This window comes from Pseudomonas sp. WS 5532 (genome assembly GCF_012985445.1).
In the GTDB taxonomy this organism is placed as follows: Bacteria; Pseudomonadota; Gammaproteobacteria; order Pseudomonadales; family Pseudomonadaceae; genus Aquipseudomonas; species Aquipseudomonas edaphica.
The window spans coordinates 1-56,915 of the sequence record NZ_JAAQWK010000027.1; the positions used below are offsets into that span (position 1 = coordinate 1).

Consider the following 56,915-nt stretch of genomic DNA (forward strand, 5'->3'; position numbering starts at 1 on the left):
GCCCGCAGTCCCACTCACGTCCGCTCCCCCGCAAGCCAGCTCCCACACAAGCCAGCTCCCACACAAGCCAGCTCCCACACAAGCCAGCTCCCACACAAGCCAGCTCCCACACAAGCCAGCTCCCACACAAGCCAGCTCCAACACAAGCCAAACCCCACACAAGCCAGCGTTCTGTGTCTCAGGGTTATGCGCCGGGCAACGCCAACTGTGGGTTGACGAAGTCAAACGCCGCCAGCGCAAACCCTTGCTCATCCACCTGCAACGCCCAACCCTGCTTGTCCCAATCCCCCAGCACAATACGCTTGGCCGCCTGGTCACCAATCTGCAGTTTATGAATGGCGGGGCGGTGCGTATGGCCGTGGACCAGGGTGCGCACGCCGAACTGCTGCATCACCCGTGGCACTTCCTCGGGCGTCACATCGACAATATCGTTGGCCTTCATGCGCGTTTGCGCACGGCTCTCGCTGCGCAGCTTGCGCGCCAGCTTGTGGCGGGTGCGCAACGGCAAGTGCCGCAGAATGAACAAAACAATCGGGTTGCGCAGAATGCGCCGCAGCTTCATATAGCCGACGTCGCGGGTGCAGAGGCTGTCGCCGTGCATCAACAGCACGGGCTCGCCATGTAACTGCACGACACTCGGGTCCTTGAGCAAGGTAGCGCCTGCGGCTTTGCAGAACGCCTTGCCGATCAGGAAATCGCGGTTGCCATGCATGATAAAAATCGGGGTGCCGCTGTTGCTCAGCTCGCGTAAAGCCTCGCAGATGGAACGCTGGAAGGCGGTCATCCCATCGTCGCCAATCCAGGCTTCAAAGAAGTCCCCCAGAATGTACAACGCCTGGGCGCCACGGGCGCGGCCGTGGAGCAGATCCAGAAACGCCCGGGTGATATCCGGGCGCTCCTCTTCCAGATGCAAGTCTGAAATCAGCAATATCACCCAACGATCTCGGCTTTCTGGACGATCACGTCTTCTGCTGGAACGTCCTGGTGACCGGCCTTGGAGGTGGTGGACACGCCTTTGATCTTGTCGACCACGTCCTGGCCTTCGGTGACTTTACCGAATACCGCGTAGCCCCAGCCCTGCACGTTCTTGCCGCTGTGGTTGAGGAAGGCGTTGTCGGCGACGTTGATGAAGAACTGCGCGGAGGCCGAATGCGGCTCCATGGTACGGGCCATGGCGACGGTGTACTTGTCGTTGGAAAGGCCGTTGTCCGCTTCGTTCTGGATGCTTGGACGCTTGTCTTTCTTTTCTTTCATGCCTGGCTCGAAACCGCCGCCCTGGATCATGAAGTTGCCGATGACACGGTGGAAAACGGTGTTTTCGTAGTGGCCGGCGTTCACGTACTCGATGAAGTTGGCGACGGTGATCGGCGCTTTCTCGGCGTTCAGCTCGATGACGATGTCACCGTGGTTGGTGGTCAGTTTGACTTGAGTCATGTTCACTACTCTTTTCAGGGAATTCGTGGGTTTGGACGCCAAGGCGCCGCTACCGGTTTGGCTAAATGTGTGCCAAGGCGCGCAGTTTAGCGTGCCCGGCAGGAATTTCGAGGTGGTTTTTTACCGCCGGTGCATTAAATGCAGCAGTTTTCGGTGCTGCTCTGTCAGGTACTTGACAGCATCGGCTATGATATCGCCTTTGTTTTATCTGGCCCCAACCGGCCACGAACCTGTCTGTTCAAGGATCCTATGAGCAAGCCCACTGTCGACCCTACCTCGAATTCCAAGGCCGGACCTGCCGTCCCGGTCAATTTCCTGCGCCCGATCATCCAGGCGGACCTGGATTCGGGCAAGCACACGCAGATCGTCACCCGCTTCCCGCCAGAGCCCAACGGCTACCTGCACATCGGTCACGCCAAGTCGATCTGTGTGAACTTTGGCCTGGCCCAGGAGTTCGGTGGCGTCACGCACCTGCGTTTCGACGACACCAACCCGGCCAAGGAAGACCAGGAATACATCGACGCCATCGAAAGCGACATCAAGTGGCTGGGCTTCGAATGGTCCGGTGAAGTGCGCTATGCGTCCAAGTATTTCGACCAGTTGTTCGACTGGGCCGTCGAGCTGATCAAGGCCGGCAAGGCCTACGTCGACGACCTGACCCCGGAGCAGGCCAAGGAATACCGTGGCACGCTGACCGAGCCGGGCAAGAACAGCCCGTTCCGTGACCGTTCGGTAGAAGAGAACCTCGACTGGTTCAACCGCATGCGCGCCGGTGAGTTCCCGGACGGCGCCCGCGTGCTGCGCGCCAAGATCGACATGGCCTCGCCGAACATGAACCTGCGCGACCCGATCATGTACCGCATCCGCCACGCCCATCACCACCAGACCGGTGACAAGTGGTGCATCTACCCGAACTATGACTTCACCCACGGTCAGTCGGACGCCATCGAAGGCATCACCCACTCCATCTGCACCCTGGAGTTCGAAAGCCATCGCCCGCTGTATGAGTGGTTCCTCGACAGCCTGCCGGTTCCGGCGCACCCGCGTCAGTACGAGTTCAGCCGCCTGAACCTGAACTACACCATCACCAGCAAGCGCAAGCTCAAGCAGTTGGTGGACGAAAAGCACGTGCATGGCTGGGATGACCCGCGCATGTCCACCCTGTCGGGTTTCCGCCGTCGCGGCTACACCCCGGCGTCGATCCGCAGCTTCTGCGACATGGTCGGCACCAACCGCTCCGACGGCGTGGTCGATTACGGCATGCTCGAGTTCAGCATCCGTCAGGACCTGGACGCCAACGCGCCGCGTGCCATGTGCGTATTGCGCCCGTTGAAAGTCGTGATCACCAACTATCCGGAAGACAAGGTCGACCACCTCGAACTGCCGCGTCACCCGCAGAAAGAAGAACTTGGCGTGCGCAAGCTGCCGTTCGCGCGTGAAATCTACATCGACCGTGATGACTTCATGGAAGAGCCGCCGAAAGGCTACAAGCGCCTGGAGCCTAACGGCGAAGTGCGCCTGCGCGGCAGCTACGTGATCCGTGCCGATGAAGCGATCAAGGACGCCGATGGCAACATCGTCGAACTGCGATGCTCCTACGACCCGGAAACCCTGGGCAAGAACCCTGAAGGCCGCAAGGTCAAAGGCGTCGTTCACTGGGTGCCGGCTGCTGCCAGCATCGAGTGCGAAGTGCGCCTGTACGATCGTCTGTTCCGTTCGCCGAACCCTGAGAAGGCTGAAGACAGCGCCAGCTTCCTGGACAACATCAACCCTGACTCCCTGCAAGTTCTCACGGGTTGTCGTGCCGAGCCATCGCTTGGCGACGCACAGCCGGAAGACCGTTTCCAGTTCGAGCGCGAAGGTTACTTCTGCGCGGATATCAAGGACTCCAAACCTGGTCATCCGGTCTTCAACCGTACCGTGACCTTGCGTGATTCGTGGGGCCAGTGATTCTCTAAGGAAGCCGTTGTGCTAACGATCTACAACACACTCAGCAAGACCAAAGAAGTCTTCAAGCCGCTGGACGGCAACAAGGTGCGCATGTACGTGTGCGGCATGACCGTGTACGACTACTGCCACATCGGCCACGGCCGCAGCATGGTTGCCTTCGACCTGGTGACCCGTTGGTTGCGTTTCAGCGGCTATGACTTGACCTATGTGCGCAACATCACCGACATCGAAGACAAGATCATCAACCGGGCGCGCGAGAACGGCGAACCGTTCGATGTGCTGACCGAGCGCATGATCACCGCGATGCATGAGGATGAAGCGCGTCTGAACATCCTCAAACCGGACATGGAGCCGCGCGCCACGGATCACATTCCGGGCATGTTGAGCATGATCCAGACCCTGATCGACAAGGGTTACGCCTACGCCCCAGGCAATGGCGACGTGTACTACCGCGTCGCCAAGTTCATGGGTTATGGCAAGTTGTCGCGCAAGAAAATCGAAGACCTGCGCATCGGCGCACGTATCGAAGTCGACGAAGCCAAGCAGGATCCACTGGATTTTGTGCTGTGGAAAGGCACCAAGCCCGGCGAGCCGAGCTGGGAATCGCCGTGGGGCGCCGGGCGTCCGGGCTGGCACATCGAATGCTCGGTGATGTCCACCTGCTGCCTGGGCGAGACCTTCGACATTCATGGCGGCGGCAGCGACCTTGAGTTCCCGCACCACGAAAACGAAATCGCCCAAAGCGAAGCCGCCACCGGCAAGACCTACGCCAACGCCTGGATGCACTGCGGCATGATCCGCATCAATGGCGAGAAGATGTCCAAGTCCTTGAACAACTTCTTCACCATCCGCGACGTGCTGGAAAAGTACCACCCGGAAGTGGTGCGTTATTTGCTGGTGTCGAGCCACTACCGCAGCGCCATCAACTACTCGGAAGACAACCTCAAGGACGCCAAAGGCGCCCTGGAGCGTTTCTACCATGCGTTGAAAGGCCTGCCTGCCGTGGCGCCGGCCGGCGGCGAAGCCTTCGTGGCACGCTTTACCGAGGTCATGAACGACGACTTCGGCACGCCGGAAGCCTGCGCGGTGCTGTTCGAGATGGTGCGCGAGATCAACCGTCTGCGTGAGAGTGATCTTGATGCAGCCGCAGGGCTTGCTGCGCGCTTGAAAGAGCTGGCCAGCGTGTTGGGTGTACTGCAGATGGAAGCCGATGACTTCCTGCAAGCCGGCGCCGAAGGGCGTGTAAATGCCGCTGAAGTAGACGCGTTGATTCAAGCGCGCCTGGCTGCCCGTGCAGGCAAAGACTGGGCGGAGTCCGACCGTATCCGTGACCAACTGACCGCGATGGGTGTGGTGTTGGAAGACGGGAAGGGCGGCACAACGTGGCGGTTGGCTGATCAGGCTTGATCGGTAAACCCTGAATAAAAAAACGCCCCGACTGGTTCGGGGCGTTTTTTATTGTGCAAGCGTGGCTCGTTCCCACGCTCTGCGTGGGAACGCCGCCCTGGACGCTCTGCGTCCTGCTTTTGGCAAACACCTCAAGCCCTGTGCAAGGTGACGCGGAGCGTCAAGGGATGCATTCCCACGCAGAGCGTGGGGACGATCAATGCAGGCCGTAACGCTAATGTTAATTTAATCCTCCGGTGTAATAAGCGAGTATTGCCAAATGTTACCCTGGGTTTGCCGGCGGCTGTCTGCGCCGCTTTTTTTAGTGCGAGGCTGTATGCGAAGTTGGTTAAGCCGCTACCGTTACGTCATCCTTTTCTGGCTGTGCTTCGGCGTGTTCCGCACCTCCCTGGCCGACTGGAACCCCATCCCGTCCGGGTCGATGCGCCCGACGTTGCTGGAGGGTGATGTGGTGCTGGTCAACCGTGTGGCGTATGACCTCAAGCTGCCGCTCACGGATATATCCCTGGCCAAGCTGGATGACCCTAAACGCGGTGATGTGGTGACCTTCTCGTCACCCAAGGACGGCATGCGCTTGATCAAACGCATCGTCGGCATTCCCGGCGATACCCTGGAAATGAAAGATGAAGTGCTGTGGGTCAACGGCACGCCGGCTACCTACAGTGATGGGCAGGACATCAGCGAACCGATCGTGCCAGGCCAGACAGTGCCGGGTATCAAGCTGATCGAGCATGCGAGCAACAGTCAGCGCAGCATTCAGTTCATGCCCACGGTTCGGGCATTGCGAAATTTCGGCCCGGTCACGGTGCCTGCCGACAGTTATTTCATGCTGGGTGACAACCGCGACAACAGCGATGACTCGCGCTACATCGGCTTTGTGCCACGCCGCTTGTTGATCGGGCACGCGCATCATGTGCTGGCATCTGCGCAAATCCTCGATCATTGGATGCCGCGCTTGAACCGCTTCGGCGCGCCGATCCTGTAATTACGCCTTGGCGCCCAGTGCGCGAACTGCAAACCCTGCGATGTTAGCCAACTGCTCGACGCTAGCGCCGCCCTTACCGGCAATCTTCATGCCGCTAAGGGTGGCCATCAGAAAGTCGCAGGCGGCCGGCAAATCGGTGCCGGGAACGAGTTCACCCTGTTCCTGCGCACATCTCAGGGTCTGCTCAAATGCACGGCGCAAACGCTCGGCGCTGTGTGCGGTGAGCTGATTGATTTCCTCATCTTCCTGGCCAAACTCACAGATCGCATTGACGCCCATGCACCCGGCCGTGCCTTCGCGAAGGGCGCGGGTGGCGAAGGAGTTCAGGGTGTCGTGCAGGCCTTGCAGCGGTGTCGGGCCTTGGCCCAGACGCTCGATCAGGTCGTCGACGCCCGTGCGCTGATACTCGGCCATGGCCTGCAGGTACAACTGGCGTTTGTCGCCAAAGGTGTTGTACATGCTCTGGCGGCTCAGCCCCATGGCCTGCATCAGTTCTTCGGTTGAGGCGGCGGCAAAACCCTTGTCGCAAAATACGCGGATGGCGTGTTGCAGCACCTGGTCGCGGTCGAAGGCTCGGGGTCTTGCCATGGGGTACCTCTGGAAAGTGAAGGGTCAGGCCAGGTAGCCACCGTCGATGCTCAGGCTGGCGCCGGTCACAAAGGCAGCTTCTTCAGACGCGAGGTAGGCGACCATGCCGGCGATTTCGTCAGCCGTGCCTGTACGGCCCAAGGGCACCAGGCTTTTGATCAGGTCGGCATGCGGCGCGTCTGCCGGGTTCATGTCAGTGCTGGTCGGGCCGGGCTGGACGTTATTGACGGTGATGCCGCGCGGGGCAAAATCAATCGCCAGGCCGCGGATCATACCGGCGATCGCCGCCTTCGTCATGCTATAGACGCTGGAGCCCGGAAAGGCTGAGCGCTGCGCTACGACGCTGCCCACGCTGATGATCCTGTCACCACTGCGCATCACTGCTGACGCGGCTTTCGCGGCGGCGAATGTCGCGCGTACATTCACGGCGAACATGCGGTCGAAGTCTTCCAGGCTGAATTCGTCCACGCTGCCGAGCTGCAAGATCCCGGCATTGTTAACCAGGATATTCAGCGTGCCGAAATGCGCAACGGTAGTGGTCACGGCTCGGGCAATCGCCACCACATCGGCGCTGTCCGCCTGAATGGCCAGGGCTGTGCCGCCTTGGCTTTGAATCTGGCCGACCAGTGCCTGCGCCTTGTCAGCCGACGCGGAATAGGTGAAGGCCACTGCCGCGCCTTCAGCCGCCAGGCGCCGTACGATGGCTTCGCCGATGCCACGGGAGCCGCCGGTTACCAGGGCGACTTTGTCAGTAAAACGTGCGAGATGAGCGGTCATGGGTGTGCCTGTTTTTAGTGGATTAATAAATCCACTAAACCGTATCAGGCCAATTCCAATGCGCCAAGCTATTTATGGATTATTTAATCTTTAACTAGGGCGCGACATTTTTGCCTTACCTTTGGAGGCTCGGCTCGCACACTGAAACTGACGGTGAATTGAATGGATTGTATTTTCTGCAGCATTGTCCGCAAGACGTCCCCGGCCCATATCCTCTGGGAAGACGACCAGCATATGGCGTTCCTGTCGATCTTCCCCAATACGCCTGGTTTCAGCGTGGTGATCCCCAAACAGCATTACGGCAGCTACGCGTTCGCGCAGTCGGATGCGGTGTTGTCCGCGCTGATTGTGGCGACCAAGAAAACCGCACTGCTGATTGATCGGGCGTTTCCCGATGTGGCGCGCACGGGGATGATGCTCGAAGGCTACGGCGTGGACCATCTGCATGCGAAGCTGTTTCCCATGCACGGCACGGGGCAGGACAGCGCGTTCAAGCCCATCAGCTCCAAAGTCGACAAGTTTTTTGCGGCGTATGAGGGTTACATCTCATCCCACGATTTTGTGCGGGCCGATGATGGGGAACTGGCAGCGTTGGCGACGCACATCCGCTCGTTCGCCTGACGCAAAAACCAATGTGGGAGCTGGCTTGCCTGCGATGGGGGCCTATCAGTCACAGCAACATTGACTGATACACCGCTATCGCAGGCAAGCCAGCTCCCACAGATCAATCAGCGGCGGCTGCTGACCTCGGCAGGCACATCATCACCGGCCATGCGCTTGCGAAACAGCGCCGTGCGCGCCAACAGCAGTGTGGTAACAGGCACCGTGATCGCCAACAAAATCGGAATCAACCAGCCATGCAGCACCGGCCCGGACTTGAGCACCGAAAAGTAGATAATCGACGCCAGCGCCACGCACCACGCGCCCAGTGTGGAGGCCAGTGCCGGTGGGTGCATGCGCTGGAAGAAGTCCTTCATGCGCAACAACCCGATCGCGCCAATCAGCGCAAACAGGCTGCTGAGCACCAGCAACACGGCCACGATCACTTCAACCCATAACGGCATCATTCAATCACCTCGCCACGCAGCAGGAATTTCGCCAGGGCGAACGACCCGACAAAGCCAAACAGCGCAATCAGCAGCGCCGCTTCAAAGTAGGTGTCACTGGCATAACGAATGCCGAGCACCAGCATCATCAGCATCGCCAGGATGTACAGGTAGTCCAGCGCCAGAACCCGGTCTTGCGCGGACGGGCCTTTGAACAGGCGCACCAGCGTCAGCACCATCGCCAGCGAGAACAGGAACAGGCTGACCAGGATTGCATTGGAGAGCAGGGGGCTCATTCGAAGATCTCCATCAGGGGCCGTTCGTAGGCGCGTTTGAAGTGCTCGATAAACGGTGCTTCATCGTCCAGGTCGAACACGTGCAGCAGCAGGATGCTGCGGTCCAGGGCCAGTTCCGACCACACTGTGCCAGGCGTCACGCTGGTGATCATCGACAGGACGGCCAGGCCGTTGGGGTCACGCAGGTCGAGCGGGATTTTGATAAAACGTGAACGCGGCGGGCGGGATCCGCACGTCAGTACGCCCCAGGCCACGTGCAGGTTGGACACGATCACGTCGCGACCCACCACGAAGAACAAGCGAATGATGATGCCGGGGCGACGAATACGCACCGGCAGCGGGCGCAGCGGCGCCATCAGCAGCGGCGCGAGAAAGCCCAGCACCGCGCCCAGCAACAGGTTGCCGGGGCTGACCGACAGGTTCAACACCAGCCACAGCACCCACAATGCCAGCGATAGCCATGGGGCAGGGAACAGGCGCTTCATGGCTGCACCTCCAGGGCGGCGGCTCTGGACTCAGGGCTCAGCACCGGGCGCGTGGCCATCACCGCCATCACGTAATGCTCCGGGTTATTCAGGCTGTCGGCAGTGGCCTGGGTGTAGCGCATCAACGGTTCGGCCTTGAAGGTCAGGAGAATGCTCAGGCCGAGCAGGAAGAAGATCGGCACACATTCGTAGCGGCGCAGCAGCGGCGATGGGCGCTCCTCCGGCGTCCAGAAGCGCTGGATACCCAGGCGGGCGAAGGCGATCAGCGAAGCCAGGCCCGACAAGATCAACAGCGCCACCAAGCCCCAGGCCGCCGGGCGGATCGGCTCATCCACTGCGTTACCCAGGCCCATTGGGTTGACCAGCGCGCTCAACAGGCTGAGCTTGCCGATAAACCCGGACAACGGCGGCATGCCGATAATCAGCAGTGCGCAGGCGATAAAGCTCAAGCCCAGGAAGGCCATGGTCCAGGGGATCACCTGGCCGACCACGGCTTTCTGCTCGTCATCCAGGTTGACGCCGGGGCGTGGGTGCAACGACTCCATGGCCTTGGGCAGCGCGTCGATTTCTTCATCCAGCGGCAGATCATTGGCCGAGCGCGAACGCTCGATCAGCTCGGCCAGCAGGAACAGCGCGCTCAGCGCCAGGGTCGAGCTGACCAGATAGAACAGCGCCCCGGCGGTCAGGCTTGGCTGGGCAAAGCCCACCGACGACAGCAGGATCCCGGCCGACACCAGGATGCTCAGGCTGGCCATCCGCTCCAGGCGCTGCGCAGCCACCATGGCCAGCGCCGCGCAGACTATGGTCGCCATGCCGCCGTACACCAGCCAGTCGCCGCCAAACAGCGCCGATGCACCGGCTTGCCCGGAGAACAGCAAGGTCCACAGACGCAGCACGGTGTACACGCCGACCTTGGTCATGATCGCAAACATCGCCGCCACCGGTGCGCTGGCCGAGGAGTAGGCGGGTGCCAGCCAGAAGTTCAGTGGCCACATGCCGGCCTTGGCCAGGAATGCAGTGGCGAGGATCGCCGCGCCAGCATGCAACAGGCCGCGATCGGCTTGCGGTACCAGCGGGATTTTCAGCGCCAGGTCAGCAAAGTTCAGCGTGCCGGTGACCCCGTAGATCATCGCCGCGCCAATCAGGAAAAGCGACGACGCCAACAGGTTGATCGCAATGTAATGCAGCCCCGACGACACCCGCGCGCGGCCAGAGCCGTGCAGCATCAAGCCATAGGACGCCGCCAGCAGCACCTCGAAGAACACGAACAGGTTGAACAGGTCCGCCGTCAGGAATGCACCGTACAAACCCATCAGCTGGATCTGGAACAGCGCGTGGAAACTGGTGCCGGCGCGATCCCAACGGGCCATGGCGAACAGCAGCGCGCTCACACCGATAATGCCGGTGAGCACCAGCATCATCGCCGACAGTTGGTCCACCACCAGCACAATGCCGAAGGGCACCTGCCAGTTGCCCGGCAGGTACACGCCAATCGAGCCGGGGCCGCCTTGTTGCGTCCAGTACAGCAGCAGGATGGCGACACCCAGGCCGATGATGCTGGAGAACAGGTTGATCCTGGCTTTCAACGGGCGGCGTTTTTCGCCGAGCATCAGCATCAGCGCGGCGGTCAGCAACGGCAGCAGGATCGGCGCGACGATCATTTGATTCATCCACGTCATTCCTTTGGCTCCCGACCGTCCACATGGTCAGTGCCGGTCAGCCCACGGGAGGCCAGCAGCACCACCAGAAACAAGGCCGTCATGGCGAAGCTGATCACGATGGCCGTGAGTACCAGGGCCTGGGGCAGCGGATCGGTGTAGTTGAGCAGGTCTTGCGGCACGCCGTCCTTGATGATCGGCTCTTTACCGATAAACAGGCTGCCCATGCTGAAAATGAACAGGTTGACTCCATACGACAGCAGGCACAGGCCCATGACGACCTGGAACGTTCGTGGGCGCAGGATCAACCAGACGCCGGAGGCCGCCAGCACTCCAATGGCAATTGCGATGACTTCTTCCATCAGGCGGCTCCTTCGGTTGCGGCAACGGCCTTGGGCTGGTTGCTCGGTTTATGCGCTCGCACCGACTGGTGACCGAGGGCGGTGAGCATCAACAGCGTGGAGCCGACGACCATGGCGTACACGCCAACGTCGAAGAACAACGCGCTGGCAATGTGGATATCGCCCAGCAGCGGCAGGCTGAAGTGCCAGGTGTGGGTGGTGAGGAACGGGTAACCGACGAACAGCGCGCCGAGCCCGGTCAAGGTGGCCGAAAGCAGGCCGAAGCCCATCCAGCGCATCGGCCTCAGGCTCATCTGCGCTTCGACCCATTGGGTGCCGGCGACCATGTATTGCAGGATAAACGCCACCGACATCACCAACCCTGCGACGAAACCGCCGCCCGGCTGGTTGTGGCCGCGCATGAACAGGTAGAACGACACCACCAGCGCAATCGGCAGCAGCAGGCGCACCAGTACCGCCGGCACCATCATAAAGCCCAGGGCGGTATCGCTGGCCTGGCGCGGGTTGACCAGGTCGGTGGCCACGTCCGGCGCCAATTGGCGCTGTTGTGGCGGCAACTCCATGCTTTCCTTGGACGGGCGGAAGCGGCGCAGCAGGGCGTAGACGGTCAGCGCCACGGCGCCGAGCACGGTGATTTCGCCCAAGGTATCAAAGCCGCGGAAGTCCACCAGCATCACGTTCACCACATTGCTGCCGCCGCCTTCGGGCAGCGCGCGGCTCAGGTAAAACGAGGAGATATCGTTGGGCGTCTGGCGGGTCAGCATTGCGTAGGAGAGCAGCGCCATGCCGCCACCGACCACGGTGGACAACAGGAAGTCGCGCAGGCGACGGATGCGCGCCTTGCGCAACGAGCTCGGCAGTGGCGAGACTTCTTCGATCCGTCGTGGCAACCAACGCAGGCCCAGCAAAATCAGCACGGTGGTGACCACTTCGACCACCAGTTGCGTCAGGGCCAGGTCCGGCGCCGAGAACCACACGAAGGTCACGCAGGTGACCATGCCGCACACACTGACCATGGTCAGGGCTGCCAGCCGGTGGTACTTGGCTTGCCAGGCGGCGCCCAGCGCACAGGCGATGGCCAGCAACCACAGGGTCACGAACACGATGGAGCCGGGGATCTTCGGCCGGTCGCCCCAACTGAGGCCGCTGTTGAGCATCGGGATCAACCCGGCAACCACCGCCGCCAGCACCAGCAGGAACAATTGGGTTTGCAGGCGTTTGGTGCTGATGCGTTTTTCGATACGGCGCACGCCGCGCATCATCACCACCAGGCTGCGCTCGAACATGCGCTTGCCGTTGAAGTAACTGATGATCGGCGGGTATTTGAAACGGCCACGTTTGAGCTGTTTGCGCAGCAGCAGGTACAGCACGATGCCGCCGGACATGGCCACCAGGCTCATGATCATCGGCGCGTTCCAGCCGTGCCAGATGGCCAGGCTGTATTCGGGCAGTACCCCGCCGACCACCGGCAGTGCGGCGGCGGCGAGGATCGAACCGACCACCTGGGCCGGGAAGATGCCCACCAGCAGGCAGGTAAACACCAGCAGCTCGACCGGCGCGCGCATCCAGCGCGGTGGCTCGTGGGGCGTGTGGGGCAGGTCGGTCGCGGGCGGGCCGAAGAACACGTCGACGGTAAAGCGCAGGGCATAGGCAACGCTGAACGTACCGGCGATGGTCGCGATCACCGGCAGGGCGATTTCTACCCACTTTGTCGCCGAGATAAATACCGTTTCGGCGAAGAACATCTCTTTGGACAGGAAACCATTGAGCAACGGCACGCCGGCCATGGACGCACTGGCCACCATCGCCAGGGTCGCAGTAAACGGGATCAGCCGCACCAGGCCACTGAGCTTGCGGATATCCCGCGTGCCGCTTTCGTGGTCGATGATGCCGGCGGCCATGAACAGCGAGGCCTTGAAAGTGGCGTGGTTGAGGATATGGAACACCGCAGCGACGGCGGCCAGCGGGCTGTTGAGGCCCAGCAGCAAGGTGATCAGCCCGAGGTGGCTGATGGTGGAATAGGCCAGCAGGCCCTTGAGATCATTCTGAAACATGGCGCAGTAAGCGCCGAGGAGGAGGGTGAGTGCGCCGGCACCGCCGACGATCCAGAACCATTCTTCGCTGCCGGACAGCGACGGCCACAGGCGGGCCAGCAGGAACACGCCGGCCTTCACCATCGTCGCCGAGTGCAGGTAGGCCGAAACCGGCGTGGGTGCCGCCATGGCGTGGGGCAGCCAGAAGTGGAAAGGGAACTGCGCGCTCTTGCTCAAGGCGCCGATCAGCACCAACGCGAGCATCACCGGGTACAGCGAATGCGCGCGAATCTGATCGCCCGCCGCCAGCACCAGGTCCAGGTCATAGCTGCCGACGATATGCCCCAGCAGCATCACACCCGCCAGCAGGCACAAGCCGCCGGCGCCGGTGACCATCAGCGCCATATAGGCGCCGCGCCTGGCATCGGCGCGGTGGTGCCAATAGCCGATCAGCAGGAACGAGAAGAGGCTGGTCAGTTCCCAGAAGAACACGATCTGGATCAGGTTGCCGGAGATCACCAGCCCGAGCATGGCGCCCATAAACGCCAGGAAAAACGCAAAGAAGCGCGGCACCGGGTCATCCGGCGACATGTAATAGCGCGCATACAGCGCCACCAGTGTGCCGATGCCCAGCACCAGCATCGAGAACAACCAGGCAAACCCGTCCATGCGCAGCACGAAGTTGAGCCCGAGGCTGGGCAACCACATGAATTCTTCGCAGATCACGCCACCGTGGGCGATCTGAGGGTAGAGCAAAGCGACTTGAATGGTGCCGACCAGGGCCACAAGGCCGGCCAACAGGGATTCGGTGTTACGTGCATTATGCGGCAGCAAGGCCGCCAGACAGCTGCCGATAAAAGGCAGAAGCAGTAGAACTATCAGGGACATAGGCTTCTAATCTGCGGGAGTTTGGGATGCATCATACGTGCCGCTTTCTCGATCACCAAACGGCAAGATGTGGCAGGATCCTACAAGGTAGGCCGAAATCTCCCGTTTGGCATTGTTTCGGGCCTGATCGTTCCCACGCTCTGCGTGGGAATGCCACCCCGGACGCTCCGCGTCCCAACTGCTTATGCAGCCGTGAGCCTTGCGCAAGGGTGACGCGGAGCGTCACAGGATGCATGCCCACGCAGAGCGTGGGAACGATCGGACCTGACGGGTCAGGGGGCTTCCTGTTCCAGTTCGATTGATTTTTCAGCTTCTCGCTGATTGCGTGTCTTCATCTCACTCACAATCACCGCCGCCACAATCAACGCCGCGCCGACCATCGCAATCGGCGGAAAACGCTCCCCGGCAATCCGCCCGATCACGCCGGCCCATACCGGTTCGCCGGCATAGATCAACGTGGCACGGGTTGGCGAAACACTCTGCTGCGCCCAGTTCATCGCCACCTGAATCACCGCACTGGTCAAACCCAGGCCCACTGCACTGAACAACAGCAACCAGGAGAAGCCCGGCAGCGCCTCGCCCATCGGCACCACCATCAGGAACGACAGCAACGAGGCCGTGGCCAGTTGCACCACGGTCACTCGCCGCACATCCACCTGCCCGGCATAGGCGCCAATGAGGATAATTTCGGCGGCCACCGCGATTGCGCAGATCAGTGTGGCAATTTCACCGGGGCTGAAGTTCAGAGAGGCACCCGTCGGGCCTGTAAGCAGCATCAACCCGGTAAACGCCAACATGATGCCAATGCTCGGCATCAGGCCTGGGCGACGCCCCAGCACCAGCCACTGCAACAGCGGTACGCAAGGTACATAAAGCGCTGTAATGAACGCCGACTGGCTGCTTGGAATGGTCTGCAGGCCAATGGTCTGCATGCCGTAGCCGAACATGATCGAGGTGCCGATGAATGCGCCGGCTTTCAACTCGAACAAGGTCAGGCCACGCAACGTGCGCAACGAAAAGAACCCCACCACAATCGCCGCCGCCGCAAACCGCAGGCCCACGAAAAACATCGGCCCGCTGACGGTCATGGCGTGTTGCACGAGCAAAAACGTGCCGCCCCAGATCATGGTGATCACCACCAGGATGCATTCGGCTTTGCTGAAACGGTTGAAACGTGGGGAGGCGTTCGGGGCAGTCATGGCGGCTCGGTCTTGCAAGGGAAAGGCACGGACCGCACAATGCGCCGCACGCTGGGCAGTATACTGCGCACACCCACCCATTGAGCAATATAGTGCACAAAGAAAATCCACAACGGGCCTCGGTCCTGCAACACGTCAGCCAGAACGTCCGCCGGCTGCGCCATGCTGCGGATCTGAGCCAGACCGCACTCTCGGAAAAGTCCGGGGTCAGCCGGCGCATGCTGGTGGCCATCGAGGCGGGCGAGAAGAATGTCAGCCTGTCCACGCTGGACCGCGTCGCCGAAGCCTTGGACGTGGCCTTCAGCGACCTTATCCAGGCCCCGGATGCCGGTGATCACAGCCGCATCAACGAGCTGGCCTGGGCCGGCGATATCCCCGGCAGTAAAGCGGTGCTACTGGCCAAGGCCACGGCGCGGCGTGAAGTCGAGTTGTGGGAGATGCACCTGGAACCGGGTGATCGCTACAGCCCCGACCCCGACCCGGACGGCTGGAGCGTGCAGCTGTTCGTGTTCGAAGGCTGCCTGACCTTGCTGGTGGGCGAGGAACAAAAACACGTGGCGGCCGGTGAGTTCTACATGTTCGCCAGCCGCAACGTGCACGGCTATCGCAATGACGGCGACGTGGCCGTGCGGTTTGTGCGTAACGTGGTGATCTAACTGTTGGCCTGGCAACAGTGGATGCACACTTTGTTGGTTTGAAACGCGTTCAACAACCTCTTAAAGCCAGCAACCGCCTGATTTTGCTGACGATTAAATTCAGGCATGACTCCTGCAATTGCTCCGGTAACCCATCGGAGCCTGGAGTCGGCCCATGTCAGCCCACCCTCAACAACCTGCCCATATCATCCGCTCGGATGCCGAAGCCATTGAAGTCGCGACGCGCTTGGCCGCGCGGTTTGCCGTTGACGCCAGCGTGCGCGACCGCGAGCGGCGCCTGCCGGTGGCCGAGCTTGATGAGTTTTCTGCCAGCGGCCTCTGGGGCATCACTATTCCCAAGGCCTACGGCGGCGCCGAGGTGTCTTATGTAACGGTGGCCGAGGTGATCAAGTTGATCTCCGCCGCCGACCCGTCGCTGGGGCAAATCCCGCAAAACCACCTGGGCGTGGTGGACATCCTGCTGCAAACCGCCAGCGAGGAACAAAAGCGTCACTATTTCGGCAAGGTTCTGGCCGGCTATCGTTTCGGTAATGCCTTTTCTGAAGCCAAGAGCAAAAACGCCGGCACCTTCGACACTCAGATTCGTTTTGACGGCGACACGGCCTCTATCAACGGCGAGAAGTTCTACTGCACCGGCGCGCTGTTTGCCCACCTCGTGCCCACGGTCGGCAACAACGAGAACGGCCAGGCGTTTATTGCCTTTGTCGAACGCGATGCGCCGGGCCTAACCGTGATTGATAGCTGGGACGGCTTCGGCCAGCGCACCACCGCCAGTGGCGGCGTGACCCTCGACGGCGTCAGTGTGCCCCTTAGCGCGATCATTCCTGCGCACCAAGCCTTCGACCAGCCCACCGCCAACGGCCCGATCTCGCAGATTATCCAGGCCGCCGTCGACACCGGCATCGCCCTGGAGGCCCTCGAACAGGCAAAAATCTACGCACGCCAGGCGCGCCCATGGATCGACAGCCAACAGGACCACGGCTGGCAAGACCCGTTCACCATCGCCGCCATCGGCGACCTGCAATGGCGCGTGCATGGCACCGAAGCGATCCTCGCCAAGGCCGGCAAGGCCGTCGACCTGGCCCTGGCCGAGCCCAACGAAGACACCGTCGCCAACGCCTCGCTGGTGGTTGCCCAGGCCAAAGTGCTGTCGGCCGAAACCGCCTTGCTTGCCAGCAGCAAACTGTTCGAACTGGCCGGCACCCGCTCGGTCACCGGCAAGCACAACCTCGACCGCTTCTGGCGCAACGCGCGCACCCACACCCTGCACGACCCGGCCCGCTGGAAATACCACCTGATCGGCAACTTCGTGCTCAACGGCGTGAAGCCTGCGCGCCACGCCTGGAACTGAGGATATTTATTCATGACCGCCCTGAATCAAGCGCGCCAACTGCTGGAAAGTACCCGACGGTTTGTACACGCCAGCGATGACCCGTACGTGATCAGCCGCTTTGGCGACTTGCAGATCCGCGTCGACGTAGCCGCCGCCTTGTTTGAACGCGCTGAAACCCACCCAAGCCCGGTGGCGTTGACCGAAGCACAAATCGCCGCTGCCGAAGCCTTGATTGCCGCCAGTAATGCCGAATTTGAACTCACCGGCCAACGTACCGCGCTGGCGTCGACCCTCGACGACCCACTGCGGCGCAAATATCAGATCGTCGGCAACTACCACCTCAACGGAGTGCTTTGATGTCCCGTGAAATCCGCTTGAATGCCTTCGACATGAACTGCGTAGGCCATCAATCTCCCGGCTTGTGGGCGCACCCGCGTGACCGCTCGTGGCAGTACAAGGATCTGGAGTACTGGACGGACCTCGCCAAAATTCTTGAGCGTGGCAAGTTTGACGGCCTGTTTATCGCCGACGTGCTGGGCATCTACGACGTGTACAACGGCAATGGCGACGCGGCGATTCGCCAGGCCGCACAAGTGCCGGTCAACGACCCGCTGTCGCTGATTGCGCCGATGGCGTTGGTCACCGAACACCTGGGGTTTGGCCTGACCGCTTCTTTGTCATTTGAACATCCGTATCCGTTCGCCCGTAGGCTCTCGACCCTCGACCACCTGACCAAAGGGCGTGTCGGCTGGAACATCGTCACGTCCTACCTGGAAAGCGGCGCCAAGAACCTCGGTCAGAAAGCCCAGACCGAACACGATGCGCGCTACGACTATGCCGAGGAATACCTGGAGGTTTGCTACAAACTCTGGGAAGGCAGTTGGGAAGAGGGCGCCGTGCTGCGTGATCGCGAGCGTCGCATTTTCAGCGACCCGAGCAAAATCCACGAGATCCGCCACGTCGGCAAACACTTCCAGGTGCCCGGCATTCACCTCTGCGAACCGTCGCCGCAACGCACGCCGGTGTTGTACCAGGCCGGGGCCTCCAGCCGTGGCAAGCAGTTCGCCGCCGAACAGGCCGAGTGCGTGTTCGTGGCTGCACCGTCCAAGGTGCTGCTGAAAAAAACCGTCGCCGACATCCGCCGCCGAGCCGCTGAGGCCGGGCGAGATCCGAAGAAAATCCTGATCTTCAACTTGCAAACGGTGATCGTTGGCGAGACCGATGCCAAGGCCAAAGCCAAGTTTGACGAATACAAATCCTACGTCAGCTACGAGGGCGCAATGGCGCTGATCTCCGGCTGGACCGGCATCGACTTCAGCCAGTTCAAGCCCGATGAGCCGCTCAAGCATGTACACACCAACGCGATTCAATCGGCGGTAGAAGCCTTCTCCACGGCGGACCCGAACAAGGTCTGGACGCCCAATGAACTGGCCGATTGGGTTGGCATCGGCGGCTTTGGCCCGTTGTTCGTGGGCGGCCCGGAAACCGTGGCCGACCTGTTGCAGGAGTGGGTCGAAGAGACCGACGTGGATGGTTTTAACCTGGCCTACGCGCTGCCCCATGAAACCTTCATCGACGCCGTGGACCTGCTCGTGCCGGAGTTGCAAAAGCGCGGCGTATACAAGACCGAGTACGCCCAGGGCACCCTGCGCGAAAAGTTATTCGGCGACGGTGCGCGGCTGGCCCCAAACCATCCGGGTGCAAGCTACCGCGACCTCAAAGCCAGCGCAATCTAACTGAAGCACCTCGGTCCATGTGGGAGCTGGCTTGCCTGCGAAAGCGCTGGGTCAGCCAGAAATGAGCCAGCTGACACGCCGCCATCGCAGGCAAGCCAGCTCCCACAGTTGATTGGTGTTGATCCACCTGACTAGGCCAGCGGGCTACCGCGACCTCAAAGCCAGCGCAATCTAACTGAAGCACCTCGGTCAATGTGGGAGCTGGCTTGCCTGCGAAAGCGGTGGGTCAGCCAGAAATGAGCCAGCTGACACGCCGCCATCGCAGGCAAGCCAGCTCCCACAGTTGATTGGTGTTGATCCACCTGACTAGGCCAGCGGTCTACCGCGACCTCAAAGCCACTGCAATCTAACTGAAGCACCTCGGTCCATGTGGGAGCTGGCTTGCCTGCGAAAGCGTTAGATCAGTTAGAGATGAGCGAGCTGACACGCCGCCATCGCAGGCAAGCCAGCTCCCACAGTTGATTGCTGTTGATCCACCTGACTAGGCCAGCGGACCACCGCGACCTCAAAGCCACTGCAATCTAACTGAAGCACCTCGGTCCATGTGGGAGCTGGCTTGCCTGCGAAAGCGTTAGATCAGTTAGAGATGAGCCAGCTGATACGCCGCCATCGCAGGCAAGCCAGCTCCCACAGTTGATTGGTGTTGATCCACCTGACTAGGCCAGCGGACCACCGCGACCTCAAAGCCAGCGCAATCTAACTGAAGCACCTCGGTCCATGTGGGAGCTGGCTTGCCACAGTTGATCGCTGTTGAACCACCTGACCTGGCCAGCGGACCACCGCACGCACACTACTTGAATAGGAGCGTTACCCCTATGAGCGTGCACGAACTCAAACGTCCGCAGGCGCTGGAATGGCCTGCCGAACTGCTCGGCAACCTGCCCAAAGCCTTGGAGCATTTGCAGCACTGGGCGCAGCTCACCCCGCTGCACATCGCCCTGCGTCACAAGCGCCAGGGGCAGTGGTATGCCTGGCGCTGGATCGACGTGCTGCGCGACGTCGAGCGCCTGGCCGATGGTTTGCGCCAGCAAGGTTTCAGCGCGCAATCACGCTTGGCCTTAAGCGGCACGTTCGAGCCTGACCTGCTGCTGTTGGCGCTGGCCGCGCAGTCTGCCGGCGGGCAGGTGTTGACCCTGGCCGATGACCTGGAGCCAGAAGCCCTGTACCAACAGCTATGGCGCATTCACCCCAGCCATTCGTATGCCCAGGGGCGGCAGCAGGTGCGGCACTGGCAGTCCGCCAATCCGTTGGATTTCACCCAATTGCTCGGCCCGGCAGACCCGGCGCAACACCTGCAGCGCTGGTGGCAACCGAGCGGTGAAACCGTGTTGTGGAGCGAGGAGGGCACCCACTGGCAAGGCGGCCTGGCGGTAGTCCTGGAGCAATGGTTGAACAGCGGCCACGGCCTGGCTTTTCCGGAAAGCCCGGCCTCGGCCCGACGTGATCGCGGTGAGGTCGCGCCGACCGGCCTGCTGCTGTCCCCCGAGCGTTTACAGCACCTGGCCGACGATATCGAAAGCCGCATGGCGCCCCACGGTACCTGGCGCCGACGCGTGTGTGAGTGGGCCATCGCTCACCCGCAAAGTGGCCTGCGGCGCCTGTTGAAAAATCGTGTACGCAGGTTGCTGGGCTTCCAACGGTTGACCTATATCTGGCAGCCAGCCAGCGCGCAAAAAACCAGCCGCGATCCAGCATGGCTGGCTGAATTCAAACGGGACATCGCATGAGCCAGACCATTCTCCAGGTGCGCGAGATCTCGCTGTCGTTCAAAGGCGTCAAGGCCATCAATGCCTTGTCCTTTGAGGTGCAGCGCGGCGAAATCTGTGCGCTGATCGGCCCCAACGGCGCCGGTAAAAGTTCGCTGCTCAATGTGCTTAACGGCGTGTACCGCTTCGATGCCGGTGAGATTGTGTTTGAGCAACAACACTTGCACCGCATCGACCCTTTGGGTGCGGCGCGTCGAGGTATCGGGCGTACTTTTCAGAACAACGCACTGTTCAAGAAAATGAGCGTGCTCGACAACATCCTTACCGGCCTGTCGCGGCATATGCGCACCAGCTTTATCGAGCAAGCCCTGGGCTTGCCCCGCGCCCGCCGTGAGGCCGAAGCCTTTCGCCTGCGCGGCCAAGGCATCCTCGAATTCCTCGAACTGCAAGCGCACCGCGATGTGCTGGTGGGCAACCTCTCTTACGGTTTGCAAAAGCGCGTAGAGCTGGGCCGTGCCTTGATCGCCGGCCCCAGCCTGTTGCTGCTGGACGAGCCCATGGCCGGCATGAACGCCGAGGAAAAACAGGAAATGGCGCGCTTTGTCGCCGACGTCAACCGCGACCTCGGCACCACCGTGGTGTTGATCGAACACGACATCGGCGTGGTGATGGGCCTGTCCGACCATGTGGTGGTGCTCGACTACGGACGCAAAGTCGGCGACGGCACACCTGCGCAGGTGCAGGCCGACCCCGAGGTGATCGCGGCGTACCTGGGAGTTGCACACTGATGACGTTCTTCTTTGAAACCCTGCTCGGCGGCCTGCTCGCCGGCACCATGTACTCGCTGGTCGCCATCGGTTTCGTGCTGATCTACAAGGCCAGCGGCGTGTTCAATTTCGCCCAGGGCTCGATGCTGCTGTTTGCCGCGCTGACCTTTGTCAGCCTGCATGACCAGGGCGTGCCCTTTGCCCTGGCGTTGCTGCTGACGGTAATCGTGATGATCATCGTCGCCTTGCTCATCGAGCGGCTGGTACTGCGCCCGCTGGTGAACCGCTCGCAGATCACCCTGTTCATGGCCACCTTGGGCCTTTCGTTCATCATCGAAGGCCTGGCCCAAGGGCTGATGGGCTCGCAGGTGCGTGCGCTGGACTTGGGCATCGACGACGTGCCGCTGTTTGTCGGGCCGCTGATGCTCAGCCAGTTTGATTTGATCGCCGCGGCGGCTGCCGTGGTGCTGGTAACCGTGCTGGCGTTGCTGTTCAACAAGACTCGCATCGGTGTGTCGTTGCGCGCCGTGGCGGATGACACCACGGCGGCGCTGTCCATCGGCATCAACCTCAACCGTATCTGGCAGATCGTCTGGGCCGTGGCCGGCATTGTCGGGCTGGTGGCGGGGTTGCTGTGGGGCGCACGCCAGGGCGTACAGTTTTCCCTTTCGCTGGTGGTGCTCAAGGCCTTGCCGGTGTTGATCATCGGCGGCTTTACCTCGATTGGCGGGGCGATTGTCGGCGGGCTGATTGTCGGCGCGGCGGAGAACCTCGCCGAGGTGTATGTCGGCCCCCTGATCGGTGGCGGTATCACGCCGTGGTTCGCTTATGTATTGGCCCTGGCCTTCCTGTATATCCGTCCCGCCGGCCTGTTCGGCGAGCGCGCCATCGAGCGAGTCTGAAACCATGTCGATACCCGTTGTTCAAGAAACCGCGCCGTTATTACTGATTCAGCGGCGTTTGCCCTGGGGTCTGATCGGCTTATTGGCCGTGGCCTTTATCGGGGTGCCGCTGTGGGGCAATGACTATTGGCTCAATGCGATCCTGATCCCGTTTCTGGTGCTGTCGCTGGCCGGTCTGGGCCTGAATCTGCTCACCGGCTATACCGGGCAAACCTCAGTGGGCGCGGCGGGTTTCATGGCCGTTGGCGCGTTTGCCACCTACGGTTTTCTGCTGCGTCTGCCCGAGCTGGGCCTGCCGGTGGCGCTGCTCGGCGGTGGGGTGATCAGCGCGCTGGTTGGGCTGCTGTTTGGTTTGCCCAGCTCGCGGATCAAAGGCTTCTACTTGATGGTCACCACGCTGGCGGCGCAGTTCTTTTTGGAGTGGCTGTTCGTCAAATTCCCCTGGTTCTACAACTACGGTTCCTCCGGGACCATTTCCGCGCCGAAGCTTTCGCTGTTCGGCCATGACCTCAATACGCCGCTGGGCCGCTACTGGCTGACGTTGGTCACGGTGCTGCTGTTGACCTGGACTGCCATCAACCTGGTGCGCAGCCAGGTAGGGCGTAACTGGATGGCAATCCGCGACATGGACACCGCCGCCGCCGTGGTCGGTATCCCGGTAGTGCGCTACAAGCGCCTGGCCTTCGCGGTCAGTTCGTTCTACTTAGGGGTTGCCGGCGCGTTGTGGGCCTTCGCCTACCTGGGCACGGCCAGCGCCAGCAGTTTTGATATCAACCGCTCGTTCCAGATCCTGTTCATCATCATTATCGGTGGCATGGGCAGCATTGCCGGCAACTTTGTCGGCGCGGCATTCATCAGCTTATTGCCGATTTTCCTCAGCCATGCCGGGCAGGCGCTGTTCGGTGGCTCGGTGGATGCGGGGCAGTTGCAGAACCTGCAGAAAATCATTTTTGGCGTGTTGATCATCGTGTTCCTGATCAAGGAACCCGAAGGCTTGATTCGCCTCTTGCACAACCTGCGTGACCGTCTGCGGCAATGGCCGCTGCGTTTCTGACCTTGATGAGAACTCCTATGCGTACATCCTTGAAACGTTCCCTTGTCGGCGCTGCTTTTGCGTTGGCAGCTTTGGCCGGTGCTGTGCCCCAGGCAATCGCCTCGCCCGACCAGCAATTTATCCCGCTGGCCACCTACCGCGTCGGCGCCTATGCCTCCAGCGGCGTGCAGGTGTGGGCCGGGATGATCGACTACCTGCGTTATATCAATGAGGTCGAAGGCGGTATCAACGGCGTCAAACTGGTGTGGCAGGAATGCGAGACCGAATGGACGGCAGAGAAGGGCATCGAGTGCTACGAGCGCTTCAAGAATGGCCTGGATGGCGCGCCGGTCGCGGTCTACCAGCCTAACGGCGCACCGGCGGCGTATGCGCTGAGCGAGCGTGCGGAAGTCGACAAGATCCCGTTGATTACCCTCGGTTATGGCCGCACCGAAGCCACCGACGGCACGGTGTTTCCGTATAACTTCCCGGTGATGCTGACCTTCTACAGCGAAGCGTCCACACTGGTGAATTACATTGCCCAGCGCGAAGGCGGCTTCGACAAACTCAAGGGCAAGAAGATCGCCACGGTCTATCACGATTCGGCTTACGGCCGTGAAACCCTCGGCCCGTTGAAGTTACTGGCCGAGAAATACGGCTTTGAAAATATCCAGATTCCCGTGGCCGACCCGGGCAACGAGCAGTCGGCGCAATGGCGCCAGGTGCGCCAGGCCAATCCGGACTGGGTGTTTTTGCGCACCTGGGGCGTGTCCACGCCGGTGGCGGTGAAGACCGCTGCGCGCTTTGGCTTCCCGGTTGACCACATCATTGGCGATATCTGGGCCAGTTCCAGCGAAGACGTGCTGCCCGCAGGTGCCGCCGCCAAAGGTTACCTGGCGCTCACGCCTTACCCGGCAGGTGCTGACTTCGAGATCCATAAACGCCTCAAACAGTCCATCCTCGACAAAGGCCACAGCGACCTCAAGGACCTGAAAAACTTCGGCAGCGTCTACTACAACTCCGGCCTGGTGAACGCCGCCGTGGCGGTGGAAGCGATCCGTACCGCCCAGGCCAAGTTCGGCAAGCGCCCGCTTAATGGCGAAGAAGGCCGTTGGGGCCTGGAGCATCTGAATATCGATGACACGCGCCTTAAAGACATGGGCTATCTGGGCCTGATGCAGAACCTCAAGCTGTCGTGCCGCGACCACGAAGGCGGCGGCTCGGCGCGTGTGCAACAGTGGGACGGCGCCAACTGGACGCTGATCAGCGACTGGATCGCCGCCGACCGTGCGCTGCTGCGCCCGCTGATCGATGAAAAGTCCGCCGCGTTTGCCAAGGAAAAAGGCCTGACGCCGCGTACCTGCACCGGGGATGAATAAGCCATGAGCCAGCCCGCCGCTGAACCTGCGAGCCCGTCACTGTTAAACGTCAATGACATCGAAGTGATCTACGACGGCGCCATACTGGCGGTGGCCGGGGTCTCGCTGCACGTGCCCAAGGGCGCCATCGTGGCGTTGCTGGGTGCCAACGGCGCCGGCAAAAGCACCACGCTCAAGGCCATTTCGGGGCTGGTACGCGCCGAGCGCGCCGAAGTCAGCCGTGGCGTGATCGAGTATGCCGGCCGCGACCTGGCCGGCATCGACCCCAGCCAACGGGTGCGCCAGGGCATGGTCCACGTATTGGAAGGCCGCCATGTGTTCGGCCAACTGAGCGTGGAAGACAACCTGCGCAGCGGCGGCTTTGTGCGGCGCCTGAGCCGCCAAGACATGGAGCACGACCTGGAGCGTATCTACGCCTGGTTCCCACGGCTCAAGACCAAGCGCCACACCCGCGCCGGGCTGACCTCCGGCGGCGAGCAGCAAATGGTCGCCATTGGCCGCGCGTTGATGACTCGGCCGACTTTAGTCTTGCTCGACGAGCCTTCCATGGGCTTGGCGCCGATGATCGTGCAGGAGATTTTCGCAATCATCGCCCAGCTTAACCGCGAGCAACAGGTGAGCTTCCTGATCGCCGAGCAGAACATCAATGTCGCGCTCAACTATGCCTCCCACGGCTATGTGCTGGATACTGGGCGCGTGGTTTTGAGCGGCAGTGCGGCTGAACTGCTGGCGCGGGGTGATTTGCATGATATTTATCTGGGCAAACAGTAAGGGCGAATGTGCATGACTGAATCCATCCGCAACGCTGATGTGCTGATCATCGGCGGCGGCTTGAGCGGCACCATGCTGGCGGTGCAACTGCTGCGCCAGCCTGGCAAGCGGCAGATCCTGGTGATTGAGCCACGCGAGGAGCTTGGCCGTGGCGAGGCCTACAGTGCCGTCGAACTGGGGCACACCCTGAACGGCAATGCGGCGCGCATGAGTGTCGACCCGGACAACCCCGATGACTTGACCCAATGGCTCACCGACTACATCGGTGCTGGGGGCTGGCCGGAGTCGAATCAGCAGCCTGTACCCATCAGTGAGTTGTTCCCGCCACGCGGGATTTTTGGCGTGTATGCGCAACAGCGTCTGGCTGAGGCCAAGGCGCTCTCGGCTTCCACGGTCGAGCATATTCGTGCCGAGGTGGTCGACCTGCAAGTGGATGCCGACTCAACTCGGCTGACGCTGGATAACGGCCAACAATTGCGCGGTGCTCAGGCCGTATTGGCCACTGGCATGTTCCCGGCGGCACGCACGCCGCAGACCGAATCCAGCGGCTTGAATGCAGCGGCAGTGGACCCGTGGGACGTCAAGGCCATGCGCCAGATCGAGCCGCAGTCGACGGTGCTGATCATCGGTTCCGGGCTTACCATGGTGGATGCCGTGGTGTCCCTGGAACAGGCCGGTCATCGCGGGCCGATCGAGATATTTTCGCGCCATGGCCTGCTACCCCATGTGCGCCGGCAACCGCCGAGCTGGGTGGACTTCCTCGCCGACGACCACAACCTGCGCAGCCCTCGACAGTTGCTGCGCGAGGTGCGGCGCCAATGCCAACTGGCGGTGGAACAGGGCATTGATTGGCAAGCGCCGCTGGACACGGTGCGAGCGCATATCGGCCGCTTGTGGAGCCAGGCCAGTGAGCGCGAGAAACGCCAGTTCGTGCGCCATGTAAGGCCGTGGTGGGAGAGCCATCACCATCGCTCGCCGCCATTGAGCGCGCAGTTGGTGGCGCGGTTGCATGAAGCAGGACGGTTGCGGATTCAGGCGGCGTCGTTCAAGGGGCTGGTGGCGTCGGACAACGGCGTGACGATCAAGCTGCGACGGCGCGGCGAACAAGCTGTCACCCAGGTGTCGGGTGCTGCGTTGATTAACTCCAGCGGTATTGAGTACGACTGGCGGCGAGTGGCCAAACCGCTGCCGCAGCAGTTGCTCAAACGTGGGTTGATCAAGCCTGGGCCGTTGGCGTTGGGAATTGCGGCGGATACATCAGGTGCAGTGCTGGATGCTCAAGGCCAGGTCAGCCAACGCCTGTTTGCCATGGGCCCGCCCTTGCGGGGGATGTGGTGGGAGAGCACGGCAGTCACCGACGTGGCGATTCAAGCCAAGGCCCTGGCCGCCAAACTCACCTCAGCATGAATGTGGGAGCTGGCTTGCCTGCGATAGCGGTGGGTCAGGCACAGCTGTTCTAACTGACAGTCCGCCATCGCAGGCAAGCCAGCTCCCACCTTTGGATCTCCAGCTATTTTGATGTTTTTACAAACCCCGGCTTGAGCCCAAACACCTCGACACCTTCGGCGGTTGACTGTCCTGTGGTGACTTTCACCCGCTCAACCGGCTTATCCATCGCGGCCCGATATTCCACGCTCATGTCCGGCTGGATCGCCTGGCTCGGCACCACAATCGCCTGCGCATTGTTGTAGGTGACGATGGTCAACCGCGCACTCATCCCCAGCCGCACCCGCTGCAATTGCTGCGCAGTGAGCGTGGGGATCGACAAGGTGACCGGAAACTGCGCGCTGCCCTGGCTATCGCTGGCAATCGCCAGGCCGCTGACCACGCTGACGGAGCCGGTCAGGCGCTCGCCGTCAAAGCCATCACCCATCACTTCCACGGCCTGGCCCTGATGCAACTGGTTGATGTCCAGTTCCGACACCTTGGCGACAATTTTCAGCCGTTCGATATTGGCCAGCCCGAACAGCACCTGCCCCTGGCTGACCTTGCTGCCGGCCTGCACCGGTGCGTTGTTATTGGCTCCCCCTGGCGAGGAGTTATTGCTGCCCGGCGCCGGCACGACGATGCCGGAGAAGGGCGCCTTGAGCTCTTGGCCGTCGAGCAGCTTGTGCAGGGCGTCGTATTTCACCGTGGCGTTGGTCAGCTCCATCTCGGCGATTTGTCGGTATTCGCCTTTGCCCTGATCTTGCGCCTGCTGCAGCTCGCTGCGGGCCGAGGCCAGGTCCAGTTGTTGCTGTTGGGTCTGCTGCTTGAGATCGTCCAGCTCGTTGCGCGGGATGATGCCGCGCTTGAACAGGTTTTCACTCTCGGTGAGTTTGCGCTGGGTGTTGCCGGCGGTCATTTCTGCGGTGCGCAGGCTGCGGCGTGCGCGGCTGACGGCGGGGCTGCTGTCCCAGTCTTGCATCTCTTGCACGGTGCGTCGGGCCTTGAGCTGGGCGGAAAGCGCGTCGCGCAGTTGCACTTCGAGGGTGGAGGGGTCCATGCGCAACAGTACCTGGCCGGCCTCGACGCGTTGGCCTTGTTCAACCAGGTTGACCAGCACATTGCCGTCGAACGGCGCGGTGAGGGTGATGGTGGTGTCGGGTTCGATCTTGCCCACCAGGCCTATCTGGTGCACCAACGGGTCGGGCTTGACTGCCAGCCATTGCTCGGTTGCGGCCGGCTGATCGGTAGCCGGGCTGCGCAGGGCAATGCCTGCGCCCGCCAACAGCACGACGATCACGGCACCCAGCAGGTATTTTTTATTAGTAGTCATTGAGGGCGATTTCCCAACTTTCCAGCGTCATGCCCAGGGTCAAATCGAGCTGGGTCTGGGCGTTCAGATAAGCGATCAGTGCATTGAGCCGCGCGTTTTCGGCGTTGCGCAGGTCAGTTTCGTAACTCAACACCTGGAAGTTGGTGGAGCGCCCGGCACTGAGTTTTTCCCGCTCGATTTCGATCTTGCGCCGCGACAGCTCGACGGCGCGCTGGGAAATTTCATATTGGCGCCAACGCGTGCCCAGGTCGCGCACCACGTCGTTGACACTGCGTTCCAGTTCCTGGCGCGCATCGGTGATACGGATCTCCTGGTCTTCCACATTGACCCGCGCGCGCACCTCGGCCTGGCGGGTGCTGATGTCGCCGATGGGAATCTGCACCTGCACCCCGGCGTAGCTGTTCCAGGTGCGGTTATTGTTGTTGCCGCTGTCATTGTTGCTGTAGGCATCGCGCAGCTGGTTGGCGCCTGCCACCAGGTCCACCTGCCAGCGCCCGGAGTCTTTGGCGATCACCAGGTTGAGGTCGGCCTGTTGGCTGCCGAGCAGGGCGGCGAGGTACTCCGGCTGCTGGGTCTGCGCCAGGCTGAAGGCCTGGCGTTTGTCGATGGTCATCGGCTTGGCTTCCAGGGCTTCGCTGGCGCGGATCGGCGTCGACAGGTCCAGCGCCAGCAGGCGCAGCAAGGCCAGGCGGCTGGTGTCGAGTTGGTTCTGGGCCTCTTCCACGCCCAATTGCTGGGTGGCGATATCGGCTTCGGTCTGCACGATTTCGAACTCAGCCATGCGCCCCGCGCTGATCAGCGCCTTGTTCACGTCCAGCAAGGTGTTGGAGCGCTTGAGTGCGTCCTGGACGATGCTCAACTGCTCTTGGGCGCGCAGCAGTTCGCGGTAGGTGGCGATGATCTGGCTGATGGTCTGCGCCACGGTGGCCTTGAGGTTCAGGCGGTTGGCCTGCTCCGACAGGCGCGACAGGCGCAGCGGCGCGGTGGTGGCGTCCCAGCCGCCGCCGCGCATCAGCGGTTGGATCAGCGTGAGGTCGAGGCCGTCGCTGCGGTAGCGGCCGGCGCGGTCGGCGTTGTTCAGTTGTTGGGTCCAGGCCATGCTCAACTGGGTGCCGTACTCACTGAGCAAGGTCGCTCTCGGCGCCAGGTTGGCATTGCGCGCGTTGTCGGCCGAGCCGCGACTTTGGCGGTAGTAACTGTTCAGGGAGAGCTTGGGGTTGAAGGTGTCTTCGGCCACCCGCAGGTCGAACTTTTGCGCCACGCGTTGCAGGTACGCGCTGCGGATCGCCGGGTTTTTGCGCAGGCCCAGGTACACCGCATCACCCAGGGTCAGCGTCGTGACCTGGTTATTGAGCGACACACTGCGGTCATAGCCACTGCGGGTGGTGCTCGGCGCCGATGGGTTGATCACCACATCGGCGGCCATGGCTGGCAGGCTTGCCAGGGCGAGTAACCACAGCCATTTATTCATCGCGCAGGGCCTCCACCGGCTGCAGCCGCGAGGCCGAGACCGCCGGGTAGATGCCAAAGAACAAACCCACCAGCAAGGTGCTGCCCACCCCCAGCGGCAGGGCGGCGGCGGCCAGGGCAAATTCCCAGCCCGACAGCCAGGCGTAGAGCCACGCGGCGGTCATGCCCAGCACCGCACCGCACAGCGCACCCACCGCCGTCAGCGTGACCGCTTCGAGCAAAAACAGATTGCGGATGTCACGCTGGCGCGCGCCCAGGGCCATGCGGATCCCGATTTCGCGGCGGCGCTCCGAGACATTCATCAGCATCACGTTCATCACGCCGACACCGCCACCGACCAGGGAAATCGCGCCCAGCGCCAGCAGCAAGTAGGCGAACGTGCGGCTTTGCCGGGTCATGCCATCGATCATTTGCTGGGGCACCTGAATGTCGACATCGTGGTCGGTGAGCTGGCTTTTCAGGGCAATCGCGGCCTCACGGGCGATGCGCTCCATGTCCTGGCCGGGTGCGGCGCGGATGATCACATTGCCGATCTGCGGCGTCGGGTAGATGCGCCGCATGCCTTCGGCGGGGATAAACAGCGATTCGTTGGCCTGCACCGGCATCAGCATCGCGCGGGGTTGGTTGTGCAGGATGCCCACCACCAGGAACAGGTAATCGTTGATACGCACACGGTCGCCCAGCTTCAGCGGGTTGCCCGGCGTGCCCAAGGCCTGGGCGACTTGATCGCCGATCACGCCGTAGGTTTCGTTGGCGTCGAAGGCGGACAGAAATCGCCCCTCGCGCAGGGCCAGGCGCATGGCGTCCTTGATATCCGCGGTGCTGCCGACGAAGTTGGCGTTGGCCGTGCGGCCTTGGAACACCAGCGGCCCGCTGAACAGGCTGAGCGCGCCGATATGGGCAATGCCCGGCACCGCCTGGCGCACCGCGTCCAGGTCAAGGCTGGCGCGCATCGGTGCATTGCTGTTGCCTTTGGACGGGAACTGGGCGATCAGGGTGTCGGTGCCCATGTCCTTGAAAATCATCGCCGCGTCCACCGCCGCGTTATGGCCGATATTGATCAGGGCCACCACCGATGAGCTGCCGATCACGATGCCCAGCAACGCCAGGATCGAACGTTTGCCCAGGGTGCGCAGGCTCACAAAGGCTTCATGCAGCAGTTGGCTCAGGCTCTGTTCGACCCGCTGGCTCATAGGCGCCCAGCCTCATGCACCACGCCATTGCGTACCAGGATCTTGCGCTCCAGGCGCTCGGCGATGTGTGCATCGTGGGTGACGATAATCAGCGTCACCTGCTGCTCGCGGTTCAGGGCCAGGAGCAGGTCCATGATCTCCTGGGCAGTGGTGCTGTCGAGGTTGCCGGTGGGTTCGTCGGCGAGGATCACCGACGGCTTGCCGACCAGCGCGCGGGCGATCGCTACGCGTTGGCGCTGGCCACCGGAAAGATCGGCCGGGCGGTGGTGGGCGCGCTCGGCCAGGCCGACTTGCGCGAGCATGCGCAGCGCCTGTTCCACCGACTCATGGCGCGACACGCCACGGTAACTGAGGGGCAGGGCGACGTTGTCCAGGGCACTGAGGCGGGGCAGCAGGTTGAAACTCTGGAACACAAAGCCGATCTGCTGGTTGCGGATCGCCGCCAGCTCATCCGGCGTGGCGCTGAAGATATCGTGGCCGGCAAAGTGGTACTGGCCGCCGTCGGGCAAGTCCAGCAGGCCAAGAATATTGAGCAGGGTACTTTTGCCGGAGCCTGAGGCGCCGAGAATGCCGCAGCTGTCGCCGGGGGCGATGGACAGGCACACGTCATTGAGAATCGACAGGTGTTGCCCGGCGAGCTGATAGCTCTTGCCGATGCCTTGCAGGGAGATCAAGCCTGGGTGCGCGGGGGTATCTGTCATCATGACTACGCCTGCAGTCTCGACGCTATCGCCACGCCCCCGGCAAAGCCTTGTAACAAGTTCGGGAACTGCCTGATACGCGCCACGGACTGGTTTTATTTCTTGTTTTTAAAATATTGTTTGAATAGTAACCGCGATCAACGCGCTTCGCCAGCCATGGATGTAGAGCGGTTTCACCTCTTGTGACGATTTGCCGGTCGTTCGGCTGCGGCGCCTGAAAATCCCTTCGGCTACCCTCGACAGGCCTGTTTATACAGGCCTTTCGTAGCATGGCGCAGTGTCACTACTTGCTTTCGAAGGGCTGCCCCGGTATAAAAAATCAAATTATTTTTTAAAACAATATTTCCCACGTGGAACCTTTCATGGTCGCGAAGAAACTCAGCGCTCCAAACGTTACCAAGACTCGACTGCTGGATGCGACAGAGGCTCTTTTCATCAAATACGGCTATGACGCCGTGTTGCTCCGGCAGATTACCGAGCGCGCCCAGGTGAACCTGGCCGCCGTGAACTACCACTTCGGGGACAAGGACTCCCTGATGAAAACCCTGCTGATGCAACGCCTGGAGCCGCTCAACGAGCAGCGCCTGGAGCTGCTCGCGCGCTGCGAAGCCGAGGCCGATGGCCCGCTCGACTGCGACACCTTGCTCGGCGTGCTGTTCGCCCCGGCCATGGGCCTGGAGCGCAGTGATCCGGCCAGCGGGGAAGGGCGATCATTTATCCGTTTCCTGGGCCGGGTGTACAGCGACACCTCGCCGTTTATCCAGGAATACCTCAAGGTGCATTACCAGCCGGTGTTCCAGCGCTTCTTCGAAGCCTTCGCCCTGGCCCTGCCGGATCTGCCACGCAATGAGCTGGGCGTGCGCCTGCAATTTGCCCTCAAGGCGATTTCCGGGGTAATGGCCGGCACTGAACTGCGCCTGCTGATGAACTCCATGAGCCTGGGCCGCCCGGCCACGGATGCCGAGGTCATGGCCAAGCTGATCACCCTGGTCTCGGCCGCAATTCGCGTACCGCAGCAAAGCCCCGAAGCGGAAACCGCACTGGCCAAGGTGCTCGACACCCAGCGCGCCATTCGTGAACAAGCCGCACCGCCTGCCACCAAAGCCGCGCGTTAAAAGCCCAAATCCAAGACAAAAAAAACCCGCTGGGGCGGCGGGTTTTGATGTGCAGCGTTTGTAACGGATGAGGCTTCACCCTACGGCTGCGGATGTGAATAAATCGTGAAAAAAATGTAAGAAAATGGCTGGGGTAGACAGATTTACGCTGGTCGCGTGGTCTGTCGGATTTTACCTACGCACCAGCCACTCGTCGCTACTGTCAGTTCTGACAGTAGATTTGCCGATTGCTCCAAGCGCCTTATTTACCTTGCTCGTCGCGCCATTCCTGCGCGGCCCTGACCCAGCAAGGTGATAGTTATGTCTACCCCTCCAGATAACTTTGACGAACTCGATCCTGGTCCATATCCGGCGTACCCCCCCGTAGACCTGAGCAAAGAGAAATATGAGGACGCCCCAATAGGTCTGGGCCGTAGTGCTTTGATGCCCAAGTCCTATTGGGCTTTCGAGCCTTGGACTCAGTGGGGGCCGGGTGACTACACCGGCCTGCGTATTAAAGACCTCACCCGACCTATAGCCTCAGGTAACCACTTTACTCTGGCAGATCGATACTTTGTGTCTTTCGACGCAGACCAACTCGAAGACGGAACCCATGAGTACTACGGTCGGGTCTTACGAATTGCTTCAAATAATGAGAGCCGTTCAGTTATTAAAAAGATTCTGTGCAAACAGAGTATTCCGGGTGGGCGCGACCCCAATGACCAAGAGCCTTGGCATAGCGCTTTGTTAATGTGGTTTGACAACCTGCCGGAAGGATCAGCTATCACCCCTGATCTTGTGGACGATGAAGCTCCGGACAAGCCAAGATATATTCGAGTCTGGATTCAACCGTATCCGAACATTCGCAAGAATGACAGAAACTTCATCTACGTTGACGGACATGTTCATGAACACATTGTGACGCCGGAGCAGGCCTCAGGAAATAAACGATACAGTGTGGATATCCCCGGTAAAGTTTTTAGAAGCGTCACTAAAGATGGGACTTTCTACGTTCGCATGGGGGTCAGAGACGTGGTGGGGAATGAGCCGGAGGGCAAATACACGCTTTCCAAACCCTATCCACTGCGTAATGAGCTCAAAAGCACTTTGCTCAATATGCCCATCTTGACGTTGACGGGCGATGAACTGTCCGAGGAGGTTTCCACCGTCGACCTCGATACGCAAGGCGCCGCTCAATACCTGGTGTTAATCGCTCCACCCCGCAGAACAACGACATCCACTACACGAAACAAGATCATTTTGGTTTTGGATGTTGAACGGGCGGACAAAACTACCTATACCTTACGTTTGCCGGCGATAACTGACAGGAACGTACAGTCAGAGTCGATCCCTCTTAGTAGTGCCTTTTTCAATGATATCGGACGTGGCCGGTTCCGTCTGTCGTGGGAGTTACATAGTTATAACGGTACAAAGATAGAATTTTCGCGTAGCTATTCGATTGATGTGATCGGGACACCGACACGGATGCCGCGACTCAAGCTGGACCCGTATCAGGCCGGACTGATTCCGCGCGACAGAGATGTTGAGTCTGAAATGCCTATTTACTCACCCTATGCGTCTTCCAGCCGTGAGACCATCTATTTACGTACAAAAGGCGACCATAACGGTGCGCAAGTTGTGACTTACAGTCAATTGGCCGGGCCGGAGGGTGGTAAACGCCTTTTGCCTAAAAAAGATCTAAAAGTATTTGAAAATAAAGGCGTCTTTGAAGTTTTCTACGAAGTTAACGCTGGGTCAGGAAAACCACCTCGCCGTTCAGAAATAGTGGAAGCTGAGATTGGCGAGGGGGGTGGAGATCTACCGGCTGCCTATATTCAAGAGGTTAAAGAAAATTATACGAACTTTAACTTGGACCTGAATGATTTAAGTGGTTATGACGTGGATGTGTTTTTCCCTTGTGCGGATACGGTTGAGCATGATGAGTTGCACTATAATATAATAGGCGGGTCTCCAAGGAGTTCGTCGCAAGGCATTATTACTATTAACAAAGCGATTGAAGGTGCCGCCTTGCTGGAACTGGCGACGCCTATTCCATACGACCTATTTGCAGCGAATCTCAACGGTGCCGTGGATATCTCCTATAGCGTGGTAACCCCAGGTTCGCCACCTATCATCCGACGTTCGGCGGTGCTCAGAATCAGTATTGGCGAACCGGTGGAGCTCCAGACGTTTAAACTGGTGGAGGCCAGTGCGACCGACGACACGATATTTCCAAGGGCTCTCATCAAGGGAGGGAATTTGGAGATGACGTATTTTAAACCGATCAAAGGCGACACCGTCACTTTTACCCTGGAGGGAGAGTTTGGCATCATGCAGCACAAGGAAGTGGTGGCAGTTAATCCTAAGAACACCGTTTTCAAATCGCACGTTCCCATTGAGGTGATTACGAGGGGCTTGCGCAACGATGGCAATAATATAGTCATGAACTGTACGGTTGCACGTGGGCCATTCAGATACATGTTTGAGACCTTGCGTCTACGGTTGTTGCCCGTACAAAATCTGCCCAAGCCAATCATTCGTGGTTATGCGGACACGACGGTCTTGCCGCTTTATCAACTCATTGGTGGCGCGAGCGTCGATATTGCGCCACCTTGGCCGTTCATGTTTGCAGGTCAGCCTGTGTGGCTGGATCTCTCGGGTGTCGATAGTAATGGGGATAAATATCACAGGCAGTTTTATGTCGCCAATTTGATAACCGAGAGTGACCTTGGCAAAGGAATTTTCGCGCCCCTGCCGATTGATGAAATACTTCAGCTTGAGGATGGCTCCGTATTGGATATCAAATTCTGGTCGAGCTTTCCAGGTATTCCTCTTCTGCAAACAGCGACATTTTTCGGCGAGACGTCCTATATCATCCAACAGCTCCCTGCCGAGCTGGCCTTTCCCACGCTTGTTGGTGCTGCCACTATTGCACAAGAGACAACGGTTGATCCGTTGGCTATTGAAAAAACTACCAACGTTAAAGTTGCGTATAAAGGTATGCTCGTCACCGATGAGATCGTGTGCAAATGGATACTGGAGAATGGGTTGGTATTCGAAGAGAAAATTAAAGGTCAGGCAAGTGGCTCAGTAATAGCTGACTTTACGAAGCAGCAAGCAGTGCACAATAGTGTCAACAGTAGGGTGCAATTGATGTACTCGGTCAAGCGTGGTGATAAGATCACTCTGTCGACGGTTCAAACGGTAGCCGTCGGTACGATTCCAGCAGCCAGTCTTCCGAAGGCAATGGTTAATAATCAGGCTGGTGGGACGGTAATTGATTTGAATACATTCGTCGGTAATGCGCGATTCGACATAGCCAAGATGCCTTTGTGCAAGGCGGGGCAACTGATATGGGTAACCTTTATTGGCGGTGGCAAGTCGGTGGAGGTGGTGTCGGCTCATGAAATTACTGAGGCTGAAGTTGCCGGCGGCTTGTTAAATCAGCCGGTAGTGCGTGGTGTGTTGACTGCGTGGGCTAATAATACGGCCTTTGATGTGGAGGTTAGGATTGCCTACGACGGCGGCATAGAGAAGTTCCGAGCATTTGTGTTTTCGTTAGTGCGGTACACTAAGTCTGATTCGTTTGCGGCGTTGACGACTAGTTTTATGTACGGGCTCGGTCCTTGGTCGCCAGGCGTTAACGCAGATCGACATACGTTCACAGGGTCTGGCCTGAATATATGGACTCATGCCGACAGGTCGAATTATGCAGGTGTCGTAGTAGCCGCATATTCTAATTTTAATGTTGGCCACAGATACCGGGCTTCATTCTATGTATTCAATTTTTCTCCGTCGGGAGGAATAAATGTGGATCCGGTTCTCGCGATAATGGTCGGCGGTGTACAGTATTCCAGTTCGGTAGCGCCGCCAAAAAATACGTGGTACACGCTTTCCGTTGACTTCGCAGTTTCGACGAATGGAGCAAAGGCTGTTGCTCTTCAAAATCACCAAAATAGTGGCTGGGGTAACGATTTCATCGTTCACTCGGCCTACATTTCTCGCCTGACATGATCCTGCCTCGCTGAACAATCGGGACAGCTCTACCTAACCGTAGGCTGTCCCTTTTTGCACCACTCAAATCTTCCAATGACTTGCCGTCTTCGCCAGCAATTGCCGCATCGCCTCCACATTGCCGACCAGTTGCAACGTCAACAACCGATACCCATCCAATGCACTTTGCACCGGTGCATCCAACCCAGCTTCATCCGCTGCGTGCACCGCAGGCCGCTCCAGGCGCTCGGTAAACCCGGATTTCAGTGCGCGCGCCATCCCCACCAATTGCACGCGAATCTGCCGGTGCTCGGCCTTTAACATCACTTGCATCCGCGCCATTGCCTGCTCATCACGCGGGTCCGGCCGGGTGTTGCCAAGAATCTCCAGGGTACTGATGCACATGCGCAGGTGCCGTTGAATCATGTCCAGCTCGGTCATCGAGATACGCACTTCCTTGGACACCGAAGGCATCAGCGAGCGCAGTTGCAGTATGGCGGCATTCAGGCGGTTGAGCAGCTTGAAGTGTTCATCGTCAGTGACTGACTGGCCGTTGATGATGCGGCTGTAAATCGCTGCACAGTCGCGCAGTGCGCTGGCCATGTTGTAGCGCCACGAATACACCGCGTACAGCGGCAGGGCAAAGGAAAACGCCAGTGCCAACACGATGCCGATAAGGATATCGACGGTGCGCCACAAGCCATCCGAGATCGGGTTGTCGCCGTGGCCGGCGACGATAAACACCGTAATCGCCGACAGCAGCGCGATGTAACCGCCCTTGCCGATGGCGTGATAGGAAAAGAACCCGCACACCACCGACATCAGCAGATAGGTCAGCAGCGGTATGCCGAAATAGGCCTGTTGCACCACCAGCAGCAGGCCGACGCTGGCACCGATCAGGGTGCCGTAGGCGCGCTCCACGGCTTTTTTGCCGATATTGCCGTGGTGCTGCAAGCCGCCGATCACGATCAGCATGGTCACCGAGGCCCACTCGCCGTGGGGCAGGTTGATGCCGGTGGTGAGCAGGATGGTCGCCAGCAGGCCGATGGACACGCGCACGGCGTGGATCAGCTTGGCGTGGCGATAGCGGCGGTAGGGGTCGAGCAAAGGGCGCAGCAGGCGCCGGGCGAAGAAGGGCAGGTTCATCGGTATTAAAGTGGCCTCATTATGCAGGGTGGACCGGATCGCGTGTGGGAGCCGGGCTTGCCCGCGATGCAGGCACTTCGGTCTTTCAGTCAGACCGCAGTGATGCTATCGCAGGCAAGCCAGCTCCCACTCTGACCTGTTTATACAGGGAGCGGCGCTGTCTTCAGAAAATGTAATCCGTGGTCAAGAAACTCGAATCTCGATTACGCAAAATATCGCTGACCAACGCCTTGTTGCTCTCCTGGAACTTGGTCGCCACCAACGTGCGGATCGAGAACACGCGCAGCGCGTCATGCACCGACAGCGTGCCCTCGGCCGAGTTCTTGCGCCCGTTGAACGGGAAGGTGTCCGGCCCGCGCTGGCACTGGGCGTTGATGTTGATACGCCCGACCTGGTTGGCAAAGGTGTCCACCAGCCGCCCGACTTCCACGGCGTTGGTGCCGAAGATGCTCAACTGTTGGCCGAAGTCCGAGTCCAGTACGTATTCGATCACGGTCTCCAGGTCACGGTACGGCACGATCGGTACAACCGGGCCGAACTGTTCCTCGTTGTAAACGCGCATTTGCGGGTTCACCGGGTACAAAACGGCGGGGTAGAAGAACGAACCGCGACTTTCGCCGCCATTGGGGTTCACCACCTTGGCGCCGTGCTGCGCGGCGTCGGCCACCAACGCGTTGAGGTAATCGACCTTGCCGACTTCCGGCAACGGCGTCAGCGATACGCCGTCTTCCCAGGGCATACCGGGTTTGAGCGTCGCCAGTTTGCTGTTGAATTTCTGGATGAAGCTGTCGACTACCGCTTCGTGTACAAACAGGATCTTCAGCGCAGTGCAGCGTTGGCCGTTGAACGACAGGGAGCCAGTGACCGCTTCGCTCACGGCATTGTCCAGGTCGACCTCGGGCAGCACGATGCCGGGGTTTTTTGCGTCCAGGCCCAAGGCTGCGCGCAGGCGGTGTGGCTTTGGATGCAGTTTTTTCAGGTCGCTGGCGGCCTTGTTGGTGCCGATAAACGCAAAGATATCGATTTTGCCGCTGGCCATCAGCGCGCTGACGGTTTCGCGGCCGCTGCCGTAGATCACGTTGATCACGCCGGCCGGGAAGCTGTCGCGGAACGCCTCCAGCAGCGGGCGAATCAACAGCACGCCGAGCTTGGCCGGCTTGAACACCACAGTGTTGCCCATGATCAACGCGGGGATCAGCGTGGTGAAGGTCTCGTTGAGCGGGTAGTTGTAAGGCCCCATGCACAGCGCCACGCCCAGTGGCACGCGGCGGATCTGGCCGAGGGTGTCCTGTTCCAGCTCAAAGCGGCTGCTGCGGCGATCGAGTTCCTTGAGGGCGTTGATGGTGTCGGTGATGTAGTCGCAGGTACGGTCGAATTCTTTCTGCGAGTCCTTGAGGTTCTTGCCGATCTCCCACATCAGCAGCTTGACCACCGCGTCGCGCTGTTCGCGCATGCGTCGTAAAAAGGCTTCGACATGCTGGATACGTTCGGCCACGCGCATCGTCGGCCATTCACCCTGGCCGCGGTCATAGGCGCGCACGGCGGCGTCCAGGGCGGTGAGGGCGGTGTCGGCATCCAGCAGCGGCGTGCTGCCGATGTGTACGCGCTCATCGCCCAGTTGCACCGGGCTTTGCACCTTGGCCAGCGGGCCGTTCCACACCTGCAACTGGCCGTCGACCAGGTAATCACGCTGTTCGATGGGCGCGGCCAGGCGGAATTGCTCGGGAATTTCGCTGGCGGCGGTGGGAAACAGCTGGGCGAGCAGGTTACTGGTGGTCATATCGCTACCCCTGGAATAGTTGCAAAACATGACTAGAGAGTCACCCATCCAAGGGCTGTGTGGCAAGCGCCAGACGCGTTACGAAGGCGCGCACGCACTCGCCGGCCGTCAGGCTGCCGATGCTCACCAACACCGTCAGTGGCAGGAACGCCACGCCGGTGCGCAGCGGCGAGACGCCCAGAAATACAGGCTGAGTACAAACAGCAGGCCATACAGCAGGCCGTGGCGCACGCCTGATTGATCAGCGCCAGGGATTCGCGTGCGGTGCGGGTCACGCCCAAAGGCTGGGGCGCAGTTCAAGGCGCAATTGGGCCTGGAACCGCGTGATCTGGAAAACCTTGAGCAAAAGCCCGCGCTGGCCGGTTAAACTGCGCGGCTTTTCAGAAGGAGTTCACATGAGTCACTACCAGCCGGGCATTCTTGCCGCACCGGTGCCGTTGCAGGCACGCCATCTGTTTTTTGCCGTTGATGCACTGGCAGCCGTACCCGCCGCGTTAGACGCGCTGGTGCAGTTGGCGGACGCGGGCGCAGTGGTCGGTGTTGGCGAGCCGCTGGTAACTTCGCTCGGCGCGCATATTGAAGGGCTGCGCGCATTCCCCGCCGTTACTGGCCCAGGCGCCCATAACCCGTCCACCCAGCAGGCGTTGTGGGTGTGGCTGCACGGTGTGGATCGCGGTGAACTGCTGCTGCGCAGTCGCGCATTTGAAAAGGCCCTGGCTCCGGCATTCCGGCTGGTGCAGATGACCGAAGGCTTCCGCTACAAGACCGGCTTCGATCTGACCGATTACGAAGACGGCACCGAAAACCCCCACGCCGCCGCCGCCGTCGAAGCCGCCCTGACCGACAGCGGCGCCAGCTTTGCCGCGATCCAGCAATGGCAACACGACCTCGATGGTTTTGCCGCGTTGCCCGCCCAGGAGCGTGACCACATCATCGGCCGCCGCCATGGCGATAACGAAGAGCTGGACGACGCCCCCGAATCCGCTCACACCAAGCGTACCGCCCAGGAAAGTTTTACCCCGCAAGCCTTTGTGGTGCGCCGCTCGATGCCGTGGGCCGAGAACGGCCAGGCGGGGTTGATGTTCCTGGCGTTTGGGCATTCCTTCGATGCGTTTGAAGCGCAACTGCGGCGCATGAGCGGGTTGGAAGACGGGATTGTGGATGGGTTGTATCGGATCAGTACGCCGCTGACCGGTGGCTACTACTGGTGCCCACCGGTGAAGGATGGGCATTTGGACGTGAGCGCACTCGTCTGACCCCCCAGATCTGAAACAGTGTGGGGGGCTGTGGCGAGGGCGCTTGCTCCCGTTCGACTGCGCAGCAGTCGCAGCTATCCTGGGGGCGCTTCGCACCCCAGCGGGAGCAAGCTCCCTCGCCACACAAGCCAGCTCCCACAGTTTGATTGTGTGGGGGCGTAGATCACGCCACCCACTGGCGCTTATCGTCACCATCCACCGACGGCTTCATCACCTGCACCGGCTCGGGTTCCAACCAGGTGGGCGCGACGAACCGATAACCCAGGCCCGCTGCGGTGGCGATGTAGAACGAGTCATCGTCGCCCAGCGCGCGGCGCAGGGTCTTGATCTGTGTGCGCAGGTTGCATTCCTCCACCACCAGCCTGGGCCAGGCGATGTCGAGCAATTGGTGTTTATGCAGCAATTCACCAGGCCGGGAGGCGAGGGCGATCAGCAAGGTCAGGGCGCGGTTGCCCAGGTTCACGGGTTGCCCATGCTTGAGCAGCAGATAACGGTGGGGCAGCAGTTGGAACGGGCCGAAGTGAATGCCGAAAGAGGCGTCATCGGTGAGGTGGCTGCGAGTCGAGTACGTCATGTCAGTTAACCTTTGTGCGTGGACATTGCAGCCCGACGCGGCTCCTTTTTACGCCGGGTTGCCAGGGAGAGTCAGGTGTTGATCGCCGGGATCGGGTCAGCCGGATAATCGCCATCCATCGTCGGGCCACCGGTGAGGCCGTATTGCTGCAGCACAGGTGTCAGTTGCCCGTAGAAGGCGTCTTGCGCCTTGCCATGGGCATCGGCCAGGGCGAACGGCAGGAACGCGCTGCCGATACCCCCGAGAATCGCCGTGGCGCCGCCAAGGATGCCGCTGATGGTGCCGGCCACTGCACCGATTTCGGTGGCGCCATACAAACCGGCACCGGCTTCCACCAGGCCGGCGACGGCCGCACCTGTGCCGAGCACACCGGTGGCCACCGAGAAACTGCCGGTGAGGTAGTCGCCTTTTTTCAAGGAGTCGACGCCGCCGATAATCCCGATCACGCCGCCGATAATGCCGCCGGCCGAACCAATGATCTTGCCCGCCGCGCCGATATTGGCGATCTGTTGCGCCGACAGCGGGCCTTTGCCCACCGGCACTTTGCCGGGGAAATCGCCAATGGTGCCGCCGTCCGGGCGGTTGACCCAGGTGACGCCATAGCCGGCTTCCTTGGCGTATTTGGTCCCGCCTTCGAGCAGCAACCCGGCAAATTGCAGGCCCGCCGATACGCGGTTGGCATCCGCCACCGGGGTGGTGCTGCCGCTGGCCGAACGCGCCATCAGCACGCCGCTCATCAACACCGCGCTGCCAATGTGCAGCAGGCCTTGCTTGAACGCCGGGCTGACATCCCCGAATTTCATACCTTCGATAGCCTTGGGCAAGGCATCGGCAATCTTGTTGCCCTGACGGCCGATGTCCCATACCGACCGCAGCATCGACACCACCTGTGCCGGGTCGATCTTGCCGCCGTCGGAGGTGGTGAACATCGCGGGGTCTTTTTGCTGCGCGTCGTTGATCGCAGCGGTGACTTTGGCGTCGTCGAAGTTGCCGTTGCCATCGCCGAGCGTGACGTTCAACGTGTCGGTGGTCGCACCGCCGAGCAACGCATCGCCGAGGTTTTCGTTGAAGTTGACCTGCAAGGTCGCCGCGTCATCCGCCGTGGCCTTGTCACCCAGAAAGGCCTGGGCCGACGCGGTGCTGGCGGCGAAACTGCTGGCCGCTACGGTCGGGTCCAGGCCACCGGCTACCGCATCGGTGAAGGCTTTGCCGGTCACCAGCTGGTTCTTGTAGTAGCTGAGGATCGCGTCACTTTGCCCGGCGTTGGCCGCCACCTTGGTCAGGTCCACATGGCCGTTGCCCCCCAGTGCGAGGTTGGCGATCGTCGCGTCGTTGGCGGCGTTTTGCAGGCCCATGCCCATGTCGATCTGTTTGCCGTTCTGGTCCTTGGCATTGAGGTTGTCGTTGAGGTTTTTGCCCGACTCGATGCCACCTTCAAAGTAGTTCTGCATCGCGACCTTCATGCTCGGGTCGCTGCTAACGATATCCCTGAGCGCGGGGCCGCGATTGTTCTGCAGGAAGCTTTGCACATCCGGGTCTGCCGACAGGGTCTCGATGCCGCTTTGCAGCTGCGCCTTGATCTTGTCTTCGTTGGGGTTCAGGCCCCAGTTGGGCGAGGTGTACTTGTCCATCAAGCCTGCGTTGCCGACGTAGTCGCTGACCAGCAGGCGGGTTTGTGCATCGGTCAGTTGCACCATCACGGCGGCTTTTTGTTCGCCGGTGTAGTTCTGCGGGTTGGCAAGGATATCGGCGGTGAGCTTGGAGGTGTCCACACCGGCGACGGCATCGCGGGTGGCGGCGCCGTCGAGGAAGGTCAGGGTGTCACTGTCGTTTTTCGGCGCCTGTTTCTCCAGCCATGCGCCGATGTTGTCGCGGGTGCCGATGTTGTCGGGTTTGCTGGTGGCGGGGTTGTCACCGCCGGTTTCCAGGGCGTGGAACAGACCGGGGCGCGACCACATTGCTGCAGCGCCGGTCAGCTCGTTGCTCAAGGCCGAATCACTGCCCAGGGCTTGCAGGTTATCGGGGCGGATCATGCCGTCGTTGCTGCGCTGGTTATCACCTGGACGCATGGCAGTGCCGGAACTGGCGACCAGGCTTTCGTTGGCCATCACGATGGCGGCGGACTTGGCGTTGGCCTTGGCCAAGTCGCCTGGGTGGCTGCCCATAAAGCTGCCATAGGACTTCGCCGCCGCGCCGATATCGCTGTTGGTGTTGCTGATGAAATGGTCAACGTCGGAATGGGTAATCACATTGTCAGCTTTGCCGCGACCACCGCTGTCCAGCGCAGCCATCAGGTTCGGGCTGCTGGCCACGTACTTGAGCACGGCCTGAGCCTGGGGCGGCAAGGTGGTCGGCGGGTTGGCAAAGTCGATCGGCGCGCCGTGCAGGCCCCAGGCGTCCCAGTTCTGCGAGAGCAATTGTGCGGCGGCGCGCGGGCGGTTCAGGTCGAGTTCTTCTTTGGTCGGTGTCGTGCTGGTGTTGCCAGTGATGCTGTTCCAGTCCTTGGCGCCGGACACGCCGAACGACGAGTTGTCGACCCACGAAGTATCGCAGGCGCCTGCCGCTCCAGTAGTGCCGGCGTAAAGCTTGGCGACTTGGTCGTACAGGCCAGGGGTGATGTCCTGGGACACGATCACTTTGTCGCCGGACGCGGTCTGGTAGCGGATCAACCCTGGCCCGACTTCCTCGGGCGGGCCGATATGGGTGGCTGGGTCGATGCTCTCGTCGGCACCGGCCAGGCGATAGCCTTCGGCGCCGCTGGCATTGATTGCCGACAGCTTGGTGAAGTCGCCGCTGACCTGATCGAACAGCTGCGGCGTGTCTTTCTGGCTGACCACCACCTTGTCACCCGAGGCGGTCTCATAGCGGATCAGCCCGGGGCCGAGTTCAGTCGGGCTGCCGATGGCCGTGTAGTTGCCCAGCCCCGGCGCCACGGTGCTCGCATCGGCCTGGGTGTAGCCGGCCGCTTTACTGTCACTGAGGTTTTTTTCGAAGCTCGCATCGTTCTGTTGGGTGTTGTACTGGTTGACCAGTGTTTCGTAGAGACGCGGGTTGTCGCTCTGCTTGAGAGTGACTGGCTTGTCGCTGCCCAACGGTGTGTAGGTGATGCTGTTGTTCACCGGCGCCTGAACGTTTTGATAGGGCAGTGGGATCGACGGGCCACGGATCTTCGACGGGTCGAAGGTCGGCTGGTTGACGGCGGTGTACAACGCGGTTTCGAATTTTTTCTGCGAGCCGTCTGTGCCCGGTGTTTGCGCAGGGTCACGACTACTTGGGATCGCTGGCATACATGCTCACCTGGAAGTTGTTTCATATATCAGGGCCTGCACACTGACTATTTAGCTATTAGTGCATCTGTACTAATCAGGCGCAGGAAATTAGTTGCCCGCGAGCATTAAGGTCGCTCGCGCCGAGCTATGAAACGCGATGAGTAAGTCGCTTTTGTTACAAATGGAAATATCTGCGAAGTTGGGCAAAAGGCTATTAGCGAAAAATGTGAAGTCGATACAAAAAAGACGTCGACGTCGTGACGGACTGCGCGTTTTTACGCTGTAAACCTGCCGGCTATTGTTCAAGAGAATGTCGGGGTGTGCGTGCAACGCCGCGTAATAAGGGGCTTTGGCCTTGTTTGAACGTTTCGCTAAAAGTTCCGCGGGCGAACCGGCATGAGTTTTTTTCAACGCCGGGTTGAGCCAAACAATTCACACCCTGTAGCCGAAACGTTTCACAAGCTTTCACAGCGAAGGCGTTTTGATCGTGAGTAGTATGGCCCCCATGCAAACCAACGACGGTTCAAACGCTCACTGTCTGACGTATTGGGCATTTACCGGGTTTGCATACTTTCAGCTTGCTGTTGCGCAACTGAATAACTTCCCTATCGATGCAAGGAGATGAACATGGCTGATGTCCCACCAGTAAAAGCCGGCGGCGCCGACGACGCTATCGCGAAGATGGAAGCGACCTTCAACATGGCTATCGAGAAGTCGGCCAAGATCACCGAAATCAGCACCGCGAAAAAAGCTGAGCTCGACGCCACCAAACAGCGTCCGCAGAACTGATTTGCCAAACGGGCGGCGCTGGCGCTGCCCGTTTACCTGCTGATTCTTGACCCCGTTGCACATTTTCAAGGGGGCAAACCCACACATGACAGCCTTGATTTCTTTGGGGCCGGTGGCTGCGACTGGCGCACCGACCCTCACTGTGACCGCCGGTTTGCACCAGGGCAGTTCCCTGGTGCTTGATCAGCCTGTCTACACCATCGGCGCGGACCTCGCGGCCGACCTTGTGCTCAGCGACCCCGGTATCGCCGGCCTGCACCTGCGCCTGCGTTTTGAGGGCGGCCATGTGGCGGTCGAAGCCTTGGGCGGTGAGGTGCTGGTCGCCGGCACTGTGCGAATTCCCCGGGGCAATGGCCATCGCGCGCGACTGCCTTTGCAACTGCGCATCGGCACCGCCGGTGTGAGCCTGGCGCTGCCTGAAGAGGCAGAACAACCCTCCCGCGCTCCGCGCAGATTAACGCCTTGGATTGTCGCGCTCGGCCTGCTGTTTATCTGTGCAGGGGCACTGGCCTTTCGAAGTGACCCGCCGTTGGCGCAGGCGGCGGCAGTGGTCGATGTGCCGGCGATTAAACAGCCGTCTCGTGAACAGGCCAAAGCCTGGCTGGAGCAACAGTTGCAAGCCGCCCGCCTGGATGCAGTGAGCGTCACCAACAGCAACGGCCAGCTCAGCGCCGAGGGCAGTTTAGAACAGTCACAAAAGCCTCAATGGCTGGCCCTGCAACAAGCCTTCGACCAGCGCTACGGCCAGCAGATCGTGCTCAACCCCCGCGTTGCCGCGCGTGCCGATGCCGCGAGCCCACGCGTGCGCTTCCAGGCCGTGTGGTTCGGCGCCCACCCCTACGTGATCAATGACAGCGGCAAGCGCCTGTACCCCGGCGCTGCGCTGGCGGACAACTGGGTGCTGGAACGCATCGAGAACAACCAAGTGATCCTCGCCCGTGGCGATGAGCGCTTTACCTTCACCTTATGAGTCGGTCTATGGGACGTATACACATGATCGTTCCCACGCTCTGCGTGGTAATGCCGCCCCGGACGCTCCGCGTCCTGAAATCAGCGCAATGCGTGACCCCTGCGCAAGGTGACGCAGAGCGTCACAGGATGCATGCCCACGCAGAGCGTGAGAACGATCAACAGGCCCCGGCATGAAAGTCGAACCCCGCCCGTTAATTCCCAGTGATGTGCGCAGCGCGCCTATCGAAGCGATTCACCCGGTCAATTCACGCCAGGCCACCGCCTTCGAAGCGGTGCTCAAGACCCGCAAGACCCAAACCCGCCGCTCGCTGCGCAGCGACCTCGAAGCCCTCACCAGCGCCGCCGGGGTGGACTCCCTGCTGTTCGGCAGCGCGCGTTCCCTGGAGCTGTTGGAGCATGTGATGGAACACATCCTGCCGAGCCTGGACGCTGAGCCCGAGATCAAGGCCCTGGCCCATGACCTGATCAGCGAAGAGATCGAGATGCGCCGCAACCTCGAACAGCAGCGCTCACAGGTGCATGCCTGATGGCCCGCGATAACGAGGACGCCGTGCAACTGCTCAAGGGCATTGGCGAGCTGTACCGGCGCAATGGTCAGTCCCAGCGCGCGCTGGTGATGTTGCTGATTGCCGTCAGTGTCGCGCCCCACGACTGCGTGCTGTTGCGCGCGCTGGTGCTGGCGTTCACCGACAGTGGCGATGCCACGCGGGCACTCGGCGCCCTCGACCGCCTGGTGGCGCTGGAAGGTGAGTCCGCCAGCCTGTTGCTGCTGCGCGCGCGTGCGCTGTGGTACGGCGAGCGCAAGGACGAAGCGCGCCAGTGCTTCAAACGCTACTTAGCCGCACGCAGGGCCAACCCATGAGCGTACTCAATCGTCTGAACAATGTGGCGCGCATGGCTGCGCAGCGCACTGACGTGATCATCGTCGCGTTTATGCTGATGGCGATTGTGATGATGATCATCCCGCTGCCCACCTACCTGGTGGACATGCTGATCGGCCTCAATATTGCCCTGAGCATCCTGATCCTGATCGTAGCGTTCTACATCGGCCACTCCGTGGAGTTCTCTGCGCTGCCGCCGCTGATTCTGCTCAGCACCTTGTTTCGCCTGTCGCTGTCGATCACCACCACGCGCCTGATTCTGCTGCACGGTGACGCCGGGCATATCGTCAAGGCGTTCGGTGACTTCGTGATTGCCGGGCAAGTGGTGGTCGGCATGGTGGTGTTCCTGATCATCACCGTGGCGCAGTTCGTGGTTATCACCAAAGGTGCCGAGCGCGTCGCGGAAGTGGCGGCGCGCTTTACCCTGGACGCCATGCCCGGCAAGCAGATGAGCATCGACAACGACCTGCGCAATGGCGATATCGACCAGGCCGAAGCCCGCCGTCGGCGCTCGCGCCTGGAGCGGGAAAGCCAGATGTTCGGCGCAATGGACGGCGCGATGAAGTTCGTCAAAGGCGACGCCATCGCAGGGCTGGTGATCCTCGCGGTCAACCTGCTGGGCGGCATGCTGATCGGCATGCTCGAACGCGACATGCCGTTCGGCGTGGCGGTGCACACCTATTCGCTGCTGACCGTGGGTGACGGCCTGATCGCCCAGATCCCGGCGCTGTTGATTTCAGTCGCGGCGGGCACCGTCGTGACGCGCGTCAACAGCGACGGCGAGGCCGGCGACCTGGGCAGCGAGATCATCAAGCAACTGGGCGCCAGCTACCGTGCGCTGGGCCTGACGGCGCTGATCATGATCGGCGTAAGCCTGCTGCCGGGTTTTCCGACCTGGGTATTTATCGGTTTGTCCTTAGCCTTTGGCAGTGCGGCATTTTTGATGTATCGCCGGCAGGCCCGTCAGCCCCAGGGTGAACTTGAAGCGTTGGTGCAAGCACCTGAGCCGGTGGTCGAGGTGCCGGCCGAACAGGATGACAACCTGCTGCCCGACACCCGTGTACTGCTGACCCTCGGCAGCGGCCTGTCCCAAAGCGCGCCACGCCAGATGCTGCGCCAGCGTGTCGAAGCGCTGTGTCACGACATTCGCACCGAGCTTGGCGTGGACGTACCAGTGCCAGGCATCTACATGGAAGCCAAGGCCACGCCGGGCAGTTTTCGCGTGTCTTTGGAAGGCGTGCCGGTGAGCGAGGGCGAATTGCCGATCAACTGCCTGCTGTTGCAGGACGACCCGGTGCATGTGCAGTTGCTCGATATCGCTACCGTACAAGCCGATTCGCCGCTCAATGGCCGCCCTGCGCACTGGATCGAGCGTCAGCACGAAGACACCTTGCGCAATGCCGGCATCGGCTTTTTGCTGCCTGACGAAGTGCTGCGCGGTGTGCTGGAACGCAGCCTGCGCCGCTATGCCGCGGACTTCCTCGGCATCCAGGAAACCCGTCTGTTGCTCGAGCGCACCGAAGCCACTTACGGCGAGCTGGTCAAAGAGGCCCTGCGCCTGGTGCCGCTGCAACGCGTGGCCGAAACCCTGCGCTTGCTGGTCGGCGAAGGCGTGTCGATCCGCAACCAGCGCGCCTTGCTCGAAGCCATGGTGGAGTGGGGCGCGCGTGAAACTGACGCCGGGCGCCTGGCTGAGCATTTGCGTGCAGCGCTGGCGCGGCAGATCAGTCATCAGTATGCGGATCGCAACCGGGTGATCGGCGCACTGGTACTGGCGCCGGGCCTGGAAGACCAGCTTCGTGCGTCCTTGCGTCGCCAGGAGCCGCAGCGCGAGTTGATCCCCGAAGACGTCAGCCGCGCCTTGCTTGCGCAACTGCGTCAGGCTTGCGAGAACACCCGTGAGGCCAACAGCGCCGTGTTGCTGGTGCACCCGGAACTGCGCCGCAGCTTGCGTCGCCTGGTACTGCGCGGCGAGCTGGAACTGGCGGTGCTGTCGTTCCGCGAATTGGCCACCGAGTACAACCTGCAAGCGCTGGTGACCATCAGCCTCACCGATATTTCCAATCGCCGCGCGCCCGCTGCGGCTTCTGTCACTCCCCTGGCGTCTGCCTCATGATGCGTTTTTGTGTGTTGTTACTCGCTTTGATTGCGTGTGCCAGTCAGGCCCAGGACATTGCCCGAGGTGCTGGCGGCTCGATCAACCTGGCGTCCGGTGAAGGGCGCATTTTGCATTTCGTGGCGCCGGTGGATTCGGTGCTGGTGGCTGAACCCAATGTGGCCGACCTGCAAGTGGTGTCGCCCGGCACTATCTATATCTTCGGCAAGGCGCCGGGCAACACCAGCCTGATAGCCCTGGGCAACGACGGCAAACAACTGGCCAGCCTGACGCTTTCGGTCAGCAGTGACAGCCAGGCGGTGACCACGCCGATGCAGACCCTGCACCCCGGCAACGGTGCGCAGATCAGCGGCGCCGGCAACCGCCTGATTGCCAAGGGCACGCTCGGTTCGGTGGCCGAGGCCACCGACCTCAACGCGCTGCTCAACCCTCAGGGCCAAGGTTTCCAGAGCGCGATCAACACCACCGAATATGCCGGTGCCGCCCAGGTCAACCTGCGGGTGCGCTTTGCCGAAGTGTCGCGTTCCGAGTTGCTGCACTACGGCGTTAACTGGAACGCGATGTTCAATAACGGCACGTTTTCCTTCGGCCTGATCACGGGCGGCCCATTGGCGGCAGCGACGGCCGGTGGCTTGGCGACGGCGGGCACCGGTTCCGGCAATGTGAATATCGATGGCATGCTCGATGCGCTGCAAGCCAATGGCATCTTGCAGATCCTGGCCGAGCCGAATATCACCGCCATGACCGGCCAGACCGCGAGCTTCCTCGCTGGTGGCGAAGTGGCGATCCCGGTACCGGTCAACCGCGACCTGGTGGGCATCGAATACAAGTCCTTCGGTGTGTCGTTGTTGTTCAACCCGACCTTGCTGCCTAACGGGCGTATCGCCCTGCAAGTGCGCCCGGAAGTCAGCAGCGTGGTCAGCGGCGGCACTGTGGACTTCGGCAATTTCCATGTGCCGTCCTTCAGCGTGCGCCGCGCCGACACGCGGGTGGAAGTCGGCAGCGGGCAGACGTTCGCCATCGCCGGGTTGTTCCAGCGCGAGAGCAGCCAGGACATCGAAAAACTGCCATTGCTGGGCGACCTGCCGATCCTCGGCAACCTGTTTCGCTCCAAGCGCTTCCAACGCAATGAAACCGAACTGGTGATCCTGATTACCCCGTACCTGGTCGAGCCGGTACGCGGTCGCGGTCTGGCCACGCCCCTGGACGCCTTACCGACCACCGCCGCAGCCAGCGGACCGCGCAGCGGCGGGGCGTTCGGTTTCTACATGAATTGACTAAGGGGCCTGCCATGACTGTTTTGCGTGTGTTGATGCTGTTGCCCTTGGTGTTGGTGGGCTGCAAGACCCATTTGGCGCCGACGTATTACTCGCCCGAATACCGCGCCGATGGCGTGCCGAGCCAGTGCCAGCAACCGGCGGCCAAGGATGAGATTGGGTTGGATGAAGACTTCAAACCGACCTTGCCGTTGGGCTGCGCGAACAATTTGAACCTGATGCAGATGGTCGAGCGCAAGCAGGACCTGACCCAGGGCCGCGCGACCGGGCCAGCAATGGCCGCGCCGGTGGGCCGGGCGGCGCAGGTGTATATCGAAGGGTTCGACCGCGAGCAGTTGCAGCGGCGCAAGGACCAGCAGGAAGCCAAGGCCGGCGCTGCAGGAGGCCAGCAATGAGGCCCCAATGTGGGTGCGGGCTTGCTCGCGAAAGCGGCCTCATGGTCGACCACTACCCAACTGAAGCTACCCGGTCTAACTGTGGGAGCTGGCTTGTCGGATCGCCGCACCGCTGCGATAGCGGTGAGTCGGCGTACATATCCGTTGTTGTAGTAACGGCCACTTATGGTTCCGCTCTTACAGCGGCTCACTTTTGGAAAGACCCAAAAGTAAGCAAAAGGTCTTCGCCCCACCACTCGGCACCTCGCTTAGGCTCGGTGTACCCTCACTCCGGCTTTGGAGCGTGGGCCGCCGCGATGGGCCATCCTTGGCCCAGCGCGGCTAACCCGGCGTCCTGCCGGGTTACCCTCGCTCCAAAGCCTGCGTTCGGCCAGCGTGGTTTAACGGGGCGACTCAGATCAACATCAAAAGCAGATCAAAAGCCAGATCAAAAGCGGGTTGGTCGTGTATCAGCGCGGGTCCACCAACCCCAGCTCCTTGGCTTGCGCCACCGGATCACTGATCGCTTTGATGCGCTTGGCTTCGGTCACCAACTGTGCCCGCTCAGCCGCCGGAATATCATCCAGCGCCAGCCCGGCAACCTTTTGTTCATACCCCGCCAACACCATCACCAACAGTTCATTACGCTGATGTCGTGGCAAGGCCCGGGGCGATTGGGTGACGGGGGCGATGGTGTCCAGCGCCTGTTGCGATTGCCCACCCAGCGCATAAGCCAGGGCCAGGTTGCAGCGGCTGTCGAGGTTGTCGGGTTGCAGGCTGAGGCTTTGGGCGAAGGCGGTTTGTGCGGCGACGGCCTGGCCGTTCAAGACCTGCGCGATGCCCAGGCGTGTGTAGGCGATCGGCAGGTGGTTGATCTCGGCGGCCTGGCCCAGCGCCGTGACGGCGCGTTGGGTCTTGCCCAGTTGCAACTGCGCGGTGCCAAGGCCGAGCAGGGCGTCGGCGTTGCGGGCGTCCAAACCCAGGGCTTGCTGGAAGGCGCGCTCGGCGCCCGACGCGTCCTTGGCGTCGAGCCTGGCCTGGCCGAGCTTGAGCCACAGGTCGATGCCGGCGCCGGGTTGCTGGGTGGCGCGCTCGTACAGCGCAGCCGCGCTGGCGTAATCGCCGCGCTTGTTCAGGTCGTTGGCCAGTTGCAGGGACTTGTCGGAATCGGTCGCAGGTTTGCTGGAGCAGGCAGCCAACAGCAGGGTACTGGCAAGCAGGAAATTCTTGGTCATCGTCACAACTCGTCGGGCGAAGGCGCAGGCCATGTAAGCATATTTTTCATGGCCATCCTATGCCTGTTCGGCGCCAGTTTGGCCCACGCGGCCGAAGCGCCCGAATGGTTTTCCAAACCCTATGCCTACGTGTTGGTCGACCAGGATGTGCGCGGCGCACTGGAAGAGTTCGGCCACAACCTCGACATCCCCGTGGTGCTCTCGGACAAGGTGCGCGGCAAGGCACGCAGCACGATTCGCGCCGCCAGCGCCGGTGAGTTCCTGCAAACCCTGTGCAACACCAACGGCCTGACCTGGTACTTCGACGGCAACCTTCTGTACCTCAACGTCAACGATGAGATCGGCACAAAACTGTTCAAGGCCAGCGCATTGAACCTCGACCAATTGCAGGCTTACCTCAACACCCTTGATGTGTTCGGCCAGCAGCTGTCGATGCGCAATGGCCCCGAAGGCGATGAAGTGTTCGTGTCCGGGCCACCGCCGTACCTGGCGCTGGTGCAACAGCACGTCGATCACCTGCAACCCAACGCCGTGGCCGCCCCGGTGGCCCGCGAGCGGGGTGTGCGGGTGTTTCGCGGCGCGCAAGTCAGTACCGAAACCCCAACCCAGTAAAGGAGCAGCACCATGTCCGTAACGGCCGTAGACAGCAACCTCGCCCCCGGTGGCGCCAGCCCTGAAGCCAAGTTCAATGCCGCGGTGGATAACGCCAAGGCTGCCGACAAACCGGCGGACACCTCGGACGCCGACGATGCCAAATTCAACGATGCGTTGATCACCCAGGCCGTCACCATCGGCGGCCAGTTCATCATCATGCCGAAGATGCAGGAACTGCTGAACGACGCCATGTCCGATGACGACGACGAGTAGGAGGCCCCTATGACTATCAGTCTCGCCGCCGGCGCCACGGCCTTGCCGCCGTCCGCCGGTGCGGGGCCCGCCGGGGCCTCGCAGAACCTGTTCGAACACATGGCCAACACCGCCAAGGGCATGCCCGAGGGCGCCAGCCCGCACCAGATCGGTTCGGGCTTGATGGAGCGCATGAACAGCTTTATCGACCGTTCGCGAGCGTTCTCCGAGCGTGCGGATTTGCTCACCAACAACCCCTCGGCGCCGCCACCCGCGCAGGCCGAAATCCGCACGGCCAGTGCTTCTCCCCAGGCTGAGTCGGGAAAAAAAGTTGGCGAGCAGCAGGTCGACCAGATCGTCCATTCCCTGGGCAAGATGTTCGACTACTCCATCGAAACCCAGATGGTGGTGCGCGGTGCAACGCAGATTTCCGGCTCCGCCAACACGCTGCTCAAGGGTCAATAACGCCATGCCAAGCCCAAACCGCGCCCTGCGCCTGTTGCTGATCGGCCTGCTGGCCAGTCTGTTGCAGGCGTGCAACACCGACCTCTATACCAACCTCAGCGAGCGCGATGCCAACGCCATGGTCGCGGTGCTGCTGCGCGGTGGTATCCCGGCGGAGCGCAAGACCCAGGACAACGGCCAGCTCAAAGTGGTGGTCGACGAGGAGCGTTTCGCCGAAGCCATGACGCTGCTCGACAACGCCGGCCTGCCGCAACAGAGCTTTTCCAATATGGGCCAAGTGTTCAAGGGCAACGGCCTGGTGTCGTCGCCGGTGCAGGAGCGCGCGCAGATGATCTATGCGCTGAGCGAGGAGCTATCGCATTCGGTGTCGCAGATCGACGGCATCGTCGCCGCGCGCGTGCATGTGGTGCTGCCCGATAACGACCTGCTCAAACGCGTGATCTCACCCTCGTCGGCCTCGGTACTGGTGCGTTACGACCCGGGCACCGACATCAATACGCTGATCCCGCAGATCAAGACGCTGGTGGCCAACGGCATTTCCGGTCTGAGCTACGAAGGCGTTTCGGTCACGGCGATCAAGGCGGCTGTCGCCATCAGCCAGAACCCGGCACAACCACGGCTGGCGCGCTTTATGGGCTTGTGGATGCTGGAAGACAACGTGCCTCAGGCGCGTTTCATGTTCGGCACGTTGTTGCTGATTGCGCTTGGCGCCCTCGGTGTATTGGCACGCCAGCAGTGGGCGCGGCGCCAGTCCCAGGCGCTGTATGTGCTCAAGGAGGGTGAATGAGTTTATTCGAACGCTGGCAGGGGTTGATCGCCGAGCCTTTGCAGTTTGTGCGCGGGCCTAGCCTGGGCGCGTGTTTTGCCGCTGAGCTGCCAGATGACGTGTTGCAGGCCATGCAGGCCCAGCCACGTTTTCGCCCGCGCCTGCAGCAGTTGCTGGTCAAGCACTACCAGTTGGCGCCGATCGAGCAATTGGTCACGCCGTTGGCGGCCGACCTGCCGGTGTTGCTGCTGTCGCCTGCGCAATTTGCGCGCCTGCCGAGGTTATGCGGGGCTATCTGGCACGGCGCAACCTTGAGCCGTGAGATCCGCCGCGAGGTGGTCAATGAGCTGCGTGAAGGCCTCGGCGCCGAGGTCTTTGTGGCCGCCCTGGCTCTGCGCCAACTGGGGGGCGCGGCGGATCTGCTGCGTGAACCGGTCGAGTTGATCGAAGCCATCGACCGTGACGGCCTTGGCTGTGTCGCCGCCTGGCTGCAGGCCCAGCACGCTGACTGGCAAGGCTGGCTGCGCTTGCGTTTTGACTTTCCCCAGGGCTACAGCGCACGCGTGCCGCGTGACCTGGAAATCGTCCAGGCCGGCGCTGCTTGCCTGCTGGCCGAGGAGATTGCCCCATGAATGAACTACCGAGCCGTCCGGCTGCGCGTATTTTGCGGGCCGAAGAAGCCGCGTTGTGGACCGACGGTTTTGCCTTCCTGCAAGCGGCCAAAGACCAGGCCGAACAGATCAAGGCCGACAGCGACCAGTGGCTGCACGCCGCCCGCGCCGAGGGCTTTGAAAGCGCCCGGCAGGCCGGTGCCGAGCAGGTCGCGCAATTGCTGGTGCAGACCCAAGCCCAGGTGCAGCACTACCTGAGCAGCCTGGAGACTTCGCTGGCCGATTTGGCGTTGGGCATCGTGCGTGAAGTGCTGGGCGAATTGGATAACGCCGAGCGCGTCGTGCGCTGCACCCGCCAAGCCCTGAGCGCGTTTCGCCAGGACCAGGCACTGACCCTGTGGGTGCCACCCGCCGAGGTCGACGCATTGCGCCAACGCCTTAAGCTTGAAGGCTTGGCGCTTGCAGTGGACGCCGATGAACAGCTTGGCGCCGGCCAGGCACGCCTCAGCAGCCCGGCCGGCTCGGTGGAGCTGGGCCTGGACGCGCAATTGCAAACCCTGCGCCGCAGCTTGCTGCCCTTTGCCGAAGAAGGTGTGGCATGAACCTGGAGCAGTTGCTGCCACGCCTGACTGAGCGCCTGGCCCAGGCGCGCCCGCGACCAATGCACGGCACCGTGCTGAGCATTCGCGGCGTGCTGCTGCGCGCCAGCGTGGCCGGTGCGAGCATTGGTGAGCTGTGCCAATTGCGCGATCCCGGCAGCAGCCGCAGCTTGAGTGCCGAGGTCATTGGTTTTGATGGTGACGAGGCGATTCTGTCGCCCATCGGCTCGATGGAAGGGTTGTCGACCCGCACGCAGATCACCGCCACCGGCGAAACCCTCGGCGTGGCGGTCGGTGATGCGCAGTTGGGGCGTGTGATCAGCCCTATGGGCGATTTTCTCGACGGTGATGGCCTGCCACTGACTCTGGCCCTGAAAAGCTATCCGCTGCACACCGAGCCTCCGGCACCGTTTTCGCGGCAGCTGATCGTGCGCTCCATGGCCTTGGGCATCCGCTCCATCGACGGCTTGCTGACCTTGGCCCAGGGCCAACGCATGGGCATCTTTGGCGAGCCAGGCGTGGGCAAATCGTCGCTGCTTGCCAGCATCATCCGCAACAGCGAAGCCGATGTGATTGTGATCGGCCTGATCGGCGAGCGGGGCAGGGAAGTGCGCGAGTTGCTCGACGTGCAACTCGATGCCCAGGCGCGCGCACGCACGGTGGCGGTGGTCGCCACCTCGGATCGCCCGGCGGCCGAGCGTGTACGTGCCGCGTTCGTCGCCACCACCCTGGCCGAATACCACCGCGACCAAGGCCGCAATGTATTGCTGCTAATGGACAGCCTCACGCGTTTTGCCCGCGCCCAGCGCGAAATCGGCCTGGCCGTGGGCGAGCCACCGACCCGTCGCGGTTACCCGCCGTCGTTCTTCTCGGCGTTGCCACGCCTGCTCGAACGCGCCGGCCCCGGCCCTACCGGCAGCATTACCGCGCTGTACACCGTGCTCACTGAAGGCGATGCCGCCAGCGACCCGGTGGCCGAGGAAGCGCGTTCGATCCTCGACGGGCATATCGCCCTGAGCGCCGAGTTGGCCCAGCGCAATTACTTCCCGGCGGTGGACGTGCTGCGCAGTCGCAGCCGCTTGATGGAGCAGGTCGCCGGGGAGGAGCACAAGCGCCTGGCCATGCGAATCCGTGAGCTGATGGCGCGCTACGGCGAAATCGAAATGCTGATCCGTGTGGGCGAGTACTCCGCCGGCAGCGACCCGCTGGCGGACGAAGCCATTGCACGCCACGCCGCCATCGAAGCATTCCTGCGCCAGAACGCGGGCGAGCCCAGCAACCTGGAACAGACCCTGATGCACATGCGCCAGGTGTTGGCATGAGCCGCGCAATCGAGATACACGCAAAACCCTGTGGGAG

At 61.3% G+C, this 56,915-nt stretch carries 52 protein-coding genes; 32 read left to right on the forward strand and 20 right to left on the reverse strand.

The annotated features are described in order from the left end of the window. Positions 1-184: 184 nt before the first annotated feature. Positions 185-934, reverse strand: a complete 750-nt coding sequence (lpxH, locus tag HBO23_RS29740; protein ID WP_170040690.1) for a UDP-2,3-diacylglucosamine diphosphatase — start codon at positions 932-934, stop codon at positions 185-187. Then, positions 931-1,434 carry a peptidylprolyl isomerase gene (locus HBO23_RS29745; protein ID WP_017134695.1) on the reverse strand — a complete coding sequence of 168 codons (504 nt, stop codon included), beginning with the start codon at positions 1,432-1,434 and terminating at the stop codon, positions 931-933. Before HBO23_RS29745 ends, lpxH begins: the two co-directional genes overlap by 4 nt. Positions 1,435-1,683: 249 nt before the next feature. On the opposite strand from HBO23_RS29745, the gene HBO23_RS29750 reads away from it, so the two are divergent. From HBO23_RS29750 to lepB, 3 genes are all read left to right on the forward strand, one after another. Further along, positions 1,684-3,384, forward strand: a complete 1,701-nt coding sequence (locus HBO23_RS29750) for a glutamine--tRNA ligase/YqeY domain fusion protein (protein WP_026013499.1) — start codon at positions 1,684-1,686, stop codon at positions 3,382-3,384. An 18-nt stretch (positions 3,385-3,402) separates the two neighbouring features. Then, on the forward strand, positions 3,403-4,791 hold the full coding sequence (gene cysS, locus HBO23_RS29755) for a cysteine--tRNA ligase (RefSeq protein WP_170040691.1): 1,389 nt from the start codon (positions 3,403-3,405) through the stop codon (positions 4,789-4,791). 316 nt (positions 4,792-5,107) lie between these two features. Next, entirely contained in the window at positions 5,108-5,776 is a 669-nt protein-coding gene (gene lepB / locus HBO23_RS29765) for a signal peptidase I (protein WP_099550545.1), read from the forward strand. Here the strand turns inward: lepB and HBO23_RS29770 are convergent, their stop codons facing one another. Then, positions 5,777-6,364, reverse strand: coding sequence for a TetR/AcrR family transcriptional regulator (locus HBO23_RS29770; protein WP_099550544.1), 588 nt, complete (start codon positions 6,362-6,364; stop codon positions 5,777-5,779). Positions 6,365-6,388: 24 nt separating this feature from the next. Further along, positions 6,389-7,141 (reverse strand): 3-oxoacyl-ACP reductase family protein, encoded by a 753-nt coding sequence (locus HBO23_RS29775; protein WP_017134690.1) that lies wholly within the window; start codon positions 7,139-7,141, stop codon positions 6,389-6,391. 162 nt (positions 7,142-7,303) lie between these two features. On the opposite strand from HBO23_RS29775, the gene HBO23_RS29780 reads away from it, so the two are divergent. Further along, on the forward strand, positions 7,304-7,762 hold the full coding sequence (locus HBO23_RS29780) for an HIT family protein (RefSeq protein ID WP_017134689.1): 459 nt from the start codon (positions 7,304-7,306) through the stop codon (positions 7,760-7,762). Between the two features lie 107 nt (positions 7,763-7,869). Here HBO23_RS29780 and HBO23_RS29785 read toward each other — a convergent pair whose 3' ends face one another. From HBO23_RS29785 to HBO23_RS29815, 7 genes are all read right to left on the reverse strand, one after another. Next, positions 7,870-8,208 (reverse strand): Na+/H+ antiporter subunit G, encoded by a 339-nt coding sequence (locus HBO23_RS29785; protein ID WP_017137536.1) that lies wholly within the window; start codon positions 8,206-8,208, stop codon positions 7,870-7,872. Beyond that, positions 8,205-8,483: a K+/H+ antiporter subunit F gene (locus HBO23_RS29790; protein ID WP_017137537.1), complete on the reverse strand. Its 279-nt coding sequence runs from the start codon at positions 8,481-8,483 to the stop codon at positions 8,205-8,207. The genes HBO23_RS29785 and HBO23_RS29790 overlap by 4 nt, the downstream gene beginning before the upstream one ends. After that, positions 8,480-8,968 (reverse strand): Na+/H+ antiporter subunit E, encoded by a 489-nt coding sequence (locus HBO23_RS29795; protein WP_099550542.1) that lies wholly within the window; start codon positions 8,966-8,968, stop codon positions 8,480-8,482. Before HBO23_RS29795 ends, HBO23_RS29790 begins: the two co-directional genes overlap by 4 nt. Beyond that, positions 8,965-10,647 carry a monovalent cation/H+ antiporter subunit D gene (locus HBO23_RS29800; protein WP_099550541.1) on the reverse strand — a complete coding sequence of 561 codons (1,683 nt, stop codon included), beginning with the start codon at positions 10,645-10,647 and terminating at the stop codon, positions 8,965-8,967. The genes HBO23_RS29795 and HBO23_RS29800 overlap by 4 nt, the downstream gene beginning before the upstream one ends. Continuing rightward, positions 10,644-10,988 (reverse strand): Na+/H+ antiporter subunit C, encoded by a 345-nt coding sequence (locus tag HBO23_RS29805; RefSeq protein ID WP_003192163.1) that lies wholly within the window; start codon positions 10,986-10,988, stop codon positions 10,644-10,646. The genes HBO23_RS29800 and HBO23_RS29805 overlap by 4 nt, the downstream gene beginning before the upstream one ends. Further along, a complete protein-coding gene (locus tag HBO23_RS29810) occupies positions 10,988-13,909 on the reverse strand; it encodes a monovalent cation/H+ antiporter subunit A (protein ID WP_170040692.1) in 2,922 nt (973 codons plus the stop codon). The genes HBO23_RS29805 and HBO23_RS29810 overlap by 1 nt, the downstream gene beginning before the upstream one ends. A 272-nt stretch (positions 13,910-14,181) precedes the next feature. Beyond that, the gene (locus HBO23_RS29815; RefSeq protein ID WP_170040693.1) at positions 14,182-15,108 is read right to left on the reverse strand and encodes a DMT family transporter; all 927 of its coding nucleotides are present in this window, start codon (positions 15,106-15,108) and stop codon (positions 14,182-14,184) included. 92 nt (positions 15,109-15,200) lie between these two features. Here HBO23_RS29815 and HBO23_RS29820 point away from each other — a divergent pair, with 92 nt between their 5' ends. The 11 genes from HBO23_RS29820 (at position 15,201) to HBO23_RS29870 (ending at position 26,798) form a co-directional block, all read left to right on the forward strand. Then, entirely contained in the window at positions 15,201-15,764 is a 564-nt protein-coding gene (locus HBO23_RS29820) for an XRE family transcriptional regulator (RefSeq protein ID WP_099550538.1), read from the forward strand. Between the two features lie 154 nt (positions 15,765-15,918). Beyond that, positions 15,919-17,115, forward strand: a complete 1,197-nt coding sequence (locus tag HBO23_RS29825) for an SfnB family sulfur acquisition oxidoreductase (RefSeq protein WP_099550537.1) — start codon at positions 15,919-15,921, stop codon at positions 17,113-17,115. A 12-nt stretch (positions 17,116-17,127) separates the two neighbouring features. Continuing rightward, entirely contained in the window at positions 17,128-17,454 is a 327-nt protein-coding gene (locus HBO23_RS29830) for an acyl-CoA dehydrogenase (protein ID WP_138453846.1), read from the forward strand. Beyond that, complete coding sequence (locus HBO23_RS29835; protein WP_170040694.1) at positions 17,454-18,833, forward strand: LLM class flavin-dependent oxidoreductase; 1,380 nt, start codon at positions 17,454-17,456, stop codon at positions 18,831-18,833. Before HBO23_RS29830 ends, HBO23_RS29835 begins: the two co-directional genes overlap by 1 nt. An 815-nt stretch (positions 18,834-19,648) precedes the next feature. After that, positions 19,649-20,560 (forward strand): AMP-binding protein, encoded by a 912-nt coding sequence (locus tag HBO23_RS29840; RefSeq protein ID WP_099550534.1) that lies wholly within the window; start codon positions 19,649-19,651, stop codon positions 20,558-20,560. Continuing rightward, entirely contained in the window at positions 20,557-21,327 is a 771-nt protein-coding gene (locus tag HBO23_RS29845; RefSeq protein ID WP_099550533.1) for an ABC transporter ATP-binding protein, read from the forward strand. The genes HBO23_RS29840 and HBO23_RS29845 overlap by 4 nt, the downstream gene beginning before the upstream one ends. Next, a complete protein-coding gene (locus HBO23_RS29850) occupies positions 21,327-22,208 on the forward strand; it encodes a branched-chain amino acid ABC transporter permease (protein WP_170040695.1) in 882 nt (293 codons plus the stop codon). The genes HBO23_RS29845 and HBO23_RS29850 overlap by 1 nt, the downstream gene beginning before the upstream one ends. Positions 22,209-22,212: 4 nt before the next feature. Next, a complete protein-coding gene (locus HBO23_RS29855) occupies positions 22,213-23,262 on the forward strand; it encodes a branched-chain amino acid ABC transporter permease (protein ID WP_170040696.1) in 1,050 nt (349 codons plus the stop codon). Positions 23,263-23,279: 17 nt separating this feature from the next. Beyond that, positions 23,280-24,620 carry an ABC transporter substrate-binding protein gene (locus tag HBO23_RS29860; protein WP_169988213.1) on the forward strand — a complete coding sequence of 447 codons (1,341 nt, stop codon included), beginning with the start codon at positions 23,280-23,282 and terminating at the stop codon, positions 24,618-24,620. A gap of 3 nt (positions 24,621-24,623) precedes the next feature. Further along, positions 24,624-25,391, forward strand: coding sequence for an ABC transporter ATP-binding protein (locus HBO23_RS29865; RefSeq protein WP_017137550.1), 768 nt, complete (start codon positions 24,624-24,626; stop codon positions 25,389-25,391). A gap of 12 nt (positions 25,392-25,403) precedes the next feature. Continuing rightward, entirely contained in the window at positions 25,404-26,798 is a 1,395-nt protein-coding gene (locus tag HBO23_RS29870; RefSeq protein ID WP_170040697.1) for an FAD/NAD(P)-binding protein, read from the forward strand. A 103-nt stretch (positions 26,799-26,901) separates the two neighbouring features. Here the strand turns inward: HBO23_RS29870 and HBO23_RS29875 are convergent, their stop codons facing one another. The 4 genes from HBO23_RS29875 to HBO23_RS29890 are packed head-to-tail and all read right to left on the reverse strand — an operon-like array spanning position 26,902 to position 31,516. Then, positions 26,902-28,149 (reverse strand): HlyD family efflux transporter periplasmic adaptor subunit, encoded by a 1,248-nt coding sequence (locus HBO23_RS29875; RefSeq protein ID WP_170040698.1) that lies wholly within the window; start codon positions 28,147-28,149, stop codon positions 26,902-26,904. Next, the gene (locus tag HBO23_RS29880) at positions 28,139-29,620 is read right to left on the reverse strand and encodes a TolC family protein (RefSeq protein WP_099550528.1); all 1,482 of its coding nucleotides are present in this window, start codon (positions 29,618-29,620) and stop codon (positions 28,139-28,141) included. The genes HBO23_RS29875 and HBO23_RS29880 overlap by 11 nt, the downstream gene beginning before the upstream one ends. Then, positions 29,613-30,812, reverse strand: coding sequence for an ABC transporter permease (locus tag HBO23_RS29885; RefSeq protein ID WP_170040699.1), 1,200 nt, complete (start codon positions 30,810-30,812; stop codon positions 29,613-29,615). Before HBO23_RS29885 ends, HBO23_RS29880 begins: the two co-directional genes overlap by 8 nt. After that, a complete protein-coding gene (locus tag HBO23_RS29890) occupies positions 30,809-31,516 on the reverse strand; it encodes an ABC transporter ATP-binding protein (RefSeq protein ID WP_017137555.1) in 708 nt (235 codons plus the stop codon). The genes HBO23_RS29885 and HBO23_RS29890 overlap by 4 nt, the downstream gene beginning before the upstream one ends. A gap of 359 nt (positions 31,517-31,875) precedes the next feature. Here HBO23_RS29890 and HBO23_RS29895 point away from each other — a divergent pair, with 359 nt between their 5' ends. Further along, a complete protein-coding gene (locus HBO23_RS29895) occupies positions 31,876-32,628 on the forward strand; it encodes a TetR/AcrR family transcriptional regulator (RefSeq protein WP_170040700.1) in 753 nt (250 codons plus the stop codon). Between the two features lie 300 nt (positions 32,629-32,928). Beyond that, on the forward strand, positions 32,929-36,621 hold the full coding sequence (locus HBO23_RS29900) for a hypothetical protein (RefSeq protein ID WP_170040701.1): 3,693 nt from the start codon (positions 32,929-32,931) through the stop codon (positions 36,619-36,621). Between the two features lie 63 nt (positions 36,622-36,684). Here HBO23_RS29900 and HBO23_RS29905 read toward each other — a convergent pair whose 3' ends face one another. Next, positions 36,685-37,746 (reverse strand): FUSC family protein, encoded by a 1,062-nt coding sequence (locus HBO23_RS29905; protein WP_017137558.1) that lies wholly within the window; start codon positions 37,744-37,746, stop codon positions 36,685-36,687. A 163-nt stretch (positions 37,747-37,909) separates the two neighbouring features. After that, positions 37,910-39,526, reverse strand: a complete 1,617-nt coding sequence (locus tag HBO23_RS29910; RefSeq protein WP_138449200.1) for an NADP-dependent glyceraldehyde-3-phosphate dehydrogenase — start codon at positions 39,524-39,526, stop codon at positions 37,910-37,912. 395 nt (positions 39,527-39,921) lie between these two features. Between HBO23_RS29910 and HBO23_RS29915 the strand changes: the two genes are divergently transcribed. Beyond that, complete coding sequence (locus HBO23_RS29915; protein ID WP_017137561.1) at positions 39,922-40,782, forward strand: Dyp-type peroxidase; 861 nt, start codon at positions 39,922-39,924, stop codon at positions 40,780-40,782. Between the two features lie 163 nt (positions 40,783-40,945). Here HBO23_RS29915 and HBO23_RS29920 read toward each other — a convergent pair whose 3' ends face one another. Next, complete coding sequence (locus HBO23_RS29920; RefSeq protein WP_138449202.1) at positions 40,946-41,356, reverse strand: winged helix-turn-helix domain-containing protein; 411 nt, start codon at positions 41,354-41,356, stop codon at positions 40,946-40,948. A 71-nt stretch (positions 41,357-41,427) separates the two neighbouring features. Then, positions 41,428-44,643, reverse strand: coding sequence for a type III effector HrpK domain-containing protein (locus tag HBO23_RS29925; protein ID WP_170040702.1), 3,216 nt, complete (start codon positions 44,641-44,643; stop codon positions 41,428-41,430). A gap of 609 nt (positions 44,644-45,252) precedes the next feature. On the opposite strand from HBO23_RS29925, the gene HBO23_RS29930 reads away from it, so the two are divergent. The 7 genes from HBO23_RS29930 (at position 45,253) to HBO23_RS29960 (ending at position 51,055) form a co-directional block, all read left to right on the forward strand. Then, complete coding sequence (locus HBO23_RS29930) at positions 45,253-45,414, forward strand: hypothetical protein (protein WP_016969018.1); 162 nt, start codon at positions 45,253-45,255, stop codon at positions 45,412-45,414. A gap of 85 nt (positions 45,415-45,499) precedes the next feature. Then, positions 45,500-46,384 (forward strand): FHA domain-containing protein, encoded by an 885-nt coding sequence (locus tag HBO23_RS29935; RefSeq protein WP_170040703.1) that lies wholly within the window; start codon positions 45,500-45,502, stop codon positions 46,382-46,384. Between the two features lie 172 nt (positions 46,385-46,556). Continuing rightward, positions 46,557-46,913 (forward strand): hypothetical protein, encoded by a 357-nt coding sequence (locus HBO23_RS29940; protein ID WP_138449208.1) that lies wholly within the window; start codon positions 46,557-46,559, stop codon positions 46,911-46,913. After that, the gene (locus HBO23_RS29945) at positions 46,910-47,248 is read left to right on the forward strand and encodes a type III secretion protein (protein ID WP_170040717.1); all 339 of its coding nucleotides are present in this window, start codon (positions 46,910-46,912) and stop codon (positions 47,246-47,248) included. Before HBO23_RS29940 ends, HBO23_RS29945 begins: the two co-directional genes overlap by 4 nt. Further along, the gene (sctV, locus tag HBO23_RS29950; RefSeq protein ID WP_170040704.1) at positions 47,245-49,383 is read left to right on the forward strand and encodes a type III secretion system export apparatus subunit SctV; all 2,139 of its coding nucleotides are present in this window, start codon (positions 47,245-47,247) and stop codon (positions 49,381-49,383) included. Before HBO23_RS29945 ends, sctV begins: the two co-directional genes overlap by 4 nt. After that, positions 49,380-50,660 (forward strand): type II and III secretion system protein family protein, encoded by a 1,281-nt coding sequence (locus tag HBO23_RS29955; RefSeq protein ID WP_017137568.1) that lies wholly within the window; start codon positions 49,380-49,382, stop codon positions 50,658-50,660. The genes sctV and HBO23_RS29955 overlap by 4 nt, the downstream gene beginning before the upstream one ends. Before the next feature lie 14 nt (positions 50,661-50,674). Then, positions 50,675-51,055 (forward strand): hypothetical protein, encoded by a 381-nt coding sequence (locus HBO23_RS29960; protein ID WP_017137569.1) that lies wholly within the window; start codon positions 50,675-50,677, stop codon positions 51,053-51,055. Positions 51,056-51,504: 449 nt separating this feature from the next. On the opposite strand, the gene HBO23_RS29965 is transcribed toward HBO23_RS29960, so the two are convergent. Next, positions 51,505-52,269: a tetratricopeptide repeat protein gene (locus HBO23_RS29965; protein ID WP_170040705.1), complete on the reverse strand. Its 765-nt coding sequence runs from the start codon at positions 52,267-52,269 to the stop codon at positions 51,505-51,507. 48 nt (positions 52,270-52,317) lie between these two features. Between HBO23_RS29965 and HBO23_RS29970 the strand changes: the two genes are divergently transcribed. From HBO23_RS29970 to HBO23_RS30000, 7 genes are read left to right on the forward strand one after another with little or no spacing between them, the layout of a single operon-like run. Beyond that, positions 52,318-52,881 (forward strand): type III secretion protein, encoded by a 564-nt coding sequence (locus HBO23_RS29970; RefSeq protein ID WP_170040706.1) that lies wholly within the window; start codon positions 52,318-52,320, stop codon positions 52,879-52,881. Between the two features lie 12 nt (positions 52,882-52,893). Further along, positions 52,894-53,136, forward strand: a complete 243-nt coding sequence (locus HBO23_RS29975; RefSeq protein WP_017137572.1) for a hypothetical protein — start codon at positions 52,894-52,896, stop codon at positions 53,134-53,136. Positions 53,137-53,145: 9 nt separating this feature from the next. Then, a complete protein-coding gene (locus tag HBO23_RS29980) occupies positions 53,146-53,580 on the forward strand; it encodes a hypothetical protein (RefSeq protein WP_017137573.1) in 435 nt (144 codons plus the stop codon). A 4-nt stretch (positions 53,581-53,584) separates the two neighbouring features. Next, the gene (gene sctJ, locus HBO23_RS29985; RefSeq protein WP_017137574.1) at positions 53,585-54,367 is read left to right on the forward strand and encodes a type III secretion inner membrane ring lipoprotein SctJ; all 783 of its coding nucleotides are present in this window, start codon (positions 53,585-53,587) and stop codon (positions 54,365-54,367) included. After that, positions 54,364-54,978 (forward strand): type III secretion protein, encoded by a 615-nt coding sequence (locus tag HBO23_RS29990; RefSeq protein WP_169988225.1) that lies wholly within the window; start codon positions 54,364-54,366, stop codon positions 54,976-54,978. The genes sctJ and HBO23_RS29990 overlap by 4 nt, the downstream gene beginning before the upstream one ends. Then, complete coding sequence (gene sctL, locus HBO23_RS29995) at positions 54,975-55,559, forward strand: type III secretion system stator protein SctL (protein WP_169988227.1); 585 nt, start codon at positions 54,975-54,977, stop codon at positions 55,557-55,559. Before HBO23_RS29990 ends, sctL begins: the two co-directional genes overlap by 4 nt. Then, complete coding sequence (locus HBO23_RS30000) at positions 55,556-56,878, forward strand: FliI/YscN family ATPase (protein WP_099550515.1); 1,323 nt, start codon at positions 55,556-55,558, stop codon at positions 56,876-56,878. Before sctL ends, HBO23_RS30000 begins: the two co-directional genes overlap by 4 nt. The last annotated feature ends 37 nt before the right edge of the window (positions 56,879-56,915 follow it).

Coding starts and splice junctions, on each gene's coding strand:
- HBO23_RS29990 (WP_169988225.1), top strand. CDS start 54,364: ATGAGTTTATTCGAACGCTGGCAGGGGTTGATCGCCGAGCCTTTGCAG.
- HBO23_RS29770 (WP_099550544.1), bottom strand. CDS start 6,364: ATGGCAAGACCCCGAGCCTTCGACCGCGACCAGGTGCTGCAACACGCC.
- HBO23_RS29875 (WP_170040698.1), bottom strand. CDS start 28,149: ATGACTACTAATAAAAAATACCTGCTGGGTGCCGTGATCGTCGTGCTG.
- HBO23_RS29965 (WP_170040705.1), bottom strand. CDS start 52,269: ATGACCAAGAATTTCCTGCTTGCCAGTACCCTGCTGTTGGCTGCCTGC.
- HBO23_RS29830 (WP_138453846.1), top strand. CDS start 17,128: ATGACCGCCCTGAATCAAGCGCGCCAACTGCTGGAAAGTACCCGACGG.
- HBO23_RS29860 (WP_169988213.1), top strand. CDS start 23,280: ATGCGTACATCCTTGAAACGTTCCCTTGTCGGCGCTGCTTTTGCGTTG.
- HBO23_RS29855 (WP_170040696.1), top strand. CDS start 22,213: ATGTCGATACCCGTTGTTCAAGAAACCGCGCCGTTATTACTGATTCAG.
- HBO23_RS29940 (WP_138449208.1), top strand. CDS start 46,557: ATGAAAGTCGAACCCCGCCCGTTAATTCCCAGTGATGTGCGCAGCGCG.
- HBO23_RS29970 (WP_170040706.1), top strand. CDS start 52,318: ATGGCCATCCTATGCCTGTTCGGCGCCAGTTTGGCCCACGCGGCCGAA.
- HBO23_RS29815 (WP_170040693.1), bottom strand. CDS start 15,108: ATGACTGCCCCGAACGCCTCCCCACGTTTCAACCGTTTCAGCAAAGCC.
- HBO23_RS29785 (WP_017137536.1), bottom strand. CDS start 8,208: ATGATGCCGTTATGGGTTGAAGTGATCGTGGCCGTGTTGCTGGTGCTC.
- HBO23_RS29925 (WP_170040702.1), bottom strand. CDS start 44,643: ATGCCAGCGATCCCAAGTAGTCGTGACCCTGCGCAAACACCGGGCACA.
- HBO23_RS29975 (WP_017137572.1), top strand. CDS start 52,894: ATGTCCGTAACGGCCGTAGACAGCAACCTCGCCCCCGGTGGCGCCAGC.
- HBO23_RS29980 (WP_017137573.1), top strand. CDS start 53,146: ATGACTATCAGTCTCGCCGCCGGCGCCACGGCCTTGCCGCCGTCCGCC.
- HBO23_RS29935 (WP_170040703.1), top strand. CDS start 45,500: ATGACAGCCTTGATTTCTTTGGGGCCGGTGGCTGCGACTGGCGCACCG.
- HBO23_RS29880 (WP_099550528.1), bottom strand. CDS start 29,620: ATGAATAAATGGCTGTGGTTACTCGCCCTGGCAAGCCTGCCAGCCATG.
- HBO23_RS29795 (WP_099550542.1), bottom strand. CDS start 8,968: ATGAAGCGCCTGTTCCCTGCCCCATGGCTATCGCTGGCATTGTGGGTG.
- HBO23_RS29810 (WP_170040692.1), bottom strand. CDS start 13,909: ATGTCCCTGATAGTTCTACTGCTTCTGCCTTTTATCGGCAGCTGTCTG.
- sctJ (WP_017137574.1), top strand. CDS start 53,585: ATGCCAAGCCCAAACCGCGCCCTGCGCCTGTTGCTGATCGGCCTGCTG.
- HBO23_RS29835 (WP_170040694.1), top strand. CDS start 17,454: ATGTCCCGTGAAATCCGCTTGAATGCCTTCGACATGAACTGCGTAGGC.
- HBO23_RS29775 (WP_017134690.1), bottom strand. CDS start 7,141: ATGACCGCTCATCTCGCACGTTTTACTGACAAAGTCGCCCTGGTAACC.
- HBO23_RS29805 (WP_003192163.1), bottom strand. CDS start 10,988: ATGGAAGAAGTCATCGCAATTGCCATTGGAGTGCTGGCGGCCTCCGGC.
- HBO23_RS29850 (WP_170040695.1), top strand. CDS start 21,327: ATGACGTTCTTCTTTGAAACCCTGCTCGGCGGCCTGCTCGCCGGCACC.
- HBO23_RS29870 (WP_170040697.1), top strand. CDS start 25,404: ATGACTGAATCCATCCGCAACGCTGATGTGCTGATCATCGGCGGCGGC.
- HBO23_RS29895 (WP_170040700.1), top strand. CDS start 31,876: ATGGTCGCGAAGAAACTCAGCGCTCCAAACGTTACCAAGACTCGACTG.
- HBO23_RS29910 (WP_138449200.1), bottom strand. CDS start 39,526: ATGACCACCAGTAACCTGCTCGCCCAGCTGTTTCCCACCGCCGCCAGC.
- HBO23_RS29955 (WP_017137568.1), top strand. CDS start 49,380: ATGATGCGTTTTTGTGTGTTGTTACTCGCTTTGATTGCGTGTGCCAGT.
- HBO23_RS29915 (WP_017137561.1), top strand. CDS start 39,922: ATGAGTCACTACCAGCCGGGCATTCTTGCCGCACCGGTGCCGTTGCAG.
- HBO23_RS29865 (WP_017137550.1), top strand. CDS start 24,624: ATGAGCCAGCCCGCCGCTGAACCTGCGAGCCCGTCACTGTTAAACGTC.
- sctL (WP_169988227.1), top strand. CDS start 54,975: ATGAATGAACTACCGAGCCGTCCGGCTGCGCGTATTTTGCGGGCCGAA.
- HBO23_RS29885 (WP_170040699.1), bottom strand. CDS start 30,812: ATGAGCCAGCGGGTCGAACAGAGCCTGAGCCAACTGCTGCATGAAGCC.
- HBO23_RS29905 (WP_017137558.1), bottom strand. CDS start 37,746: ATGAACCTGCCCTTCTTCGCCCGGCGCCTGCTGCGCCCTTTGCTCGAC.
- sctV (WP_170040704.1), top strand. CDS start 47,245: ATGAGCGTACTCAATCGTCTGAACAATGTGGCGCGCATGGCTGCGCAG.
- HBO23_RS29845 (WP_099550533.1), top strand. CDS start 20,557: ATGAGCCAGACCATTCTCCAGGTGCGCGAGATCTCGCTGTCGTTCAAA.
- HBO23_RS29960 (WP_017137569.1), top strand. CDS start 50,675: ATGACTGTTTTGCGTGTGTTGATGCTGTTGCCCTTGGTGTTGGTGGGC.
- HBO23_RS29825 (WP_099550537.1), top strand. CDS start 15,919: ATGTCAGCCCACCCTCAACAACCTGCCCATATCATCCGCTCGGATGCC.
- HBO23_RS29780 (WP_017134689.1), top strand. CDS start 7,304: ATGGATTGTATTTTCTGCAGCATTGTCCGCAAGACGTCCCCGGCCCAT.
- HBO23_RS29745 (WP_017134695.1), bottom strand. CDS start 1,434: ATGACTCAAGTCAAACTGACCACCAACCACGGTGACATCGTCATCGAG.
- HBO23_RS29920 (WP_138449202.1), bottom strand. CDS start 41,356: ATGACGTACTCGACTCGCAGCCACCTCACCGATGACGCCTCTTTCGGC.
- HBO23_RS29900 (WP_170040701.1), top strand. CDS start 32,929: ATGTCTACCCCTCCAGATAACTTTGACGAACTCGATCCTGGTCCATAT.
- lepB (WP_099550545.1), top strand. CDS start 5,108: ATGCGAAGTTGGTTAAGCCGCTACCGTTACGTCATCCTTTTCTGGCTG.
- HBO23_RS29750 (WP_026013499.1), top strand. CDS start 1,684: ATGAGCAAGCCCACTGTCGACCCTACCTCGAATTCCAAGGCCGGACCT.
- HBO23_RS29930 (WP_016969018.1), top strand. CDS start 45,253: ATGGCTGATGTCCCACCAGTAAAAGCCGGCGGCGCCGACGACGCTATC.
- HBO23_RS29840 (WP_099550534.1), top strand. CDS start 19,649: ATGAGCGTGCACGAACTCAAACGTCCGCAGGCGCTGGAATGGCCTGCC.
- HBO23_RS30000 (WP_099550515.1), top strand. CDS start 55,556: ATGAACCTGGAGCAGTTGCTGCCACGCCTGACTGAGCGCCTGGCCCAG.
- HBO23_RS29790 (WP_017137537.1), bottom strand. CDS start 8,483: ATGAGCCCCCTGCTCTCCAATGCAATCCTGGTCAGCCTGTTCCTGTTC.
- HBO23_RS29890 (WP_017137555.1), bottom strand. CDS start 31,516: ATGATGACAGATACCCCCGCGCACCCAGGCTTGATCTCCCTGCAAGGC.
- HBO23_RS29800 (WP_099550541.1), bottom strand. CDS start 10,647: ATGACGTGGATGAATCAAATGATCGTCGCGCCGATCCTGCTGCCGTTG.